The organism is Kitasatospora sp. NPDC086801, assembly GCF_044745805.1.
GTDB lineage: Bacteria > Actinomycetota > Actinomycetes > Streptomycetales > Streptomycetaceae > Kitasatospora.
The window spans coordinates 145456-189789 of record NZ_JBIVAX010000012.1; the positions used below are offsets into that span (position 1 = coordinate 145456).

Genomic DNA, 44334 nt, shown 5'->3' on the forward strand with positions numbered 1-44334 from the left:
CGGTCGGCCCGGCAGCGCCGGGCGCACCGACCCGCTGCACGTCCCCGCCGGGCACACCGACCCGCTGCACGTCCTCGCCGAGCACACCGGCCAGGACGTGGTCCTCGTCGAGACCACCGCGAAACCCGCCCGCGACGCCGGGGTCCGGGTGGTACGCGTGATCGCCCCCGGCGCCCTCCCGCTGCCCTCCGGTCCCGACACCGGCCGCCCGCACCCCTTCGGTTAGGAGCCCCGTGCACCCCGCCCCTTCGGACCCCTCCCCCGTGAACCCCGGCCTCCTGAACCCCGACCTCCTGAACCCCGACCCCTCGCCCCCTCGGCCCGACTACGCCACCGAGTTCGCCGACACCTACGACCGCTGGTTCGCGAAGCCCGGCGTGAGCCCGGCGACCGTCAACGCCCTCGCCGCCCTCGCCGGGGCCGGCCCCGTCCTCGAACTCGGCATCGGGACGGGCCGGTTGGCCCTGCCGCTGAAGGCGCGCGGGATCGACGTGCACGGCATCGACGGCTCCGAGGCGATGGTCCGCCGCCTGCAGGCCAAACCCGGGGGCGCCGACATCCCGGTGACCATCGGGGACTTCGCCGAGGTCCCGGTCACCGGCAGCTTCACCCTGGTCTACCTCGGCGGCGGCACCTTCTTCGAACTGCCCGACCAGGCCGCCCAGGCACGCTGCTTCGCCAACGCGGCCGCGCACCTCGCCCCCGGCGGCCTGCTCGTCCTCGACGCCCACGTCCCCGAAGCCCTCGCGGCGGCCACCGGCCCCGAGGTCGTCGCGGAGGGCGACGACCACCTGGCGCTGTGCTACCGCCGGCTCGACCCGTCCACCCAGCGCTACCGCTCGCACTACGTGATCCACGAGGACGGCCGCACCCGGCACCTGCACGTCGCCTTCCGCTACGCGGGCCACGGCGAACTCGACCTGATGGCGGACCAGGCCGGCCTGCGGCTCAAGGAACGCTGGGGCACATGGGCCGGCGCCCCCTTCACCCGCGACAGCGCCTACCACGTCTCCGTCTACGAACGCCCCTGACCACCACCGATGGAGAGCAGCGTGAGCCGGACCGAACACATCGAGCCCTTCCCCTTCCCGCACCGGGACGGGCTCGAACCGCTCCCCGAATTCGCCCGGCTGCGCCGCGAGGAACCCGTCGTCCGGGTCCGGCTGCCCAGCGGCGACACCGCGTGGCTGGTGACCAGGCACGCCGACGTCCGCCGCGTCCTGGCCGACCCCTCCTTCAGCCGCGCCCGCGCGACCCGGGGAACGGGCCCCCGGATCAACCGCACGACCACGCTGCCCGACTCGATCCTGGCCGCCGACCCGCCCGACCACTCCCGGCTGCGCCGGCTGGTCGCGCCCGCGCTCAACGCCCGCCGGGCGGAGGCGATGCGACGCGGCATCGCCGTCCTGACCGACGACCTGCTGACGGCCCTGGCGCCGCGCCCGTGCCCCGCCGACCTCGTCGCGCACTTCACCCGGCCGCTGCCCCTGACCGTCATCTGCGACCTGCTGGGGACACCCCGCGTGGACGGCGACCGGCTCGACGCCTGGGACGACGCGATGCGCAGCGTCACCGCCCTGACGGACGCCGAGGTGATGACGGCCGTGGACGAGATGACCGGCTACCTCACCGGACTCGTCGCCGCCAAACGGGCCCACCCCGGCGACGACCTGCTGAGTGCCCTCATCGCGGCCCGCGACGACGGCGACCGGCTGAGCGAGGGCGAACTGATCTCGTTCTGCATCGTCCTGCTCACCGGCGGCTACGGCACCACCGCGGACCGTCTCGCCGGCCTGGTCCACCTGCTGCTGGAACAGCCCGCGCGCTACGAACTGCTGTGCCGCGAGCCCGCGTTGATCCCCGGCGCGGTCGAGGAGCTGCTGCGGTACGCGCAGGCCACCGTGGGCGCCAACCTGCGGGTGAGCACCGAGGACGTGGTGCTGGGCGGGGTGACGGTCAAGGAGGGCGAGGCGGTGATCGCGCTCACCTCCTCGGCCAACCACGACGAACGCGTCCACCACCGGCCCGACCTGCTCGACCTCACCCGGGACACCCCGTCACACCTGGCCTTCGGACACGGCGCCCACTTCTGCGTCGGCGCGCAACTCGCCCGGGTCCAGCTCCAGGAGGCCCTGTCCGGCCTCGTCGCCCGCTTCCCGACCCTCCATGCGGCCGACGCTCCCGACTGGAAGCGCGGCCAGGTCACCCGGGCCCCGCGCACCCTGCCCGTGGGGTGGTGACACCCGCACCCCGAGCCGGCTCGCCCCCCCCGGAGGTCACGGTCGCGGGGGCACGGCCCGAGGGAGGTCACGGCCGTGACCGGGCACCCGGCCACCGCCCCCGGTCACGGCTGCGCGCGCTCCGGTGCGCGTTGCAGGCGGAACGCGTCCGCGAGGACCGCCTGCGCCAACACCCGGGCCGGCCCGCGCGCCGTGGTGCGTCCCGTGGTGAGGGCGAACTCGGTGGTGCCGAGGTTGGGCAGGCCCGGCTGGTCGGGCAGCATCCGCAGGCCCGACGGGATCAGGCTCCGGGCGTGCGGCACCACCCCGAGGCCGGCCAGCGCGGCGGCCCGGACCCCGGAGAGGCTGGTGCTGGTGCAGGCGATCCGCCACGGCCGCCCGTCGCGTTCGCAGACCTCCAGGGCGCGGACCCGGGTGAAGCTGGGCGGCGGGTAGACGATCAGCGGCAGCGGCTCCGCCGGGTCCGTCCGGAAGTCCTCCGCCCCGATCCAGACCAGCTTGTCCTGCCACACCAGCTGCCCCTGCGAGCCGCCGGGCGGGCGCTTGCCGAGCACCAGGTCGAGCCGTCCGTCGGTCAGTTGCTCGTAGAGCACGGCGCTGAGGCCGACGGTGAGTTCGAGGTCGACCTGGGGGTTGCTCCGCCGGAAGCTCCGCAGGATCTGCGGCAGCTCGGTGTGGGCGAAGTCCTCCGAGGCGCCGAACCGCACCCGCCCGCGCACCTGCGTCTGCGCGAAGTAGCCGAGCGCCTGCTCGTGCGCCTCCAGGATCGTCCGGGCGAAGCCGAGCATGGCCTCACCCTCGCTGGTGAGCTGCACGGAGTGGGTGTCGCGCAGGAAGAGCCGCCGGTCGGCGGCCGTCTCCAGCCGCCGCACGTGCTGGCTGACCGTCGACTGCCGCAGCCCCAGCCGCTGGGCGGCCCGGGTGAAGCCGCCGGTCTGGGCCACCGCGAGAAAGGACCTCAACTGCACCGGATCGAACATCCGGCCACCCTATCCGCTGATATCACGAACCATGATGACAGTGAGTTCAGCCAGCGGGATTCACAATCACCCCGGCGGACGGCAGGCTGAGGTCGTCCCACCCGCCCCGCCCACCGCGGAGAACCATGCCCCGCCCCGACCGCCCACTCCACCCGCTCATACCCCGGCGCCCCGTCCGCCTCCGGATCGACCCGTTCATCGCCTCCCTGCTGGGCACCGTCGCACTGGCCGCCCTGCTCCCCGCCCGCGGCGCCGCCGCACCGGCCTTCTCGGACGCCGCCACCGGCGCGGTCGCCGTCCTGTTCTTCCTCTACGGCGCCCGGCTCTCCGCCCGCGAGGCCTGGGAGGGGCTCAAACAGTGGCGGCTGCACGGCACCGTGCTCGCGGTGACCTTCGGCCTCTTCCCGCTGCTCGGGGTGGCCGCCCACCTGCTGGTACCGGCGGTGCTGTCGCCGCAGCTCTACCAGGGCCTGCTGTTCCTGACCCTGCTGCCCTCCACCGTGCAGTCCTCGATCGCCTTCACCTCCATCGCCCGCGGCAACACGGCCGCGGCGGTCTGCAGTGCGACCTTCTCCAGCCTCTTCGGCATCGTCCTGACCCCGCTGCTCGCCGCCGTGCTCCTGCACACCAAGGGCGGCATCTCGCCGGGCACCGTGCTGGAGATCGCCGAGCAACTCCTCCTCCCCTTCGCCGCCGGCCAGGTGCTGCGCCGCCGGATCGCCGCCTGGATGGCCCGCCACCACGCCGTCCTCGGGCTGGTCGACCGCGGCTCGATCCTGCTGGTCGTCTACAGCGCCTTCAGCGCCGCCGTGGTGGGCGGGGTGTGGGGTGCGCTCTCGCTGCCCCGGCTGGCGGCGCTGCTGGGGGCGGAGTCGGCGCTGCTGGCGCTGGTCCTGACCGCCACGCTGCTGGTCGGCCGCCGGCTCGGGTTCGACCGGGGCGACCTGATCGCGATCGTCTTCTGCGGCTCCAAGAAGAGCCTGGCCAGCGGCGTCCCGATGGCCACCGTCCTGTTCCCGGGCGCGGCGGCCGGGCTGATGGTGCTGCCGCTGATGCTCTTCCACCAGCTGCAACTGATGGTCTGCGCCGTCCTGGCCCGCCGCTGGGGCGCGCAGGCCGAGAACGCCGGGGCCACGGCACAGCCGTCGGCCGCGCCGGCCCTCGACCACGTGGCCTGACGGACGCCGCGCGCCCTCAGAGGCCGACGACGTCGACGGCCTGCGGGCCCTCAGGGCCGCCCTGCTCGACCTGGTACTCGACCCGCTGGCCCTCCTCCAGGGTGCGGTAGCCGAGCCCGACGATGGACGAGTAGTGGACGAAGAGGTCCGGGCCGGGGACGTCCGGCACGATGAAGCCGTACCCCTTCTCGGCGTTGAACCACTTCACGGTGCCGAGGTTGACCAGGGCCCGGCACCCCTCCGTCGACCGGCCAGCCGCCACCTTCCCGGTGTCCGCCCGCCCGGTGTCCGCCCACGCCGGAGGGCCGGACCGCAGTACTGGAGCATTCGAAGCGTATCGGCGGGATCCCCGGGATGGCGACGGCCGGAATTCCTCGCGCCGTGCCACCGTCACCCTTCGGCCCGCCCCGCTCCGAGTGCGAGGGTCTCACCCCCGGTCCGACGAAAGAAAGGGAATCCACGTGTCCGTACGCCGAAGCGCCGTGACCGTGTCCGCCGTTCTCGCCGCCCTGTGCACCGCCGTGACACCGGTCGCCGACGCCGCCCCGACGGCCGCCGCGGAAATCCTGAGCTGCACCGTGAACGCCGCCGTCAACTTCAGCCCGCCGCTCTCGGCCGGCCCGGAGGCCACCACCGTGGCGATCGGCGGGACGGTGAGCGGCTGCCTCGACTCCCAGGGCGGCCCGACGGCCGTCACGGGCGGCACCGTCACCGCGACGCTCAAGTTCGGCACGCTCAGCTGCAACCCGCTGACGCCGCCGGCCATGGCGCCGGGTTCCACCGCGACCTTCACCTGGAACCTGAAGGACGGCACGCAGGCGAGCAGCACCATCACCGACATCGCCGTCGTCGAGGTCGACGGGGCCGGGACCCTCACCGGCACCGTCACCGGCTCCTCCACCCGCCTGGCGGGGGAGAACCTGACCACCGTCCTCAACATCGACAGCGACCAGCCGATCCTGGACAACTGCGTCGACGTCCTGCTCGGAGTCGGCCAGCCCATCGCCCAGTCGACGCTGACCGCCGACGCCGCCTTCAGCTGACACCAGGCCGACCTGTCGTCCCTCCGTCCCTCCGTCCCTCCGTCCCTCCGTCCCGCTGACCTGTCGTCCCTCCGACGCGCGCAGGGCCACCCCGCAAGTGGCGGGCCCTGCGCGCGTCGGCGCAACCACCGTACGTTGGCGTCGAGTTGTCGCCATGCCTCCCGTCGTCCAACCACCGCCCCGGGTCAGCCCGCAGGGTCGGTGAGCCGGTAGACCGTGAGGCCGGCGGCGCTCGCGACGGGGCGGTAGCCGGCGACGGGGAGGGAGCGGAGGGCTTCGGCCTCGTCGCGGGCGGGGAGGAGTCCGTCCCCCGGGCGGTCGGCTGCCACCACCCAGTCGGGCCTCGCGCCGGGGCCGCCCGGGTAGCGGGGGAAGAGGTAGACCCGGGTGCGGCCGGTGAGTTGGGCCGCGAGACCGTTGGGGGCGGCCACTTCGGCGCCGTCCGGGATCCGGCGCAGCAACGCGCTCACGGCGTCGACGGTCGCGTCACGCTGCCAGGTGGCGGGCCGGGCCAGTTCCGCGAGGGGTTGGGCGGGCAGGGCGGCCGCCGTCACGGCGAGTCCGACGGCCACGGAGCCGCGGACCGTCCACCGTCGCAGGCCGTGCCGCGCGCGGAGCCGGAACCGGAGCCGGGTCAGGGCGTCGGCGAAGGCGATGAAGACGATCGGCATCAGGACGGCGCCGTAGTGGAAGCCCGTCCCCCAGTAGACGGGGTTGGTGGACCAGAACCGCCAGCCCAGGGTGGGGAGCGCGAGCAGGATCAGCGGGGAGCGCAGCGCCAGGAACGCGGTGGGGGCCAGCAGCACGGCGACGGTCCCCCACTTCTGGGCGGGCAGGAACAGCCTGCCCACGGGATCGCCGGACGGACCGTCCACGTTGGAGAGGTAGGTGTAGACGCCGTCGGGGTTGAGGGCCGGGATGACGACCAGCACCACCAGCGCCACGGTGGCGACGGCGAGCGCGACGACGCCCGTGCCCAGCCGGCGACGGCCGTGCCAGAACAGGTAACAGCCGACGACGGCGACCGTCGCCGCCAGGTCCTCCTTGACCAGCAGCAGCGGCAGGGCGAAGCCGACCGCCGACCGCCACTGCCGGAGCATCAGCCGTTCCAGCGAGAACGCCAACAGCGGCACGGCGAAGGCGATTTCGTGGAAGTCGAAGGCGACGGCCTGTTGCAGGCCGACCGACAGACCGTACGCCACCCCGATGCCCGCGCCCGCCCACCGGCCGGCCGCCCGCACCGCGGCCCTGGTCACGGGGACGGCGGACACCGCGAACAGCACGGCCTGGGCGACGAGCAGCGTGAGCGGGGAGGGTAAGAGCCGGTAGAGCGGTGCGAGGGTGGCCAGGATCGGGTGGAAGTGGTCCCCGAGCAGGTGGAAGCCCGGCCCCTTCAGCTCGGAGACCGGCGCGCGGCCCTCGGCGTAGCCGCGCACGGCCTGCTCGAAGATGCCCAGGTCGAAGGCGTTCGTCCGCAGATGCAGGTGGCGGGAGACGGACAGCGCGGTGTAGGCGGCGAACAGCACGGCGGCGAGCGCCCAGGGCAGGAGGGCCGTCCTCGCGCCCGGGGCGGCGGACCGCCGCCGTTCGGGCACGGGCCGGGTCCCGACCGTGGCGCGGGTCGCGCGGATCAGACTCAGGGGCAACGGGAGGACTCACCTTGCGACGGGGCGGACGTGGAGCGACCCCCGAAGCCTCCGTCCAACCCGCTGAAGATCCGCTGAAGGAACCTGAGAACACCTTCAGGAACGGTGATGCTCCTGCGCCGTGCCCGTCGTGCCGACCCGGCCCCGACCGAACCCGCCCCAGCCGACCCGGCTCCGACCGAACCCGCCCCTGCCTACCCGGCGCACGCTCTGGCGTGTCCCGGACGCCCCTCGCGCTCCACGGGGTCGGAATGCGCACCAGTGCGCGCCATTCACGCCGATGGCGGCAGCGGCCGCCCGGGCAGTAGTTCCCCCGGTGCGACTGATCGGCGCCCACCCTTGATTGAGCCGGTCGGTCCGAGCGCGTCCCCACGTGCGGAGGAATCGTGACCAGGTGCTGCATCGTCCAACTCCCCTTCCCGTCCACCCGCGACCCCGATGACCGGATGTCCGCCTACTACCAGGACTACGACCGCCGCTTCCGTGCCTTCCTCCCGGAGTACTTCATCCCGTCCGACGGGCTCTGGGAGATACCGCTCTGGGTGGCACACCTGACCGCCCTGCTGGACAGCACGGCGATCGAGTCCTGCTTCCGCGACCTCTCCCGCACCCCGGCCGACATCGCGGCCTGCGGCGCTCCGATCCTGGCGGCGACGACACCCGGCGACCTCGTCCTGTTCTCGCCGCTGGCCCAGAACTTCCGACTGGCCCTGGACCTCGCGGCCGAGTTGGAACGCGCCGGGCGGCGCGTCGTCCTGGGCGGGAACATGACCCCGCTGGCGCCCGAGGGCTCCGTGCACGCCGTGCACCGCGGGCAGCTCGACGCCGGTTTCGCGGCCGTCCTGGTCGAGTTGGCCGCGGGGCGGGGCGGCCGTACGGAGAAGCCGGCCGCACTCGGGCTGGTGGCCGAACCCATCACCTGGGCGCCGGACTACCGCCATCTGGACGGCTACAGCGGCAAGGTGCCGATGCTGCGGCTCAACGCCAGCCACGGCTGCCTGTACAAGTGCGCCTTCTGCGGCGACGCCTGGAGCAAGCAGCTCACCCTGGTGGGGAGCACCGCCCTCCGCACCGAAGTGGACCAGCTCGCCGCCCGGTTCCCGGACACCCGGCTCATCTACGTCGGTGACAAGACCTTCGGGCAGTCGCGGGAGGCGGTCCGCAACCTGCTGGAGGTGTTCCGCAGCCGCCCCGGCTACAAGTTCATCGTGCAGACCCACGTCCTCCAGGTGAAGGAGTGGGTCATCGAGGCGATGCTCGAACTCGGCGTCGTGGCGGTCGAGCTCGGTTTCGAGTCGGCCGACTCCCAGATGCTCAAACGGCTCGGCAAGCTGTCGCGCGGACTCGACGACTACACCGAGCGGATCCACGCGCTGAGCGACGCCGGCCTGAAGGTGGTCCTCAACATGATGGGCGGACTGGACGAGGAGACCGAGGAGTCCCACGCGCAGACCGTCCACTGGCTGGAGGCGAACAGCCGGGCCCTGTGGCTCTTCAACCTCTACAACTTCGTCCCCTACCCGCTCACCCCCGACTTCCGGCGCCTGCGCGAGCGCATCTTCAACTGGGACTTCGCGCAGTGGCGGGAGGACGCCCCGGTGGTCTACCGGCCCAGCCACCTGACGCCGGAGCGCAGCTGGGAGCTCTTCCAGGAGAAGATCGCCGCCGCCCACCGCATCGTACGAACCCCCGTACCGGCCCACCCCGACCACTCCGCAAGGGAGACCGTATGAACCAGCTTCCCGACCAGCCCCCCGGCCCGCCCCTCGACCCGTTCCCCCACCGCCCCCTCAACCAACTCCCCGACCGGCTACCCGACTTCGAGGCACTCCACCGCAGCGTCAAACCCGAGGAGTTCGAGACCGACCCGCTGCCCGGGTGGGCCGGCCTCGCCACCCTGTTCGGCGCCCCCGCCGCCGACCGGGCGCAGGTCGACGTCGGGGAGGACGGCTGGGTGGCAGCCGGCGTCCCGTACGACGCGACCGCCAGCTCCCGCCCGGGCGCGGCCGAAGGACCGCGCGCGATCCGGCAGGCGAGCCTGGTGTTCTCCAGCTACCTCACCAGCCTGGGCCAGTGGAGGATGCTGGACACCCGCAGCGGCCGGACGTTCCGCTACCGCGCCCCGCGCGTGGCCGACGCGGGGGACCTGCACATCTACCCGACCGACACCATCCGCACCTTCCAGGCGGTCGCCGCCGCGAGCCGGAGGCTGAGCGGGTCCGCCCCACGCCTGGTCTTCCTCAACGGAGACCACTCGACCACCTTCCCCACCTTCGCGGGCTTCCGCGCCGGCCGGCTGGACCGGGGCGCGCGGCGGGTGGGATTCATCAACATCGACCACCACTTCGACTTCGGGAACTGGAGCACCCTGCACGGGCCGCTCTACCACGGGTCGAACTCCCGCCGGATCAGCGAGCTCCCGGGGATGCACCCCGAGGACATCGCCTTCGTGGGCGTCGGCGACGTGACCAAGTACGACCAGTTCCGCAGCCTGCTCGACCGGGGCTTCCACGTGGTGCCCGGCTCGCAGATCCTGCGCCAGGGCGCGGCCGCGGCCCTGCGCCCGCTCGTCGAACAGCTCGGCGAGCGCTGCGACACCGTGTACGTGTCGCTCGACATCGACGTCCTCGACAGCGCCGTGGCGACCGGAACCGGCCACGTGACCATGGGCGGCATCGACACCGGACACCTCCTGGACGTCTACGAGGAGTTGCGCGCCCTGCCCGTCGAGGCCGTGGACATCGCGGAGGTGGCCCCCCGCTACGACCCCTCCGGCAGCACCGCGCAGCTCGCCGCCCGGCTGCTGTTCGAGTTCCTCTTCCGCAGCGAGAGCACCGCGCCCGACCTGGCCCCCTGGGCGGACCGGCACCAGGAGCCGTGATCCCTCCCCCTCCTGCCCCTCCCCCTCTTGCCCTCCCCCTCTTGCCCTCCCCCTGGTCACGACATCGAGTAGCGCCCGGTGTCCACCCGCCGTCCCAACGCCAGGTACCCCACCGCGGCCACCGTGCCGAGGACCGCGCAACAGCCCCAGAGGGCGCCCCGGCCCGCGTGGTCCAGCAGCAGCCCGCCGGCGACCGGTCCGAGGAAGGAGGCCGCCGACCAGGCGAGCGAGTTGACCCCCTGGTAGCGCCCGCGGGTACTGGTCGCCGACAGCTCGCTCACCAGACTCATGCTCGTGGGTGCCTGAATCATCTCGCCCAGCGTCCAGACCCCCACGGTGGCGGCGTAGTAGAGGGCGGAGGAGCCCGCGAACGCGGTGAGGCCGAAGCCCGCCCCGGTGAGCAGCGCGCTGACCAGCAGCAGCATCCCGCGGTGCTGGCCCTTCGTCAGGCGGGTCACCGGGATCTGCAACAGGACGATCAGCAGACCGTTGATCCCGATCACCACCCCGTACTGCGTGCTGGTCAGCCCGGCCTTGCCCATGTCCACGGCGAGCGTCGTGTTGCCCTGCTGGAGCATCAGCCCGAAGGCGAAGGTCAGCCCGACCAGCGCCATGAAGCGCCGGTCCCGGAAGACGGAGCCCAGCCCGGCACCCGGCCCGACGCCCGGCCCGGCGGCGTCCTGCTGCGGCTCGGCGGGCCGGGTCTCCGGGACCCTGACGAAGACCACCACGGCGCAGAGCAGCGTGGACAGGGCGTCCACGAGGAAGAGCACCCGGTAGTCGTGGGCGGCGACCAGCCCGGCCAGCGCGGCCGAGACCCCGAACCCGATGTTGATCGCCCAGTAGTTCAGCGCGAAGGCCCGGGCCCGGTCGGCGGCCGGCACCAGGTCCGCGATGATCGCGGACGTCGCCGGACGGGAGGCGTAACTGCTCAGACCGACCAGGAAGGCCGTCGAGGCGATCGCCAGCTGCCCGTCGGCGAACCCCAGGGCCGCCGTGGTGAGCGCGGTGAGCAACTGGGCGGCCAGCAAGGTCGGCCGCCGACCGATCCGGTCCGCCAGCACACCGCCCACCAGCGCGGCGATCGCCGAACCGAGACCGATGAGCGAGGCGACCACCCCCGCGTAGGAGGCCGAGTAGCCACGGTCCGCGGTGAGGTAGAGCGCCAGGAACGTGACCACACCGCCGAGCCGGTTGACCAGGGTCGCGGCCCAGAGCCACCAGAAAGCACCCGGGAGCCCCCCGAGCGACTCGGCGACGGAACGGTGAAACCGGACGATCGGACCAGCAGGGGCAGAAGCGGTCATGGGGCAGCTCCCGGGCGGCAACCGCCCGTCAGACGGTGGCGACACCCGACGGAACGGCCCCAACGGTGAGTACCGACACGGGGGGTGCACGCATGACTGAGGATTCTCAGCCCGGCCAGACCACCCAGGCCGACCGAACCGGCCCCATCCTGCCCTGCCCGAACCACCCCCCGCACGTCTCGGCGAGTTGCTCGAATCCCTACCGTCACACCGCCCCGTACGACGCGCTCCGCCGAGGGCCGCCTCCTGACACGGACGTTCCGCTCGACCCGGGGACTACTCCGCGCCGGGCGCCGCGTGATGGATCTCGGTGATCCTCGCAGCCGCGTCGAACCCGAGGACCAGATCGGGGCGGTCGGAGAGCAGGCTTTCGTACAGCGGCCGGTAGTGGGCGACCTTCCGGGGCGTCCGGCCGTCGGTCCCGAAGGCGGCGAGAAGGTCACCGTCCCGGGCTGCGAAGCCGGTCATGGAGGTGTGGTCGATCCACACGTCCACGCCCGCCCGGCCGAAGACCAGAGTGCTCTCCTTGCTGCTGGAGCCGGTGAGCCAACTGCTGCGCAGACGTGCTGTCCCCGACTCGCCGCGGGACCGGTACTCGGCGGTGCACCACGCGCTGGCACCGCCGTCCAGCTGCCGGGCGGAGGTGAGCGCCGTGAGGTCGACCAGGCGGGTGAGCATGCTGAGCTGGTTCACCCCGGAATCCATCCAGCTGGAGCCGTAGGACGCATAGGCGTCGGCGCCCTTGAGGACGTAGGGGTCGTAGAACGCGGAGGTGACGGCCGTGACGGGCCCCCACTCGGGGTGCTCGGCGAGCAGCCCTGCCGCCCAGCCGACCTCCGGCGAGAAGGCGAAGTGGTGCGCGGTGAACAAACGACCCCGGACGTCGGCCGCTTCGTCCAGTGCACGGAGCCGCCCGAGCGAGGCGAGGTCGTGGACGAGGGGTTTCTCGACCAGCACCTTGGCCGTGGAGAGCTGGAGAGCCTGGACCGCCAGCTCCACGTGCGTGTGCGTGGGAGTCGCGAGCACGAGCAGGTCGGGTCGGTGCTCCGCGAGCGCGTCGCCCAGGCCGGCGTAGTGGCACGGGGTGGCTCCACGGAACGAGAGCGGCTCCGGCCGGTGCGGATCGGCCGTGAACTCGACGAGCACATCGGCCCGTTCGGCCAGGACCGCGAGGTGGGTCTGCGCGATGGTGCCGACACCGACAAGGCCGACGCGTACGAGGTCAGTCATCGAGCTCTGCTTTCTCCGGACACTCGGCCCAGGTGCGGGGGCCGGGAGCGTCATCGACGTGTCACCACCGCTGCCCAGCGGCCCAACGACGCGGTGGGGCCGTCGACCCAGCCGACGGCAGGCAGGTGCTCCGCGGCGGCGGGGGATCCGTCGATCCAGGAGGTCGCGATGGGAACCCAGTAAGTGTTGCCTCCTGACGTACGGGTGCGGGCATCGAGCGCGGACCGCGTGCGACGAGCGCCCTCGTGGTCACCGACGAGCACACCGAGGAGGATCTCGGCCACGTCGGCCAGGTTGTGGCCGCCCCGGTAGGCGATCCCGTCCGCGAGGTGCCGGGTGTCCCCCACCGCGGCTCGGGCAGCGCCGGCGTCGTCGGCCATGGCATGGGCCACCGCCTCGGCGGACCGGAGCTTGACCAGTTCGACGGGGTTGGGCACCAGGTCGAGCAGTTCCCGGGCCCGGCCCGCCGCGTCGGCGACGGCTGCCGTGTCCCCGGACCAGCAGGCGGTCTGCGCCAGATTGGCGAGTGCCTTCGTCTCTGCGGCAGCCAGTCCCTCGCGCCTCGCCAGGTCGATCGCCTCGTGGTAGACGGCAGTCGCCTCCTCGAAGCGGGCGTTGACCCGCCAGATGTGCCCGGTCAGCCGGAGCCGTTCGCCTTCGTCCTCCGGGCCGCGGACCGGTTGTTCCCGCAGGGAGGCGAGAGCGGCCGCGAACCGCCCGTTGAGGTAGTCGAAATCGCAGAGCCAGTAGCGGGCGGCCGCGTCGAACTCGCCTCCCACCAAGCCCCGGTAGATCTCCGCGGCCTGCGTGTAGTCACCGTGGTTGCGCAGGGCGTGGGCGAGGTGGATGCGCACCAGTTGTGCCGTGCGGCCACCGTGCCGTACACCTTCGGCTGCGCCGCCTAGCAACTCGACCGCCTCCTCGACGCGGCCGGTCCGACGGAGCTGGACGCCTCGGATGGCGGCCCGGATCGCCCGGTACTCGGGGAGGCCCACCGGGCCGCCGGTAAGACCGGCTCCGAGCTCCGACCACTGCCCGGCCTCGACGAGTCTCTGCGTGGCCAGTGCCATCCAGTCGTCGAAGACACCGTACGCGGCGGAGAGCTTGAGCCCGGTTTCGAGGGCCTGGGCCGTCGCCACGCGCCCGCCGGAGGGGCCCAGACGTTCGCCCAGCCAACTCAGCAGCCGGGCGGCGACCTCGCTGCGGTCACGATCCGACCAGCCGTCCGGAAGCGTCCGGTCCGCCTCGCCGATGGCCTGGCGCAGTGCCACGTGCAGCGCGTACGGGAACGCATAGGCGTCATCGTGTGTCAGGAACGGTCGGCGAAGGAACCGTGCCACGCTCCCGTCGGAGACTCCGGGTTGACCGGCACGCAGTAGCTCCGCACCCACCCGGTCGGTGAGCGCGGCTGTTCGGACCAGGTCGCGCTCCTCCCGGGGCAGGTCCCTGATCGACCGGGTCGCGACGGCCGTGAACGAGCCGCCGAAGTCCGCCACGGAAGGCTGCCCGCCGCGTGCCAGCAGGGCGGCACAGTGCGAGACCGACAGGTCCAGGTAGAGGGGGAGCCCCTGGCCGCCGGAGATGACGCGTTCCCGGATCTCCGCCGACATCGCGGGCTCACCGCCCCGGACGAGTGCCTCACGGAGATAGCTGTCCGCGTCGGAGTCCGACAGGTACCCCACGAGGTGCTGCCGCGGTTCGGCCGTGTCGTTACTGAAGTGCAGATGGGGCCAGCACTCCGGGCCGGTGAAGTCCAGCTCGCCGCCCGCGCCCGAGTCGGCCCAGTCGATCCGGTTCCGGCCGGTGATGACGAACAGCACGTTCGGCATCAGATAGACGCAGCGCTGGACGAGGCGTTCCACTGCCCGATCGGCCTGACCGTTGATCACCTCGAAGGTGTCGAGGAAGACGCACACTCGGGGTCGTCGGCCCGGCCGACCTCCCCGGGGCTGCCGTTCCAAGTCCCAGGCCAGCAGGTAGGGGAAGTACGAGAGCGTCTCGTAGTCGGCGTCCGCCTCGACCAGTTCGGCGAACAGGTCGCAGTCGGCCAGCAAACGCCCCTCCCGCACCCGGTCCCGGACGGCGCGGTACGTGACCAGCGCGGCCCGGTGGGCCAACCCGGTCAGACCTCCCAGACCACCCGGGTCGACCTGCTTCACGGCCTCCGCGATCTGGTCGCCCAGCGCGATGCTCCGCGAGGCACGCCGAAGCGCTGGTGAGGCGTCCAGGAAGTCCTGTAGGGCCTCACCGGGGTGGGCGCGGGACCAGTAGGAGGCCAGTGCCAGGTCGAAGGCCGGCCAGCGGCTCCCCAACTGCCCCAGGGCGGCCCTCAGACGCAGCAACAGGCTCTCGATGTCGCCGGCGCCCTCCTCCGAGACGTCGATCCGCAGGGTCACGACGTCGTCGCGTTCCTTCTCCCGTGCTTCGGCGAGGAGGCGGCGCTCCAACTCGTGGGAGAGCGTCGTCTTCCCTATGCCGCCCACGCCGTAGAAGGTCAGCACATTGCGGCGCCCCTGCCCGCGGTCCGCGACCGGCGAGACCTCGGCCTCGTCCAGCAGCCGGTGAAGCTCGTCGACCGACCGGGCGAACGCGGCCACTTCGTCGACCCGGTTGGTGAAGACCTGCTGCGCCGTAACGGTGGACGAAAGGCCGCTCATGAATGCAGCTCGCAGGTTCACCCGTGCCATGCGGCCTCCTCGCGTACGTCGAACCACGGTCGAATCAACGGCATCTCCTGTGGGAGGGTGCCCTCCTGAAAGTTCGTCAGCAATTATCACCTCTTCGCACCCGCTCGTTGCGCACCCTGCCGCCGAGAGAATCGGCAACGACGAGCCGCACCTTCCCGTCGGGCATCGGGGAGACCTCCCCCGGGATCCAGGGCCCGCGCACGCACGGGGGGCGTACCAGCGCCGGACTTCCGTCGAACGAGCGGGGCGGCTGACGGCGTCCGAGGAGGTACCCGGACCGGTTCGCGGAGGAGGACACCAACCGCCCGCCCGGGGGCGTCACCCTCTCCGCGCCCTTGGCGCCGTCACGCCGTTCTGACCGAACCTCCACCCGCACGGCGGCCGGAAGCTCCGAGACCGGGTAAGGCCGCTCGGTCTGCGTCATACGCGCCCGCTCCCCCATGACGTATGCAGAGTGCTTCACCCACTGTACGGAGTGAGACCGACACCGGGGGTGGCTTCCGACAAACCACTGCCGGGCCCCTGGTGACCGATCACGACTGGCGGTGGCGACTGCCTCCCCAACTCGTCGGCGCCAAGCGGGACCGGGTCCGCTCGATGATGAACGGCGAGGCCAGGATCGTGGTCTTCTCGGCACTGCTGTTCGGTCTGCTGGCGACGATCCCGCCGCTGATCGGCATCAGCCTCGGGCTGACGAGGTCGCCCGTTCCGGGCATTTACCCCGTTGGCCTCATCGCGATCATGGCGGTCACCATCGCGCTCTCCTGGGGTTCGATCGCGATGGCCACCCGGTCCGCCCTGCGGCCGGCGCCGGTCGACGCGATCGGCGGGCGCGAGTGAGACGGATCGGCCGGACCCGTTAGTCCGCCAGGTCGGCGGCCGCGGCGGCGTCGTGGACGTAGCGGACGACGTCGGCGTAGCAGGGACACGTCCGGGGCCGTGAGGGGGACGCGACGAGGCCGCACCTGCGGGGGCAGGTACGGCCTCGTCCCGGGGGGGGAACGATCAGACCGTCGCCGGAGCGTCGGCCTCATCGGTGGACTTCTCGGCCGGCTTCGGCCGGGCGAAGTGCTGGTAGGCGATCGTCAGGGCCGCCAGGGACGCCCCGACCAGGCCGGTGACCGCGAAGCCCCAGGCCGGTGCGGAGTGGTCGATGACGGCCCCGGCGAGCGGCGCGCCGATCGCCGCGCCGATGGTCATCGCCGAGCCCTGGAGGCCCGCGGCCTGGCCGACGACCGACTGCGGCACCGCCCGGGTGATCTCCTCGGAGGCCGAGGCGAGGGTCGGCGCGCACATGAACCCCGACGGGAGCAGGGCCACGGCGAGCCAGATCCAGCCCGCGTGGCCGATGATCCCGACGGGGGCGATCGTGAGCCCCATCAGCAGCATCAGCCTCGGCAGCCGCCAGGGCCGGCTGGTGGCGCCGTGCCAGAAGCCGCCGACCAAGGAGGCCGCGCACCAGATCGCGACGCAGATCCCGGCCCACTCGGTGTCACCGATCCCGCGCAGGACGGCGGTGATCGAGATTTCGCTGCCGGCCAGGACGAGGTTCGCCGACAGGCTGACGCCCAGCACCAGCAGGAAGCCCGGGCGGAGCCAGACGCTGCGCCCGTCCGCCCGCGGGTCCGCCGGGTCCTTCGGGCCGGTCGCCGCCCCGTCGGCCCCCGGAGCCGGGGCGAGCCGGGTGAGCAGCAGCCCGGCTCCCAGGTAGAGCACGCCGATCCCGGTCATCGTCGCGGTCGCGTCGTTCACGGCGGTGATGGCACCGACCGCGACGGCCGGTCCGACCATGAACACCACCTCGACGAGGATCGCGTCAAGGGCGAACGCCTGCCGCTGCTGCTCGGCGGGGATGTTCGTGGCGATCGCCCGGCGGATGGCCGTGAACACCGGGAGCCCCATGAACCCGGCCACCGCGGACGCGGCGAGCAGCCACGGATAGTCGAGGTAGGGCGCGCCGATCCAGAACACGGCGTCGACCGCGCCGGTGACCAGCACCACCGGGCGCACGCCGAAGCGGTCCAGGGAGCGGCCCAGCAGGGGCGCGCCCACGGCCCCGCCGACCGTCAGCATCAGGTCCGCGAGCCCCGCCGCACCGTAGCCGCGGTCCAGGTCGATGACGACGTGCAGGGCGAGGGCCATCGAGGCCGCCGTGAACGGGAGGCGGGCGAGCAGTCCGACGACGAACACGGTGCGCGCTCCGGGGAGCGCCAGGAGTCCTCGATAGGACGCGAAGGCCTTGAACACCGGTCACTCCTCCCCGACGCGGACGAGCATCTTGCCGGTGTTGTCGCCCCGCAGCACCCCGAGGAAGGCCTCGACGACGTGCTCGAAGCCCTCGACGATCTGCTCGTCGGCGACGATCCGGCCGGCCTGCAGATGGGGCGTCAGCCAGATCTGGGCCTCCTGCCGCAGGTGCATGAAGTGCCGTACCTGGTAGCCGCGCAGGTGGATGCTGCGGTCCGACACGGCGTAGAGGTTGCGGGGCGCCGCGGGCGGCCGGTCGGGGTGGTTGTACTGGGAGATCGAGCCGACCCAGGCGATCCGGCCGAACTCCCGGGTGGCGCCGATCGCGGCCTCCAGGTGGTCGCCGCCGACGCCCTCCAGCACGGCGTCGACGCCGTTCGGGGCCGCCTTCGCCAGCAGGTCGGTCACGGGCCCGTCGTGGTAGTCGAAGGCGGCGTCGAAGCCGAGCCGCTCGACGACGTGCCGCACCTTCGCCGCCGAGCCGGCGCTGCCGACCACGTGCCCGGCGCCGGCCAGCTTCGCGATCTGGCCGGCCACGCCGCCGACCGCGCCGGCGGCCGCCGAGACGTAGAGCGCCTCCCCGGACTGGACCCGGAGGATCTCACGGACGCCCACGTAGGCCGTCAGGCCGGTCGCGCCGAGGACGGACAGGTACGTCGCCGTCGCCACGCCGGCCGCGGGCCGGATCACGCGTCCGTAGCCGTGCTGGATCAGGGAGTGCGTGCTCCAGCCTCCGCCGTGCTCCACCAGGTCGCCCACCCGCAGGTCGGGGTCCTCGGAGCGGACGATGCGGCCGATGGCCCGGCCGAACCCCAGCGGTTCGTGCAGCGGCCACTCCTCGTCCATGAGCTCCCGCATGTACGGGTCGACGGACAGGTAGATGTTCTCCGCCAGGGCGGTGCCGGGTTCGACCGCGGGGAGCGGATGCTCCACCACGGCGAAGTGTTCGGCGCCGGGAACGCCATCGGGGCGTGCCACCTGGTGCACGGCGCGGAATGTGGAAGACATCGTCTCCGTCCTGGGTTGTGGGCTGGCGGGCGTCGGAAGCGGGGTCGGGGCGGCTAGGGCACGCCCTAGGGCGTGTCCGGGTACAGGAAGATCGGGGCCAGTCGCCGGTCGGTGGAGTCGGCCGGTTCGCCGGAGTGCACGAGCCGTCCACCGCCGCCGCCCAGACCGCCCGGTACCCAGTACAGGCCCAGGCACGCGTCCCAGGACTCCGTCAGGCCGGTCTCGGCGTTCACCACCGGTTCCTCGCGGGGGACGACCCGCTGCTGGGCCACCGCCCCCTCGGCGGCGCCGCGCCGCAGCGCGTCGGCCCACTGCCCGTCGGAGACCAGCCAGCCGCAGGTGATGCCCTGGCCGCCGAAACCGCCGTCGGGCTTGAGGATCAGGTGCTCGCGGCGCTCACGGCAGTCCGCGACCACCTCGTCGAGCCCCGCCGCGCCGGGCACCAGGGCGCGGGTCCACGGCAGCACCCGGTCCACCAGGGCCCGTTCGTCCGCCGACATGTGGCCGCGCAGCCGGGGGTCCGACAGGTACGCCAGGAACCGCTTGTTGTCGGTCAGATCGCACTCCAGCGGGGCCCACAGCGCCACCTGCCCGGACCGGTGCGCGTCCCGCAGCCGGACGGTGGTGCGCCAGGCGTCCGGGTCGTCGACGACCTGGTCCAGGTCGAACAGCCGGTACACCAGGTCCACCCGGTGGCCCTGGAAGCGCACCCCGGAGGCGGTCACCTCCAGCTCGTGCACCTCCCCGATCCGGCAGTCGAGCCCTTCGGCCTCCAGCAGGCGCCGCAACAGGTACCACGAGCCCTCGGCGTAGAGGTCGAGGCCGCCCGTTCCCTCGACCATGGCGATGACCGGGTCGCGGCCCGGGCAGACCGGGGTGGCCGCCTCCCGCAGCGCGTCGGCCAGCAGCCTCGTCTGGGGCAGGTGGTGCAGGCCGTGCGCCGTCCCGAACGCGCGGAACGCGTCGTCGGCCCAGAACATCTCCGCCAGCGGTTGCACCCACTCCTGGCCGCCCACGGATCCGCCGACGTTGAACTCCAGGACCCGCAGCGCCTCGCCGTCGTGGTAGGCGTCGATCCGGCCGAAGCGCGGCGGGCTCTGCTTCTCGAAGTCCCCGACCAGCTCGGCCTTGCGCGGGTCCAGGCCCAGCGCCCGGCAGGTCCGTTCGACGTCGCCGTCGAACAGCCGCGCCGGCAGGGTCGTCAGCAGCTCGACCGCGCCGAGCAGATCGGCCTCGAAGGCGCGCAGCTCCGACTCGGGGTAGACCAGCGGCCGGCTCAGGTACCGGGCCCGCCGCAGTTCGGCGAGCACGGGGTGGCGCCGGGGGTCGATCGACCGCAACGGGCTGTCCGGCCTGGCGAGTTCGGCGTTGAGCAGCGCGCTCACCGGTTCCTCGGGCATCACGACTCCACCCGTCGGTCGATCACGCCGCGGACCTTGCCGCTGACCGGGTGGCGCGGCAGCTCGCCCTCGCCGAGGCATTCCACGGCGAAGTGGAACAGCAGTTCGTCGCTCTCGAACTCCTGTCGTGAGCCGAGGAGTTCGAACTTCGACTCCAGGTGCGCCTTCACCACCGCCGGATCCAGCGGACGGGCGGATTCGGTCCGGATCACGATGGACTCGTGCCGGTCGCGGGAGGCCACCTCGACCTGCACCTGGGAGACCTCGAACAGGGCCAGCTCGGCCGCGACGTCCGCGTAGAGCATGGTCTGGGCGTGGGCCTTGATCTGCCCGTCGGACCGCCCCAGGTACTCCAGCACCCGGCCGGTGAGGCCGCAGCCGCAGCTGTGCCGGAAGATCCGGCCGATGTCGCCGATCCGGTAGCGGATGAGCGGCCCTTCGAGCTTCTGCAGGCTGGTCACCAGCAGTTCGCCGACCTCGCCGTCGGGCAGTGGACGGCCCTGTTCGTCGACCACCTCCAGCAGGTTGTAGTCGTCGCAGACGTGGTGCAGCGTCCCGCTCATCTCGGAGCACTGGTAGCCGAGTTGGGCGCCGTCGTTGGCGGCGAGGATGCTGGCCACGACCTTGGCGCCCAGCTCGTCGCGGAGCCACTGCTTGTCGGTCTCCATCATCGGGCTGCCGCCGTACAGCACCTTCTCGATCCGCAGCTCCGGGAAGGCGGCCTTGGCGGCCCGCAGCACCGGCAGCAGCAGCGCGGGCATGCCCAGCACGGCGTTGGCGTCGAAGCTGCGCACCAGCATCAGGATGTGGTCCGCGCTCGCGCTGCCGCCGACGGTGTAGGTCTCCACCGGCATCCGGGAGAGCTCGTTCTGGCTGGTCACCAGCCCGCCGTAGAGCTCGCCGCCGAACAGGGTGTTGATGACCCGGTCGCCCGGCCGCAGGCCCAGCGCGTACAGCACGGGGATCGCCTCGCGGATCATGTTGGTCCAGTCGGCGCGCGAGTAGACGATGTACCGGGGGGTTCCGGCGGTGGCGCCGCTGCGGAGGACCTCGCCGCTGGGCCGGTCGCCGCTGGACAGGTCGCGCGCGGTCGGCAGGGAGTGCCGCTCCAGGTCCGACTTGTGGAGGATCGGCAGCCGCTGGAGGTCGGCGCGGGCCGTCACCCGCGGCAGGTCGAGCCCCCGGTAGTACGGGGTGCGCCGGGCCCGCTCGACGAGGTAGCGCAGGCGCGCCGCCACCCGGCCGTCCAGCCCGTCGGCGGCCGCGGCCCGGGCCCTGGCCAGCGTGGTGCCCGGGAGGTACTCGCGCCGGGACAGCCCCTGGGCCCAGCCGGAGGTGCAGTCGAGCCGGAAGCGCCGGGCGTCGACGGCGGCGTCCGGCGTCCCGTCGCCGACCGTCGGGAGCGGCGGGACGTCGACCACGACGGCGTCCGGGAAGGGCTCGCCCGGCTCGGCGGTCCGCAGGGCGGGCAGCGGGAAGCCCGGGGCCCGCAGCAGGTCCTCGACCGTCCGCCACCATTGCGGCCGCGTGGTCCGGACGATGACGTCGTCGCCGGACGCCCAGGCCAGCAGCAGGCCGCGGACCGCCGGCTCGGCGGAGTCCGGCTCGGCGGAGTCCGGCGTGGCTTCCGACCGGGAGTCCGGCGCGGAGTCCGGCGCGGAGTCGTCGAGGACGACCGTGCCGACCGGCGAGAAGGCGATCACGTCGTCGCTGTCCGTCAGCGGGCGCCACGGGTACTGGCTCACGCCGCCGAAGAGCTCGTCGAGCCCTTCGGCCAGTTCCTCCGTCCGGAACAGGAAGCCGACGCCGGCGTCGACGAGCGCCCGGGCCGCCGGCGAACCGGGCTCGCGCGTCAGCGCCTGCTCGACGTGTTCGACGGCCAGCAGCAGATCGGTCGGGTGGTACGGCCCGGCGCTCGCGGTCTGCGCCTCGGCCGCCGAACGGATCGGGGTGGTGGTGGCGGTCACGGCCTGGGATCTCCTGGAGTGTGGGCGGGCTCGGGCTGGCTCACCCGGATGGAACGGGTGCAGTCCGCGAGGAAGCGGGCGAGTTCGACGGGGTCGGGGTGCGAGGCCTCGATGAAGGCGGGGACCTGCCACTCCTGGTACGTGATCCGGGCGGAGCCGCCCTCGGACTCGATGCCGGGGTCTTCGAGCAGGTGCAGCCGGTCCAGCGCCGGGTGGTCGCGCAGGTGCTCGGGCACCTCGGTCCGCCAGGGCAGGGAGGGGTCCAGCCGGTGCCCGGGGAAGATGGCGAAGCCGTGGTACCGCCCGCTCGGCGCCAGGCGGTCCGGGCGCGGCAGGCCGAGCCGGATCGCGATCTCGTGCCGGGCCAGGTGGACCCCGGTGTGCCGCAGGTGGGCGGTGACGATGCCGCCGCCGCCGAGCCGGTTCGCCACCTCCAGGAACACCAGCTCCCCGGCGGCCGTCTCGAAGAACTCCAGGTGGATGCACCCGGCCTCGATCCGGAGCGCCTCGACCACCTGCGCGGTGAAGACCGCGTGGCGCGGGTCGGGCGGCAGCTGCCCGGTGGCGATGGGGGCGCCGGCGGCGAAGTCGACGGGCTTGCCGACGTACCGGCTGACCACCAGGTCGGTCACCCGGCCGGCGGTCACCAGCCCGTCCGCGTGCAGGAGTTCGCCCTCGACGTACTCCTCCAGCTGGTAGGCCTCCCGGTCGGGCAGACCGCGGTGGTGGGCGACGGCCTCCTCGGCCGTGGCGTGGACGGTGACCCCGTCGCTGGAGGCGCCCAGCCGCGGCTTGACGACCGTGCGGCCGGTCCACGGCAGCCGGCCCGAGGCCGGCGGAGCCGCCACGAACCGGGGGTGCCGCACGTCGGCGTCGACGAGCGCCTGCTTCATCGCGACCTTGTCGCGGATCAGTTCCAGGCTGGCGCGGTCGGGGCCGGGGATGCCGAGGTGCTCGCGGATCGCCGCGGCTTCGAGGATCCCGAACTCCGAGAGGGCCAGCACCTGTTCCCACCCGTCCTCGCGGCGGGTGCGGGCGATGATCTGCTCGGCGAGCCCGTCCGGACCGTCGAGGACCACCCGCCCGCAGCGCAGCGGCTCCGGGATCTCCGCGATCGAGTCGGCCGTCCCGAAGTACGTGACGTCGTGGGCCTCGTGGTCGATCCCCAGGTGGTAGTCGATCTTGCGGTACGGGACCTGATGCATCACCAGGATCTTCACAGTCGGCACTCCAGGGCCGTGATCCCCCAACTGAAACCCATCGCGCTGGTGGCCAGCAGGATCAGGTCACCGTCGCGCACCCGGCCCTCGTCGACCAGCTCGCGCAGCGCGATGAGGGTGTCCGCGCCGCCCATGTGGCCCTGCCGGTCGTAGGCGAACACCGACTTCTCCTCGGGCAGGCCGAGGGTGGCCAGCAGCCGCTGGTGCATCCACCGGTCGCCGTGGTTGATCAGCAGGTGGGCGACATCGTCGAGCTTGGCCCCGAGCGCCCGCAGGGTCTCGTCGACCAGGGTCCGGAAGTTCTCGACGTAGGCGTCCGCCAGGCCGCGCCGGTGGGGCTCCTGCCGGATCACCACGCCGTCGGGGCGGCGCTCCCCGCGGTAGTAGTCGGCCCAGCTGCCGTCGGTGCGCATGGCGGAGTGCGCGAGGGTGAAGGACCCGGCCCCCGCGGTGAGCAGGACGGCGGCCGCCGCGTCGCCGAAGTTGAACAGGTCCAGGCTGTCGGCGTCGGAGCGGTCGACCAGGCGGCTCAGCCGGTCGGCGACCAGGACCAGGGCGTAGCCCGAGCCCTGCGCGTCGAGCCGTTCGCCCGCGATCCGCAGGGCGGTGGCACCCGCGTTGCAGAAGTTGCCGACCTCGAAGCAGTGCGCCCGCTCGATGCCCAGCGCGTGCGCGACCTTGGCCGCCGGGGACCAGAACGGGTGGTCCCACTCGCCCGAGCCGGCGTAGATGACGGCGCCGATCCGCTCCGGTGCGACTCCGGTGCGCTCCAGGACCGCGCGGGCCGCGTCCCGCGCCAGCTCCCAGGAGGCCTCCTCCTCGCCCAGCCCGGGGAACCCCTCGGCGTGGGTGACGGCCCGGATGTCGGCCACCGGCACCCCGGAGGCGGCGTGCAGTCCCTGCACGTCGACCCGCCCCTCGGGGTACCGGACGGCGAAGTCCGCGATGGCGCTCACTGCACCCGCTCTTCGACCGGCTTCGCTTCGCTGCCCGCCGCCTCGATGCTGACCCGGTGCACGGTGCGCCCGACGCCCGGCTCGACCTCGGTCGCGATGTGGTAGGTCGTGCGGGTCTTCCAGATGACCAGGTCGTGCGGCGTCCACTGGTGGGTGTAGACGTGGCTCTCGTCCGTGATCAGGTCGTCCAGCAGCGAGAAGAAGGCCTCGTTCTCGTTGGGGTCGAAGCCCTCGATGCCGTCCATGTACTCCCGGCTGCCGTAGACGTAGGTACGGCCGGTCCGCTCGTCCTTGGTGACCACGGGGTGCTGGACCGGCGGGTGCTCGTACTCGGCCTGGGCCCGGAACTCGGCCGCGGACAGGCCCACGTGCTCCGGACGGATGCGCAGCCGCTTGCTCACGGTGTGGTTGCCGGTCCGGTCGGCCAGCCGGGCCTTCCACTCCTCGGGGAGGCGGTCGTACACGTCCACCGCACTGGCGAACTTGGTGTGCCCGCTGGTGGAGGGCACGTTGACGCCGTGCAGCATGGTGAACGGCGCGGGGTCGGCGACGAAGGTGGAGTCCTGGTGCCAGAAGTTGCCGACCCGGGCGACGCCGACCGGCTTGCCGTCCTTCTGCTCGTTGGAGGAGATCATGATCTCCTCGAACTCCGGGTGCCGGTACTTGCTGATCACGAACGGCACCGGGCGGCCCAGCCGCCGGGCGAGCTCGATCTGCTGCTCGGGCGTCAGGTCGATGGAGCGGACCACGACCACGTCGTGCGCGTGCAGCGAGTCGATCAGGTCCGCCCACAGGGCCGGGTCCCGCAGGTCGTCGTAGGTGACGTCGGTGAACTCCGCGCCGACGAACGGGTTGCTCTGCTTCTTGGTGGTCATCGCGCTTCCTCCGGGGTCGAGGTCGGGGTCGGGGTCGGGGTCGAGGGGTCGAAGGCCTTCAGGCAGTCGTGCAGCGATTCGGCGAAACGGGCGATCTGCTCCGGCGTCCGGAACGGGGCGACCGTCACCCGGTAGCGCTCGCTGCCCTTGGCGACAGAGGGGTAGTTGATCGGTTGGACGTAGATGTCGTGCTGCTCCAGCAGCATCGTGGCCACCTGGCGGACCCGCTCGGCCCCGCGCACCATCACCGGCACGAGGTGGCTGTCGGCGTCGAGGAACTCGATTCCGCGGACGCGCAGTTCGGCCTTCAGCAGGGCGACCTTGGCGTTCAGTTCGGCACGGAGCTCGATCCCCTTCTGGACGATGTCCAGCGTGCAGAGGGTGGCGTCCATGGAGGCCTGGGGCAGCGCCGTGGTGAAGATGAACCCGGGCGCCTGCGACCGCACGTAGTCCAGGGCGACGTCCGGGCCGGCCACGTAACCGCCCACCGTGCCGAGGGACTTGCCGAAGACCCCCTGCACGAAGGTGGCGCGGTGGTCGCCGAGCTCCTCGCTGAGGCCGGCGCCGGTGGCACCGCGCACCCCGATCGAGTGGGTCTCGTCGAGCCAGGTCAGCGCCTGGAACTCCTCGGCGAGGTCGAGGATCTCCGACAGCGGCGAGGTGTCGCCGTCCATGGAGTACACGGACTCGAACACGATGAGCTTCGGCAGGTGGGCGGGGGTCGCCTCCAGCCGGGCGCGCAGGTCGTCCACGTCGTTGTGCGCGAACACCTGCTTGGGCGCGCCGGAGCGGAGGATGCCCTCGATCAGCGACCGGTGGTTGAGCGCGTCCGAGAACACCACCATGCCGGGCGTGGCGGCGATCAGGGTGCTGAGCGACTCGAAGTTGGCCACGTAGCCGCTGGAGAAGACCAGGGCACGCTCCTTGCCGTGCCACTCGGCCACCCGGCGCTCCAGCTCGACGTGCGCCACGCTGGTGCCGGCGATGTTGCGCGACCCGCCCGTGCCGGTACCGTGCTGCGCTACCGAGGCCTGCTGCGCGGCGATGGCCTCCGGGTGCTGGCTCAGGCCCAGGTAGTCGTTGCTGCACCAGACCTGCACCAGGCGGTCGTCGTGCCGGGTGTGGCCGGGCTGGGCCGCCTGGTGGGCGACCGGGAGGAAGTCACGGTAGAGGCGGTTGGCCCTGAGTTCGTCGAGCCGGAGCCGCAGTGGGTCCAGGATCGACGTGTCTGTCGGTGTTTCCAGGATCTCGGCAGTCATTCGATTCTCCGCTGGCAAGTGCGATGCGTCCGAGGCGGCGTGCAGCCGCGGCACCGCCGGTGAAAAGAGTGCCGAGGATGCTTCCCGATCCGTTCCCGCACCGCTCCCGGACGCGGTCCGGCGGGAAGGAACGAGGCCGGGAAAAGCTCGAATTGTAACGCCAGGTAAAATGGGTCGACGGGTGCACCGGATGGCTCAAAAGCCTTGCAAGCTCACACTTTTGACTTTGCGGCAGGTTATGGCACACGGGTTACGAAAACAGACCTATTGACTCGTTCGCCCTCAACATTCCGACCGATATGCCGGAATTGCCATGATCCCGTTCGGAGGTGGCGCGCAATTCCCCGGCCGGTTGCCCGGGCGTTGCCGCACGTCAAATCCGGGGAAAGTGCGGTGGATCCCGCTCCGTAGATCCACCACGGCCTTAGAATGCGGACAGTTGTTCCAACGTGCGCGTATACGGGGGGAGGGAACATTGTGGGCAATCCTCGGTTCCTGCTGTTGGGTCCCTTGGAGGTGTGGGCGGGGGACCAGCGGATACCGCTCGGCGGCAGGGTCAACGAGAAGGTCCTGACCCTGCTGCTCCTGGCACCGGGGCAGGTCCTGTCCGTGCCGCGGATCGTCGAGGGGATCTGGGGCGACGCCTCGCCGGAGACGGCCACCCACCAGGTCCGCAAGGCGGTCTCCAACCTGCGCACCCGGCTCCCCGACGGCAAGCTGCTCATCGAGACCGCCGGCACCGGGTACCGCATCGCCGTGCACGACGACGACCTGGACTCGACCCGGTTCGCCGCGGCCGTCCAGCGGGCGCAGGCCCTGCTCGGCGACGGCCGGAGCGACCGGGCTGCGGAGGAACTCCGCACGGCCCTGGACCTGTGGCGCGGCGCGGCCCTCGACGACCACGGGAGCGCGGTGATCTCGGCGGCGTCGGCGACCCTGGAGGAGCGCCGGATGGCCGCCCTCGAACAGCTGCTGGCGCTCCGGCTGGACTCCGGGGAGGGCCCGGAACTCATCGGCGAGCTGCGCGACCTCGTCGCCGCCAACCCGTTGCGGGAGCGGCTGTACGGCCACCTGATGCTCGCCCTGTACCGGTCCGGGCGCCGGGCCGATGCGCTCGACGTGTTCCGGTCCGTGCGGCGGCTGCTGCGCGAGGACCTCGGCGTCGACCCGGGCCCGGAGCTGATCGGCCTGCACGAGGCGATCCTGAAGGACAGCCCGGACCTCCTGGCCGCCGCCCCCGCGGCGCGGACGGCGCCCGAGCCGGCCGAGCCCCCGCAGCAGCCCGGCTGCATTCCCCGCCTGCTGCCGAGCGACCTGCCGGACTTCGTCGGGCGGACGGCGGAGCTGGCGGCGGTCGTGGCGGCCGCCGCCGAAGCCGGCACGGCGGGCGGGCGGATCGTCGCCGTCGACGGCATCGGCGGCTGCGGCAAGACCTCCTTCGCGATCCGGGCGGCCCACACCATCGCCGCGGCCTTCCCGGACGGCCAGATCTTCCTGGACCTGCTGAGCCACAGCCCGGGTGAGGAACCCATCAGCGCGAACACCGCGCTCGACATCCTGCTGCGGTCCCTCGGCAAGCGCCCGGACGAGATCCCCGACGACCTCGCGGGCCGGACGGGCATGTGGCGCAACTGCCTGACCGACCGCCGCTACCTGCTCGTCCTCGACAACGTGCGGGAGGTCGGCCAGATCCGACCCCTGCTGCCGGCGACCGCGGGCAGCATCGCGATCGTCACCAGCCGCGCCCGGCTGGTGGACCTCGACGGAGCCCGGTGGGTCTCGCTGCGGGAGCTCGCGCCGCACGAGAGCTCCGCGTTCCTGGCCCGGACCCTCGGCGCCGACCTCGTCGCCGCCGACCTGCGCGGCGCCCGGGACCTCGCCGAGTTCTGCGGCCACCTCCCGCTGGCGCTGCGGATCGCCTCGGCCCGCCTGCTGAACCGCCCGGGCTGGACGCTGGACCGGATGGTGCGCAGGCTCGCCGACCAGACCAGGCGCCTGGACGAACTCAGCAGCACGGACCGCAGCGTCGAGGCGACCTTGCGGTCCTCGTACGACGCCATGGAGCCGCCGGTCCGCACGGCGTTCCGGCTCACCGCCCAGCACCCGGGCGGCGCCCTCGACGTCCACTCGGCGGCGGCCCTGCTCGGCCGCGACCTGCCCGCCGCCGACTCGGCGCTGGAATCACTGATGGACGTGCGGTTCCTCCAGCTGCGCACCGACGGCCGGTACGGATTCCACGACCTGGTCCGGGCGTTCGCGCTCCGGCTGAACGACGCGGACGGCGAGGCCGGCATCGCCCTGCGGCGGCTGCTCGACCACTACTGCCAGACCAGCGACGACGCCTGCGCCCGGGTGTTCCCGTACTGGCGCCGGCTGGACACCACCTTCCGGCCGGAGTCGCCGTACCTGCCGCGCTTCCCGGACCACGGCGCCGCCCTGGAGTGGCTCGACCGCGAGCACTCCAGCCTGATCGCCGTGGTCCGGCGGGCCGAGCAGGAGCGGCTGGACCTGCACGCCGCGTACCTCGCCCGCAACCTGGCCTACCACCTGAACCTCCGCGGCTACTTCGAGGACTACTACGAGGTCGCCAAGATCGCCGTCGCCTGCACCCGACGCCTCGGCGACTCCTCGCTGTTGCTGCTGAGCCTGTCGAACCTGGCCGCGGTGTGCTGGAAGGTCGGCCGGCTCCCGGAGGGGGTCGCGGCCGCCGAGGAGGGGCTCGCCGCGGCCATCGCCATCAACGACGCCCACGCCGAGGCGCGTTGTCGAGGCACCCTCGGGATGCTGCTGACGACCGTGGGCGCGTACGACGCCGCCCTGCCGCACCTGGAGCGGAGCATCGCGCTGGGCACCGAGGCCGGGCTGTACCGGGAGACCGCCGAGTCGCTCACCGTGCTGAGCATGCTCCACGAGAACTGCGGCGACTTCCGCCGGTCCGTCGAATCGGCCCAGGCGGCCGTGGACCTCAGCCGCCGGCTGCACGCGGTCGAGATCGAGATCGCGGCCCTGACCGACAAGGCCGTCGCCCACCTGCGCTGCGGCGAACTGTCGCAGGCCCGGGCCTGCGTGGATCAGGCCAGGCCGCTGTCGGACGAGTCGAAGCTCCCCGGCAACGTCGCCCTGCTGCTGGCGGTCTGCGCCGAGGTCGCGGCCCTGAGCGGGGATCCGGTGGCGGCCGTCGAGCCGATCGAGAGCGCCCTGCGGCTGGCCGAGGCGAGCCGGACTCCGGTGCGCCAGGCGGCTGTCGCGAACATCGTGGGTCGGGTGCGGTTCGCCGTGCGGGACTTCGAAGGGGCGCTGGAGGCGCACCGCTACGCCTACCGGCACGCGAGTGGGATCGGCTACCGGATCGAGGCGTCCCGCGCCCTGGAGGGCATGGAGGCGGCGGCCGCCGTGCTCGACGGCGCGGACCACCGGCCCAGTGCGGGGCGCATCCCGGTCTGACGCTCCATCCCGGCCGGTCCCGCTCCGGAACCGGTCCGGCCCGCTCCGCAACTGCTCCGGCCCGCTCCAGTGCTGCTCCATCACCACTCCATCACTACTCCAGAACCGATCAGCATCGTCCCGTGTCGAGCGGTATCGAAACGGGAACTGCCCGGGATTGTCATGCCCGAGGCTGTGCCAGGTACGGGAAACGGTTTCATTCACGAGAGGACATGAAGGGGCATGGTCAAGAAGATCGCCGTCCTGATCGGGGACGTCGACGCAGCGGTGGCACGCGCGGCTTCCCCGGCGGCACCGCACGAGTCCTCCGTCGCCGCAGGACGCTCCGGCGGAGGCGCCGACATCGGGCCCAGCTGATCCGACGGGGCTCGCGACCCACCCCGGCGTCCCGCTTCGAACGGAAGGTCCTCATGCACATCGGCACAGTCCGCAGCTCCCTGGCGAAGGCGGGTGTCGTGGCCGTCGCCGTCGTGACCGTCGGAGCGGCCACCACGGCCGCCGCCGCGAACCCCGCCGACGGCACCGGCGTCACCTCGGTCGGCAAGCCGCACCCCAAGCACGGCGGGACGGTCCGCATCGCGCAGCGGCCGAACGACAGCCCCAATGTGATCTGGCCGTTCATGGACGTCAACCAGGTCACCTCGATCAACATCGGGGAGTTCCAGCAGTTCTTCTTCCGGCCGCTGTACTTCGCCGGACGCGACGACCGGATCGCCATCGACGACGACCTGTCGCCGGCCCGGGCCCCGGTCTGGAGCGCCGACGGACGGACCGTCACCATCCGCCTCAAGAACTGGAAGTGGAGCAACGGAGAACCGCTCACCGGTCGTGACGTCCAGTTCTGGATCAACATGTCCAAGGCCGAGAAGGAGCACGACGGCTACTACACGCCGCCGATGACCATCGCGGGGACGACGACCAACTACTTCCCGGACAACGTGGTCTCCACGGCGGTCGCGGAGCACGGGATCTCGATCACCTTCGACCAGGCCTACAACCGGACGTGGGTGCTGCAGAACGTCCTGACCACGATCACGCCGATGCCCCGGGCCTGGGACGTGACCGGCCCCGACGGCGCGCGCGGCAGGTGCGCGGCGGACGCGGTGGACACCCCGACACTGAAGGCCGACTGCGATCCGGTCTTCCGCTACCTGAGCGCGGCCTCGGTCGACAGGAAGACCTTCGCGACCAACCCGCTCTGGCAGATCTCGGACGGCCCCTGGAAGCTCAAGTCCTACGACGCGGCGTCCGGTTCCTACGCCATCGTCCGCAACAAGGCCTACTCCGGCGTCCACAAGCCGTACCTGGACGAGGTCGACTTCGTCCCGTACAAGGACGCCGAAACCCAGTACGCGGACCTGCGGGCCGGCGCGTCGAGCCCGAACGCCCTGCAGATCGGCATCCTGCCCAAGGCGCACGCCGCGCGGTACGACGCGAACGACCTCCAGGCCGGCAACCCGCTGGCCGGGCAGGGCTACCACATCGCGCCCCTGACCTACCTGGACTCGATCAGCTACTACCAGCTCAACTTCCGGAGCAGCCGGCACGGCAAGCTGTTCCGGCAGCCCTACTTCACCAAGGCGCTCCAGGACTCCTACGACCAACAGGGCGTCATCGACGGCGCCCGCAAGGGCTGGAGCCACCCGACGACCGGCGCCGTGCCGTCGATCCCCGCGGGCAACCCGCTGTCGCCCAACGCCCAGCAGCACCGGATCAAGTTCGACCTCGCCGAGGCCCGCAGCCTGATGGCCGCCAACGGCTGGGACCTGAACACCACCCCGGCCGTGTGCCGGAACCCGGGGACGGGCCCGGGGCAGTGCGGTGCCGACATCGCCGCCGGCGACAAGGCGGAGTTCGACCTGGACTACCAGTCCGGCAACGCCGACCTGCCGGGGATCATGGCCTCCTACCGGACGAACCTCGCACAGTCGGGGATCTCCGTGAACCTGGCCGAGGTGCCCGTCGACCGCCTCCAGAGCGAAGCGTCCCTGTGCACCCCGGCCAACCCCGACGGCTGCGCCTGGGACGCCGCCCTGTACGGCGGCTGGGTCTACTCGCCCCAGCTCTACCCGACCGGCGACTCCCTCTTCGCCACCGGCGCCGCGGCGAACGTCTGGGGCTACTCGGACCCGCACCTGGACCAGCTGATCGCCAAGACCATCACCAGCAACGACGTCCAGGACATGTACGCCTACGAGGACTACGTCAACGACCACCAGCCGGTGATCTACACCGACGACATCGTGGCCATCTACGAGGTGGCCGACGGCCTCCACATGCCGGTCCAGGACCCCTTCGAGGGCTATCAGCCGGAGTTCTGGTACTACACCGGCTGAGGCGTGACCGGGAACCCCGGCAGGACCGCGGCACAGCCCGCTCGAGCCCCGTCAGCGCACCCGGCCTCGCGCCTTCAGCGGGAGGCCGGGCAGCTCCGGCGCGCGCAGCCGGGCGCCGTCGTAGCCGTGGACGTCGCCGAAGCGGGCGGTGGACGTCCAGTCCTCGCGCGCCCGGGTGATCTCCTCACCGGACCGGCCGATGAAGTTCCACCACCTACCACGCGCTCCACGGTTCGTGCCAGGTCAGGGGCCTGGTGGACCATCCGCAGTCAGCAAGGCGTCAGCATGAGGCAGGACTGCGACGGCGATCAACAACTGCCGCGCTTCGGACGCCGCCTGGTGGATCCCTGTGATCGTCACCGCGTTGTCGAAGCCGCACGCTGGGTCAGACCATGAGCAGTCAATGCGGGCGACACTGGGCGACACTGCACGAGGTCCGGCGCGGCACCCTGCTTCCAGCCCATCACTGGCGCAGACCTCAGCCCCATCCAGCGCCCGGCACCGGCGCTCCACTGGCCAGTTGAAGGCAGCAACTCGTCGACTCGGTCGCAAAAGCCATGCCTCGCCGCGCCGATGGGCTACAACCTGCTCATACACGCGGCCGACAGGTCCACCCTCGCCATCCCGCCTCCCCCTCCGCACCGTACCCCGGCGATGACGCCAGCATCGCCTGAAGCGCACTACGGCTCCGCAATTGACATGACGGCGCTCTGGGCGGCTGCCAGCAGGAGCCGCCCACCGCTGCTGGAACACAGCTGGACACGCGCGTCCTCTTCTCACGGCAGCCAGCGGGCGGCCTGCTCCCGGGCCACCCGCGCGGCGTCGACGTACCAGAGCCCGTTCGGCTTGTCCCAACGGGCTTTGAGGAGAGCCTTGGCCTCATCCTTGTCCCCGTACGGGACGTTGAGGTAAAGCCGCCCGTCGATGACGTCCCCGGGGCGGATTCCCGCCGTCCCAGTCGCGCCGTGATCAGCAGGCCGGGCTGCGGCAGGCCCCACGCTGCCGGCAGCCTCCCCGGCCGCCCGCGGGTTCCACGCAGCCCGCTCCTTACGGGCCCGGTCGATGACTCGGCTGACCCGCTCACAGGATGCGGGGTCGGTGAAGCGCATCATCAGGTCGGTCGGGCCGCTGCTCGCGAACAAGTTGAGCGAGCCGTGCCAGAGCACGGTGCTGTCGAGGATGAGCACCTTCTCGTGCATCCGCTCGCGGAAGCTCACCTCGCAGCCGGCCGCCCTGAGGATGTCGATCTGCCGTTGATGGCGGGCTGCTCCGGTCGCTTCCCGCTGCTCCTCGGGCGACCGGGTGTGGACGACCACCCGTACACCGTCGGCCACGCGGTTACCGAGCAGTCCCGACCAACGGCGCACCGGCTGCGGATCCAGGAAGGCGCAATAGACCTCGATGCTGGCCTGGGCCCGGGCGATGTCCCACTCCACAGCCTTCTGCACCTCGTCAGCGGGGAAGAAGGCCGGACGTGCCAGCTCCTCTTCGGACAGAACCGACAGCTGAGCGGCGTCGCGCGTCGGGATCAGCTGATCGGCCGAGATCACCTGCGCGTGGCTCTCCAGGTGGTCGAGCATGGCGCGGGCTTCGCTGTGCACGCTGAGGTGCTTCCGCAGATGCTCGACGTCGGCGACGACGACGAGGTGGTCCTGGGCTCTGCTGAGCGCAACGTTCAGCAGGCGACAGGTCTGCGAGGAAAGGCCGGTTCCGGCGTAGAAGATGCCGGGGTCCTTTCCGGCACCGACGGCGGTGTCGAAGACGACGATCGGGCGCTGACTGCCCTGGAATCGGTGGATGGTGTCCACCAGGCCTTCGTAGTCCTCTCCGAACCGGTACTTCAGGCTTCCCTTGAGCGCCTTGACCTGCGCGCGGTAGGGCGCGATGACCGCCAGCCGGTCGGTCGCTCGCTCGCCCACTCCGATCTCGGCACTCCCCCACTTGCGGCCAGGAAGCACCCCCTCGTGCTGGAGGCCGCGGACGAGCTCGTGCACGACGGCCTCGTTCACGGTGTTGGCCCGGTAGTCGGGGCCCGGAATGCGCTGTCCGGAGGTGTCGACGAGGATCACGGGGACATCGATCAGCGGATTGGCCGGGATCCGGCTGCTGTCGGCGCGGCCGGTGGCGAGCGGCGCGTCAGGATAGGCGACGGCGTTGACCAGCCGGCAGATCGGCTCGCGCATGCGGTACTGAGTGTCCAGTGCCACCAAACGGGGGTCCTGGCGCACGGATCCCTCCTCGCTCACCAGGCCGGCGGCGTGGAAGGCGTCACGGGCGGCCCAGTACCGAGAGTGGCTACGTTCGTCCTCCGTGGCCTTCCGGTCGCCGTCCCCCTTGGTGACCGCAGGCAGCTGCCGGAAGTCGCCCGCAACGACGATCCGCTTGCCGGCCAGGCCGGCAGCCAGCCAGGCCGAGGGCAGGTCCACCATGCCCGCCTCGTCGACCACCACGACATCCACCCGGTCGAGCAGCTTGCGCGACTGGACCGCCTTGGCCACCGTGGCCCCCATGACCCGGCACCGGGACCGTACGGTCTGCTTGATACGGGAGAGCTGCCGGTCGATATCCTGGATGCGCTCCTGCAAGGTGCCGGCCTCGTGGACGAGCGTCGCGTACGCGGGAAGACCGACGAGTCGGGGTCGGAGGCCCGCGAGGCTTCCACTTGTCGCGCTGATCCGGGCAGCCAGTTCCTCCGCCTGCTTCCGGGCAGCCGCTCCGACGTACTGAGAGGTGAAGGCAGCCTCGGTGGCCTGGGCGAGTTCCTCCCGCAGCGCAGCGAGCCGCTGCTCCTTTCGCCCGGCGAAGAAACCCTTCGCTTCCCCCGCCTCGCTGATGGCCAGCCGCAGCCGGGCCGCTTCTGCCTCCGCCCGCAGGGCGTCCCGTTCCATGGTTCCGGTGGAGTCGGCCGCGTTCTGGTGGGCCTTCCGGTCGTCGGCGAGACGCTGCTCCAGCTCCCGGACTTCGTCATACAAAGCAACGCCGGCACGGGCGCGCTGCAGGGCGTCCCGCGCCGTCCGTACCGCCTCATCCAGCTGCGCCGAGACCCGGCCAGCGATCCGGGCGGGATCAACGAAGTCTCCGTACCGCTCGCGCAGCGATGACAGTTCGATCTCCCCGGCCCGCTGGACGAGGCCCTCAGTGAAACCCGGCTCGGCCTTCAGGAGGTCGCAGATCCGCTCCAAGGCCTGGTCGACGGCGACCTTGGTCGGTGCCAGGAACAGGACATTGTGCCCCTGACGGACGTTGCCCTCCACGATGTGCCCGACGACATCGGTCTTCCCCGTGCCTGGCGGACCCCAGAGGAACAGCACCTCGCTCGCGAGAGCCTGGGCGACGGCGGTCCGCTGACGCGGGTTGAGCTTCAGTCCGTGCCAGCCCGCCACCCACCGTTCGGGATCCGCTACCCGGCCCACCGCCGGTGTTCCCTGTCCGACGATCCACCCCGCGCTCTCGACCCGGATGCCGCCGTCGTCCGTACCTGCGGCCTCCAGGCGTTCGGCGAGCACCAGCAAGCCTGCCGAATCGTCTTTCCGCACCTGCACGTTGCGCACCCCGGACGGCAGGCTCTCGGCCACCACCAGTCGGACCTGTCCGTCCGGCATCGGGGACGCCTCGCCGGGGATCCAGGCACCGCGCGCCTGGGAGGGGCGCACGAGGACGGGGCTGCCGTCGAAGGAGCCCGGCCACCGGCGGCAGCCGAAGAGGTACTCGTAACGGCCCTCCGACACGGACACCGGCCGCCCGTCCGAGAGCGCTGCCTTCTCCGCCTCTTTCGCGTCGTCGCGGCGTTCCGCCCGGATCTCTGCCTGCACGGCGGCCAGTAGCTCGGAAACCGGATAGGGCTGATCGACCTGCGTCATACGTGTGCGCTCCCCCGCGGCGTGTGCATAGTGCTTCGCCCACTGTACGGAGTGCGACCGACACCCGGACCCAATTCCGTCAAGCACCGCCTTGAAGCACTCCGATCATGTGCGCAAACGGGACTCCAACCGAAGGCATGTGTACGCCGCCAACACGCATGACCTTTCCGAAAGACAGCCAAGCCGTGTACGGTGGCCGGATGAAGGACGACACTCGCCCCGCCCCCGATCCGCTGATCACCGGTGCCGAGATCGCCCGGCTGGCCGGCGTCACACGGGCCGCGGTTTCGAACTGGCGGCGCCGCTACGACGACTTTCCGGCACCGGCCGGGGGCGGACCGACCAGTCCTCTCTTCAAGCTCACCGACGTAAACGCCTGGCTCGCAAAACAGCGCAAGGGGCACGACGTGTCCGACGAGGTGCGACTGTGGCAATCCCTGCGCGGCGAGTTCGGCGACGACGTCGTCCAGGGGCTGGTGGCGGTCGCCAGGCTGCTCACGGACGGTACACAGGCGCCTCGCCTCAGGCCGGAGGTCTCCCGGCAGGCCCTCGACATCGCGCAGAGCACTTCCGGAGCCGAGCTGATCGACGCCCTCACGGAGCGCTTCCTCGACCTCACCCGCCGGGCCGGCTCCGACCAGATGTCCTCCCCGCGGATCGTCCGGGCGGTGCGGCACTTCGCCGACCCGGTCTCGGGCACCGCGACCATCCTGGACCCGGCTTGCGGAATCGGCACCCTGCTCCTCTCCGCCGGTCCGGCGGTCGGCCCGGCCCGGTACGGTCAGGAGATCGACGTCTCGACGGCCGAGTTCGCCCGGCTCCGCGCAGGGCTGAGCGGCCGTACGCACACCGAGATCCGGGCAGGAGACTCGCTGCGCAACGACAAGTGGCCGGGGCTCAAGGCGGACCTCGTCGTCTGTGATCCGCCGGTGGCCTCACCCGACTGGGGGCGTGAAGACCTCCTCCTCGACGCGCGCTGGGAACTCGGCACACCCTCACGTGCCGAGAGCGAGCTCGCCTGGCTCCAGCACGCGTACGCCCACACGGCTCCCGGCGGCAGGACCGTCATGGTGATGCCGGCCTCCGTCGCCTATCGGAAGGCCGGCCGTCGCATCCGCGCGGAACTCGTCCGTCGGGGCATCCTGACCCAGGTCGTGGCCCTGCCCGCCGGAAGCGCGACCGCACACACCCTTCCCGTCCACCTGTGGGTCCTCGTCCGCCCCGACGGTCACGCCGCCCGAACGGTGCGCATGGTGGACCTCACAGCCAACGCGCCGGACGGACCCCTCTCCCCCGAACCCGGCCAGGTCGTCGACGTTCCCCTCATCGACCTGCTGGACGACACCGTCGATCTCACCCCGGCCACCCACATCGGCAGCGTCAACCGGGACTACCTCGTCGAATACACGGCTCTCCGCGACCAGTTGCAGGAACAACTCCACGCCCTGGACGCTCTGCTGCCCCGACTCGCCCCGGGAGGCGGACCGGGCACACTCGACACCGCATCGGTCAGCGTCGCCGACCTCGCTCGCGCCGGACTCGTCGAGTACGCCGCGGGCGAACCGGTCTCCGTCAGCGAACACCTGGACACCGACTATCTGCACGGGTTCCTGGTCAGCCCTGCCAACAAGCGCCGTTCCACCAGCGGCAGCGGCACTTTCCGCACCGACACCCGCGGCTCCCGCATCCCCCAGATGGGAATCGAGGCCCAACGCCAATACGGCGCAGCCTTCCGCGCGCTTGAGGATGTCGAAGCGTGCACCCGCCGACTCGCGCAGCTCAGTCAGCAGGCGACCGACCTCGCCCGTGAGGGCCTCACGAACGGTGCTCTGAACCCTTCTGCCGAGGACGACTGACCCCTCCTTCAGCCCAACGAGGGCAGGAAGCCGCTCGGAGACCCACTCCACGAGACGGCGAGTGCCTCCCTCGCGCGGGTGCAGGCCACGAAGAGCAGACACCGCTCGCGCAGCATGTCCGTCTCGTGCTGCGACTCGTCCACCTCTACCGGGGTGATCTCCCGTGCGAACGGCACGGCGCTCGCGCTCACCCCGAGGACTGCCACCGCGCGGAACTCAAGTCCCTTCATGGCGTGCATGGTGGCCAGCCGCACACCGTCGGCGTCCGGCGCCGGACCGTCCTTGACCCGCACCACGGGCACACCAGCAGCGGCCAGCCTGTCGTAGGCCTTGTCGAGCAACACGTTGAAGCGGCTGGAGACACCGATGTCAGCCGGACGGATTCCCTGGGCTGTCCACCTCTCGACCCGCTGCACAAGCGCGGCAATCTCCGCTTGCTCGGAGCTGTAACCCTCCGCATGAGGCCTGCGTCCCCGGAGCAGCGAGCGGTACCCGGCGAGGCTGTCCGCGCCCTCTCCGCCCAGGTCCTCGACCGCAGCAGAGCCAATGATCCCGGTCGACCAGGAGAGAATCTCCTCCGTGCTGCGGTAGTTGATGCGAAGCCGACTGGCGCGGCCCTTCACCTGGATCCCCAGCGAGCCAAGTGAAACACGTGAGTCGTAGATCCGCTGGTGCGGGTCTCCGGCGATGAACAGGTCGTCCGGGCCGGATGCGACGGCCGCCCGCAGTACCCGCCACTGCGCGGGGTGGAGGTCCTGCGCCTCATCGACGACGACGTGCTCGTACCGCGCCGCCGCGCCGTCGAGCGCCCGGGCCGCCTGCGCGCAGACCTGAAGGTGCGTGGCCGACCCCCGGGCCTTCAGCGTGGCCTCGAAGAGCTCGACAGCCGGCCACAGCAGCTTGCGTCGCCCTGTCATGAGCGACTTGCCACGCCCGGGACGGTCGGACGCAAGGTAGTCGTCGAGCGTACGCAGGTCGTGAGCGAGGACCACGTGCCGGTACTCCTGGGCCAGGAACTGCTCGGTCCACGGGAGCTCCAGCCGCTTGCGGATCCGCTGCCAGACCAACTGCTCCTCCCGGTCGCCGATGAGTGCGGGCACGCGTCCCGCGTGCCCGGTGAGCGTCCGGTGCGCGAGGGCGTTCACCGTCGTGACGTCCACCCGCGCGAGCTGCTCGTCGTTGCCGTCGAGCAGCAGCGCCAGGTTCTCCCGCAGGGTCGCGGCCAGCGCGTTGGTGTACGTGGTGAGCAGGACACGCGTGTCGGGCGAGCGGGAGAGCAGGTGCTTGACGCGGTGCAGGGCCACGACCGTCTTGCCCGTGCCAGGACCTCCGGTGACCTGGACGGGGCCGCGGTAGGAGGCCCGGTAGGCGACCCGCCGCTGCGAGGGGTGCAAGAAGACCCTCCAGGCGGCGAACGGCTTCTCCAGGATGTCGGCCAGCTCGTGCGGGCCGGAGACGAGGGTGATACGGCTGGTGGTGTTGGCGATGGCCGCGGCCAGGCTCTGCTCGGACTCCGGAACGGGGGCCGCCGGGCGTCGTTCGACCACAACGTCCCGGTACACCTCCTCCGGGGTGAAGCCCTCCGCCAGGAACTGCAGGACCTCGAACTGGTCCTCCGGCAACAGCGTCCCGAACGCCTCCAGCTGCGGCCGGTCGACCACGGTCCGGACGGCCCGCAGCACCTGCTCGTCGATGCCGAGGTCCCGCAGCACCGTGTCGGAGTGCTCTGCGAACAGCAGCGCCGGCGCGGTCGTCGCCGCCTTCTCGAGGGCCGGGGTCAGCTGCTCGATGGCGACGACGTTGCGGACCTCCAGGGCGCGGGTGGCCGTGTTGACGGTGTAGAGCCGCTTGGCCGCCCAGGTGTACGCGTCGTCGTGCGGCACGACGTTGATGAGCAGGAAGACGTCACTGCCGTCGTCGGGGGCGAGAACGACGCCGCGCCAGAAGTCGTTGATCCTGATCGTGCGCATCCGCGGATCGCGCGCCTTGTCGACGGACTCCAGGTGCAGGCCCTTGTCCGCGTGCAGCTCGGGCACGGTGAGCTGCTGGAACTTCGTCATCGCCTTCCGGACACCGGCTTTGACGGGCTTCTCCAGGACGTCGTAGCTCTCCCAGAAGCTGTTCGCGAACGCGAGCTGCGGCACCGATGGACTCCCTACCCCCTGGCGGCTGTTCCGATCGTGATCATAGCGTCGCGCCCGGGGCCATCTGCCGGGCCAGGGAGCGGATTTCACCGAGCAGATCGGTCGGCCCCCGGTCGAGGTCCAGCGCGTGCTGGTGGATGACGATGCCGGCGTGCCGCACCCGGTGGGCGGCGTGCGGGGCGTTGCCCTTGGCGTAGACGAGGTGCCCCGCCCGCAGGCCCAGGGCGGTGCAGTAGGCCAGCATCTGGTAGAGGTCGCCGTCGGGGTATCCGCCGGACTTCTCGGCCTTGTACTTTGCGTCGGCCACGGCCTGCGGCGCCCCCTCTGAGCCGTAGAGGACGAAGTCGGGCTTCATCCGGATCTCACCGGCCTCGTCGAGGTGGTGCGGGTCCTGGAGCCGACACGTTCGGTCCGCGCCCCGGAACGCCTCGCGCAGGGCGACCGTCACGAAGTCCTCGAAGAGCTTGTTCATGTTGAACAGGAAGCCGTCGATGCGCAGTTCACCGGCGGTGTGCTCGGGTGACGATCCGTCGAGGACCAAGCGGGCCAGGTGGAGTGCGTGCTGGTAGCGGGCGTTGAGGCGAGTGGCGTGCCAGATGGGGAGCGCCTGGCCGCGTATGAGCGGGGAGACGTCCGCGAGGCGTACACGCTGGTGCAGCAAGCGGCGGCGCACGTCCTGGGGTACGCCGGGCAGGCGGAGCAGGCGTTCGACCGCGGCCCGCAGGATTCGGTTCTCGGCGATGTCGGTGGTGAACTCGTCGTACGCGATCTCCACGGGCAGAACGGCGCCGAACCTGCGGCGTATCTGCTCGGCTTCGCGAATCCGGCCTCGGACCACAAGCGCGGACTCCTCGACCGTGCGGTAGCCCTGGAGGAGGCCTTGGCACAGCGCCCGGTCCACCTGACGCTCCACGGCGTGGGCGAGGGCCGGCAGGAGTTCGTCGTGGTCGCCGACCTCGACGTCCCCGTCCCGCCAGCCGCGTGGGTCGAGGCCGTATCCGATGAGGAAGAAGAAGCGGGCGATCGGCACCTTGGGATTGATCCGCACGGTGACGGGACCGCCGCCCGGCACCGCCAGGCTCACCGTGCCGACCTTGCTACCGGCCCGGAGGGTCCAGTGGCCCGTCCGGTACGGATCGGGGGCCGCAGTGTCGAGGATGCGGGAGGCGACGATGGCCCGGCCGGCGGCGTCCGGGAGAGGAACAGACACCGCCGGGGCGTGCTCGGTCAGGTGGACGACGGTCACGACTCGGCCTGGGACTGGTCGTCCCGCACGACGTCTCCCGGCTGCATGACGAACCTGGAGCGCTTCGCGGCCACTTCGGCCTGCAACGCTTCGAGGCCGTAGCGCTTCTCTATGTCGACGCCCTCGCCGTAGTGGTGCTCCTCCAGCAAGGGGAGAATCTTGGTCCGCCACGTGCGGTCCAGGCCGCCATCGCGGTAGACGCCCGGCTTCATCAGGTACGAGGGGCCGATCCGGAAGTCCACGTCATCGATACGGGCGTTGAGAGCGTCCAGAAGGTCGGCATGCTCACTGTCGCGCTCCTGCGCCGCGAGCCAGCGCCGCAGCAGACCGCTGGTCGGCTCCGTCCGCGGCGACAGCTCGACGAATGCGAACCGGCGCCGCATCGCCGCGTCGACCAGCGCGATGGAGCGGTCAGCGGTGTTCATGGTGCCGATAATGAACAGGTTCGGCGGGAGGGCGAAGTCGTCGCCGGAGTAGGTGAGCCGGACGGCCTTGTTGCGGTACTCCAGGAGGAAGTACAGCTCGCCGAAGACCTTCGCCAGGTTGGCCCGATTGATCTCGTCGACGATCAGGAAGTGCGGCACGTGCCGGTTGCCCTCGCGGGAGGCGAGGTCGGCGAGTTCGCGCAGCGGGCCGGCGGTGAGGCGGAAGGCGACCTCGCGGGTCTCCGGGTCCTCCTTGGGGCGGAACCCCTCGAAGAAGTCCTCGTAGGCGTAGGAGGGGTGGAACTGGACGAGCTTGACCTGCTCGGGGCCGCCGCCCAGGAACTCCGCGAGCTTCTGCGCGAGGTACGTCTTGCCCGTTCCCGGAGGGCCGTAGAGGACCAGCTGGCGCTCGTCCCAGAGGAGATCGCGGACCTCCTGGAGCCACGTCACGTCGTGAACGAGCAGTTCCTGGGCGAGCTCGGGGGTCGGCTCCGGCAGTGCCAGTTCGCGCCGGGCGATGAGGATCTCTCCACTCGGGTCACGCTCTATGGCCTCGGCTTCCTCCTCCAGCTCCTGGTCGGTCAGCCCGAGCCCCTCAATCAGGGCCTGCACGGAGGTGAGGTCAACGACGTCGTGCTGTACCGAGAGCTTCTGCTGGAGTTCCTCGGGCAGGCCGGCGTACGGGTACCCCTCGCTCCGCCACTCCACCGGCCGGCGCAGGTTGGACCGGTCGTCGTCCGAGGCCGTCTGCTCCGCCGGCCCGGTCACCTCGCCCACGTAGAGCTGACCGCCGGAGATGGTGCACACGGTGTCGCCAGGCTTGATCCGGGAGAGGAAGGCGTGCAGTTCCTCGACGAGATCCTGCTTCTGGCTGTACGTGGCAGTGGACTCGTAGTCCTCCTGCACGAACGCACGCAGCTGCTCCTTGCTCGTGCCCTGCCCGACACCCTGCCGCAACCGGGACGCGGCGAGCGTGACCAGCCCCTCGGTCAGCCAGAGCCGCTGGACGAGGTCGAGGCCGGAGACATTGGAACCACGGACCAGCCAGGCGCGATTGGGCCCGGCCCAGACGCCCGGCATGAACTCCGACAACGGCCTGTCGCTCTCCGTCCGCCACCGCGACCACCCGTTGGCCGCGCGGCCCATCAGGATCTCGGCGGCGGCAGACGGCGAGCCGCACTCCACGTCCTCGGCCAGTTCGAGGTGCCCGGGCCACCGTTCGGAGGGCAGTAGCTTCCCATCGTTGATCAGCCGCGTCCGCAGACGATTCGAGGACGCATTCCGCACCGAGAAGGATGGAACCACGTTTCCTCGGGCCGGAGCCCCCGCGTACACCAGGAACTTCTGGCTACCGTTACTGCCTTTCTCCGGCAGCAGCCGACCGCGTGCTACAGGCCCGCCGTTGGGCAACCGCAACCGAAATTCCTGGTGCTCGTCCACCATGCCCCGCTCCCGCCCCTCACCCTCGAAGATCTTCTACGCACAATAGGGCCTGCCACCGACATGTAGCCCCGCAGGCCAAGAAATCGGACGGCTTCAGCCCCATCAAGTGAGGCGATGCCCAGGTGTCCGAGCTCCCTTCGCTCCCTCATCCCAACCAGCGATCCACCAAGCCTCGTGCCGGACTCCAACTCGACCTGTCGAGGACGACCTCCCTGGCGAGGTCGTTGCAGGAGTGCAGACGGCGCCCCTCGGGATCCACCACGAAGACGAAGGCCTTCGCCTGGTCCGCGAAGGCGCATGCAGGCTTCGTAGCAAAGCTCTCCGACACCACCATCAGGCGTCGGCCTTCCACAACGGCCGCGCCGTACAGCCGCTGCACGTCCCCGAGGCCCATGCTCTTCGAACGGTTCCACCACTCGACGCGGAAGGTTTCCGACTCAACTCGGCTGCACGTGCCGTCCGGCACGACGTCCGCGAATCCCATCCGGGCCAACTCCCGTGCCGCGCCTTCGACCAGAACCGAACGCGCTGGCGGGCCAGCCGCCTGCGACCGTTGCGCGGGCAGGCTGTCCCAGCCGACGGACCGCTCGGCCACAGTGGGGACACGGGGAAGGCGAGCCAGATCCGCAATGACTTCCGCCAGCTTCGCCCGGTCGACGCGGCCGGGCTCTACACCCGGGACGACGGACAGCTCACCGAACAGGAGACCGCCCAAGTCGAGCCGCTGCCAGACCCCTCCCTCGTCGGCCCGGACGCTGGCGCTCCACCCCGACAACGGCTTGCTGGACACCCTGATCAAGCACCCCAGGCCCTGGACGACGACGAAGTGCCCCTGGTCACGCCCGAAGTATTCGGCCTTCGTGCCTCGCTCAGTCTCCACCGCACGACACCAGTTCTGCGCCACGGCCATCAGCACAGCCACTCCGCGGGCCGCCAGGTCGTCCGCGAGCTCCACGACGGCCACGAGCCGAACCGTGACCTCCACCCACGGCAGGCCCGCGATCCTCCGGCCGAACCTCAGGAAGACCGTCAGCGCGAACCAGCCGACCGGCAGCAGCCAGACCAACCGGGCCCGCGGCTCCGGAGCCACGTCTCCCGCAGCGGCAGCCGATCCGAGGCCCTGCGGCGCCGAGGACATCGGCGCACGCTGAGGCGGGACGAACGGGCGCTCCGCCGTACCTGGGTGCTGCGGCACCGGCCGCAGCACCCGATCCTGCGCCCGGCGCAGCCGGAAGCCCGGCCGGACGCTGTCGTACTGGTCCATGTGAAGCCGGAGTTCCGCCTGGAGGACGAGAAGACGCTCCGCCATCTCGTCGAACTCGGAACGCCGGAGAACCGCAGCCGCCTCCGCCTCCACCTAGTACTCCAGCTGTAGATCGCTCTTTGGGCTGCTGGTGCCTACGCTTTCCGCGGTTTGCGGCGCTTGCCCCAGCTGCCGTGTGGCCGGTTCCGGTCC

31 protein-coding genes (1 of these 31 only partly in view) are annotated in these 44334 nt (G+C 71.6%); 12 read left to right on the top strand and 19 right to left on the bottom strand.

Annotation, left to right across the window (positions count from 1 at the left end; translation table 11 throughout):
• The 3 genes in view from ACIPLC_RS16620 to ACIPLC_RS16630 are tightly spaced (at most 37 nt apart) and all read left to right on the top strand, a layout consistent with a single transcriptional unit that may run on beyond the window.
• Positions 1-226, top strand: partial view of a YcaO-like family protein gene (locus ACIPLC_RS16620; protein ID WP_400473689.1) — the 3' end only. Its footprint begins 914 nt before the window's first position; the window shows 226 of its 1140 coding nt (coding positions 915-1140); the start codon falls outside the window, past its left edge; the stop codon is at positions 224-226.
• A gap of 37 nt (positions 227-263) precedes the next feature.
• Positions 264-1031, top strand: a complete 768-nt coding sequence (locus tag ACIPLC_RS16625) for a class I SAM-dependent DNA methyltransferase (RefSeq protein ID WP_400473690.1) — start codon at positions 264-266, stop codon at positions 1029-1031.
• 21 nt (positions 1032-1052) lie between these two features.
• Positions 1053-2240 carry a cytochrome P450 gene (locus tag ACIPLC_RS16630; RefSeq protein ID WP_400473691.1) on the top strand — a complete coding sequence of 396 codons (1188 nt, stop codon included), beginning with the start codon at positions 1053-1055 and terminating at the stop codon, positions 2238-2240.
• Between the two features lie 104 nt (positions 2241-2344).
• Here the strand turns inward: ACIPLC_RS16630 and ACIPLC_RS16635 are convergent, their stop codons facing one another.
• Positions 2345-3220, bottom strand: a complete 876-nt coding sequence (locus tag ACIPLC_RS16635) for a LysR substrate-binding domain-containing protein (RefSeq protein ID WP_400473692.1) — start codon at positions 3218-3220, stop codon at positions 2345-2347.
• Positions 3221-3345: 125 nt separating this feature from the next.
• Between ACIPLC_RS16635 and ACIPLC_RS16640 the strand changes: the two genes are divergently transcribed.
• Positions 3346-4398: a bile acid:sodium symporter family protein gene (locus ACIPLC_RS16640; RefSeq protein ID WP_400473693.1), complete on the top strand. Its 1053-nt coding sequence runs from the start codon at positions 3346-3348 to the stop codon at positions 4396-4398.
• A gap of 16 nt (positions 4399-4414) precedes the next feature.
• Here the strand turns inward: ACIPLC_RS16640 and ACIPLC_RS16645 are convergent, their stop codons facing one another.
• Positions 4415-4606 carry a cold-shock protein gene (locus ACIPLC_RS16645; protein WP_400473694.1) on the bottom strand — a complete coding sequence of 64 codons (192 nt, stop codon included), beginning with the start codon at positions 4604-4606 and terminating at the stop codon, positions 4415-4417.
• Positions 4607-4859: 253 nt separating this feature from the next.
• On the opposite strand from ACIPLC_RS16645, the gene ACIPLC_RS16650 reads away from it, so the two are divergent.
• Positions 4860-5441 carry a hypothetical protein gene (locus tag ACIPLC_RS16650; RefSeq protein ID WP_400473695.1) on the top strand — a complete coding sequence of 194 codons (582 nt, stop codon included), beginning with the start codon at positions 4860-4862 and terminating at the stop codon, positions 5439-5441.
• Between the two features lie 185 nt (positions 5442-5626).
• Here ACIPLC_RS16650 and ACIPLC_RS16655 read toward each other — a convergent pair whose 3' ends face one another.
• Positions 5627-7087, bottom strand: coding sequence for a DUF2079 domain-containing protein (locus tag ACIPLC_RS16655; RefSeq protein ID WP_400473696.1), 1461 nt, complete (start codon positions 7085-7087; stop codon positions 5627-5629).
• Between the two features lie 386 nt (positions 7088-7473).
• Here ACIPLC_RS16655 and ACIPLC_RS16660 point away from each other — a divergent pair, with 386 nt between their 5' ends.
• Positions 7474-8820 carry a B12-binding domain-containing radical SAM protein gene (locus ACIPLC_RS16660; protein ID WP_400473697.1) on the top strand — a complete coding sequence of 449 codons (1347 nt, stop codon included), beginning with the start codon at positions 7474-7476 and terminating at the stop codon, positions 8818-8820.
• Entirely contained in the window at positions 8817-9968 is a 1152-nt protein-coding gene (locus ACIPLC_RS16665) for an arginase family protein (RefSeq protein WP_400473698.1), read from the top strand. The genes ACIPLC_RS16660 and ACIPLC_RS16665 overlap by 4 nt, the downstream gene beginning before the upstream one ends.
• Positions 9969-10024: 56 nt before the next feature.
• Here the strand turns inward: ACIPLC_RS16665 and ACIPLC_RS16670 are convergent, their stop codons facing one another.
• From ACIPLC_RS16670 to ACIPLC_RS16680, 3 genes are all read right to left on the bottom strand, one after another.
• Entirely contained in the window at positions 10025-11275 is a 1251-nt protein-coding gene (locus tag ACIPLC_RS16670) for an MDR family MFS transporter (protein ID WP_400473699.1), read from the bottom strand.
• A gap of 276 nt (positions 11276-11551) precedes the next feature.
• A complete protein-coding gene (locus ACIPLC_RS16675; RefSeq protein ID WP_400473700.1) occupies positions 11552-12505 on the bottom strand; it encodes a Gfo/Idh/MocA family protein in 954 nt (317 codons plus the stop codon).
• Positions 12506-12555: 50 nt separating this feature from the next.
• Complete coding sequence (locus ACIPLC_RS16680) at positions 12556-15192, bottom strand: tetratricopeptide repeat protein (protein ID WP_400473701.1); 2637 nt, start codon at positions 15190-15192, stop codon at positions 12556-12558.
• Positions 15193-15717: 525 nt separating this feature from the next.
• On the opposite strand from ACIPLC_RS16680, the gene ACIPLC_RS16685 reads away from it, so the two are divergent.
• Complete coding sequence (locus ACIPLC_RS16685) at positions 15718-16032, top strand: hypothetical protein (RefSeq protein WP_400473702.1); 315 nt, start codon at positions 15718-15720, stop codon at positions 16030-16032.
• A 165-nt stretch (positions 16033-16197) separates the two neighbouring features.
• Here ACIPLC_RS16685 and ACIPLC_RS16690 read toward each other — a convergent pair whose 3' ends face one another.
• The 8 genes from ACIPLC_RS16690 to hemA all read right to left on the bottom strand — a co-directional run bounded on the left by ACIPLC_RS16690 (position 16198) and on the right by hemA (position 26124).
• Positions 16198-17439, bottom strand: coding sequence for an MFS transporter (locus ACIPLC_RS16690; protein WP_400473703.1), 1242 nt, complete (start codon positions 17437-17439; stop codon positions 16198-16200).
• Positions 17440-17442: 3 nt separating this feature from the next.
• Positions 17443-18447, bottom strand: a complete 1005-nt coding sequence (locus tag ACIPLC_RS16695) for a zinc-binding dehydrogenase (protein ID WP_400473704.1) — start codon at positions 18445-18447, stop codon at positions 17443-17445.
• A gap of 65 nt (positions 18448-18512) precedes the next feature.
• Complete coding sequence (locus ACIPLC_RS16700) at positions 18513-19847, bottom strand: hypothetical protein (RefSeq protein WP_400473705.1); 1335 nt, start codon at positions 19845-19847, stop codon at positions 18513-18515.
• Positions 19847-21814 (bottom strand): phenylacetate--CoA ligase family protein, encoded by a 1968-nt coding sequence (locus ACIPLC_RS16705; protein ID WP_400473706.1) that lies wholly within the window; start codon positions 21812-21814, stop codon positions 19847-19849. The genes ACIPLC_RS16700 and ACIPLC_RS16705 overlap by 1 nt, the downstream gene beginning before the upstream one ends.
• The gene (locus tag ACIPLC_RS16710; RefSeq protein WP_400473707.1) at positions 21811-23019 is read right to left on the bottom strand and encodes an acetyl-CoA carboxylase biotin carboxylase subunit family protein; all 1209 of its coding nucleotides are present in this window, start codon (positions 23017-23019) and stop codon (positions 21811-21813) included. Before ACIPLC_RS16710 ends, ACIPLC_RS16705 begins: the two co-directional genes overlap by 4 nt.
• An 11-nt stretch (positions 23020-23030) precedes the next feature.
• Positions 23031-23990 carry a 3-oxoacyl-ACP synthase III family protein gene (locus ACIPLC_RS16715; protein WP_400473708.1) on the bottom strand — a complete coding sequence of 320 codons (960 nt, stop codon included), beginning with the start codon at positions 23988-23990 and terminating at the stop codon, positions 23031-23033.
• Complete coding sequence (locus ACIPLC_RS16720) at positions 23987-24865, bottom strand: TauD/TfdA dioxygenase family protein (protein WP_400473709.1); 879 nt, start codon at positions 24863-24865, stop codon at positions 23987-23989. Before ACIPLC_RS16720 ends, ACIPLC_RS16715 begins: the two co-directional genes overlap by 4 nt.
• Positions 24862-26124 carry a 5-aminolevulinate synthase gene (gene hemA, locus ACIPLC_RS16725; protein WP_400473710.1) on the bottom strand — a complete coding sequence of 421 codons (1263 nt, stop codon included), beginning with the start codon at positions 26122-26124 and terminating at the stop codon, positions 24862-24864. Before hemA ends, ACIPLC_RS16720 begins: the two co-directional genes overlap by 4 nt.
• Positions 26125-26601: 477 nt before the next feature.
• Between hemA and ACIPLC_RS16730 the strand changes: the two genes are divergently transcribed.
• The 3 genes from ACIPLC_RS16730 to ACIPLC_RS16740 all read left to right on the top strand — a co-directional run bounded on the left by ACIPLC_RS16730 (position 26602) and on the right by ACIPLC_RS16740 (position 31904).
• Positions 26602-29568 (top strand): BTAD domain-containing putative transcriptional regulator, encoded by a 2967-nt coding sequence (locus ACIPLC_RS16730; protein WP_400473711.1) that lies wholly within the window; start codon positions 26602-26604, stop codon positions 29566-29568.
• Between the two features lie 222 nt (positions 29569-29790).
• Positions 29791-29925 (top strand): hypothetical protein, encoded by a 135-nt coding sequence (locus ACIPLC_RS16735; RefSeq protein ID WP_400473712.1) that lies wholly within the window; start codon positions 29791-29793, stop codon positions 29923-29925.
• Between the two features lie 53 nt (positions 29926-29978).
• The gene (locus ACIPLC_RS16740; protein ID WP_400473713.1) at positions 29979-31904 is read left to right on the top strand and encodes an ABC transporter substrate-binding protein; all 1926 of its coding nucleotides are present in this window, start codon (positions 29979-29981) and stop codon (positions 31902-31904) included.
• A gap of 776 nt (positions 31905-32680) precedes the next feature.
• On the opposite strand, the gene ACIPLC_RS16745 is transcribed toward ACIPLC_RS16740, so the two are convergent.
• Positions 32681-35764 (bottom strand): AAA domain-containing protein, encoded by a 3084-nt coding sequence (locus tag ACIPLC_RS16745; RefSeq protein ID WP_400473714.1) that lies wholly within the window; start codon positions 35762-35764, stop codon positions 32681-32683.
• Between the two features lie 200 nt (positions 35765-35964).
• Here ACIPLC_RS16745 and ACIPLC_RS16750 point away from each other — a divergent pair, with 200 nt between their 5' ends.
• Positions 35965-37620, top strand: a complete 1656-nt coding sequence (locus ACIPLC_RS16750; RefSeq protein ID WP_400473715.1) for an N-6 DNA methylase — start codon at positions 35965-35967, stop codon at positions 37618-37620.
• 8 nt (positions 37621-37628) lie between these two features.
• Here the strand turns inward: ACIPLC_RS16750 and ACIPLC_RS16755 are convergent, their stop codons facing one another.
• The 4 genes from ACIPLC_RS16755 to ACIPLC_RS16770 form a co-directional block, all read right to left on the bottom strand.
• Entirely contained in the window at positions 37629-39764 is a 2136-nt protein-coding gene (locus ACIPLC_RS16755) for a UvrD-helicase domain-containing protein (protein ID WP_400473716.1), read from the bottom strand.
• A gap of 40 nt (positions 39765-39804) precedes the next feature.
• The gene (locus tag ACIPLC_RS16760) at positions 39805-41010 is read right to left on the bottom strand and encodes an McrC family protein (RefSeq protein WP_400473717.1); all 1206 of its coding nucleotides are present in this window, start codon (positions 41008-41010) and stop codon (positions 39805-39807) included.
• Positions 41007-42878 carry a DUF4357 domain-containing protein gene (locus tag ACIPLC_RS16765; RefSeq protein ID WP_400473718.1) on the bottom strand — a complete coding sequence of 624 codons (1872 nt, stop codon included), beginning with the start codon at positions 42876-42878 and terminating at the stop codon, positions 41007-41009. The genes ACIPLC_RS16760 and ACIPLC_RS16765 overlap by 4 nt, the downstream gene beginning before the upstream one ends.
• Positions 42879-43023: 145 nt before the next feature.
• Positions 43024-44235, bottom strand: coding sequence for a hypothetical protein (locus ACIPLC_RS16770; protein ID WP_400473719.1), 1212 nt, complete (start codon positions 44233-44235; stop codon positions 43024-43026).
• Positions 44236-44334 lie beyond the last annotated feature (99 nt).

Bases quoted from the DNA above. Each gene is read 5' to 3' on its own strand.
- ACIPLC_RS16635 (WP_400473692.1), bottom strand. From the start codon at position 3,220: ATGTTCGATCCGGTGCAGTTGAGGTCCTTTCTCGCGGTGGCCCAGACC.
- ACIPLC_RS16640 (WP_400473693.1), top strand. From the start codon at position 3,346: ATGCCCCGCCCCGACCGCCCACTCCACCCGCTCATACCCCGGCGCCCC.
- ACIPLC_RS16665 (WP_400473698.1), top strand. From the start codon at position 8,817: ATGAACCAGCTTCCCGACCAGCCCCCCGGCCCGCCCCTCGACCCGTTC.
- ACIPLC_RS16670 (WP_400473699.1), bottom strand. From the start codon at position 11,275: ATGACCGCTTCTGCCCCTGCTGGTCCGATCGTCCGGTTTCACCGTTCC.
- ACIPLC_RS16675 (WP_400473700.1), bottom strand. From the start codon at position 12,505: ATGACTGACCTCGTACGCGTCGGCCTTGTCGGTGTCGGCACCATCGCG.
- ACIPLC_RS16680 (WP_400473701.1), bottom strand. From the start codon at position 15,192: ATGGCACGGGTGAACCTGCGAGCTGCATTCATGAGCGGCCTTTCGTCC.
- ACIPLC_RS16695 (WP_400473704.1), bottom strand. From the start codon at position 18,447: ATGTCTTCCACATTCCGCGCCGTGCACCAGGTGGCACGCCCCGATGGC.
- ACIPLC_RS16700 (WP_400473705.1), bottom strand. From the start codon at position 19,847: ATGCCCGAGGAACCGGTGAGCGCGCTGCTCAACGCCGAACTCGCCAGG.
- ACIPLC_RS16710 (WP_400473707.1), bottom strand. From the start codon at position 23,019: ATGCATCAGGTCCCGTACCGCAAGATCGACTACCACCTGGGGATCGAC.
- ACIPLC_RS16720 (WP_400473709.1), bottom strand. From the start codon at position 24,865: ATGACCACCAAGAAGCAGAGCAACCCGTTCGTCGGCGCGGAGTTCACC.
- hemA (WP_400473710.1), bottom strand. From the start codon at position 26,124: ATGACTGCCGAGATCCTGGAAACACCGACAGACACGTCGATCCTGGAC.
- ACIPLC_RS16735 (WP_400473712.1), top strand. From the start codon at position 29,791: ATGGTCAAGAAGATCGCCGTCCTGATCGGGGACGTCGACGCAGCGGTG.
- ACIPLC_RS16740 (WP_400473713.1), top strand. From the start codon at position 29,979: ATGCACATCGGCACAGTCCGCAGCTCCCTGGCGAAGGCGGGTGTCGTG.
- ACIPLC_RS16745 (WP_400473714.1), bottom strand. From the start codon at position 35,764: ATGACGCAGGTCGATCAGCCCTATCCGGTTTCCGAGCTACTGGCCGCC.
- ACIPLC_RS16750 (WP_400473715.1), top strand. From the start codon at position 35,965: ATGAAGGACGACACTCGCCCCGCCCCCGATCCGCTGATCACCGGTGCC.
- ACIPLC_RS16765 (WP_400473718.1), bottom strand. From the start codon at position 42,878: ATGGTGGACGAGCACCAGGAATTTCGGTTGCGGTTGCCCAACGGCGGG.